Annotated in this window: 54 protein-coding genes (1 of these 54 only partly in view); 39 read left to right on the plus strand and 15 right to left on the minus strand. The window is 70.7% G+C overall.

Translation table 11 applies throughout. The features are described from left to right. The 5 genes from IFR11_RS16275 to IFR11_RS04250 form a co-directional block, all read left to right on the plus strand. On the plus strand, window positions 1-658 hold a 658-nt coding region (locus IFR11_RS16275), incomplete at its 5' end, for an HAD-IC family P-type ATPase (RefSeq protein WP_244630561.1). Window positions 659-933: 275 nt separating this feature from the next. Further along, window positions 934-3,093: a DEAD/DEAH box helicase gene (locus tag IFR11_RS04235; protein ID WP_070408250.1), complete on the plus strand. Its 2,160-nt coding sequence runs from the start codon at window positions 934-936 to the stop codon at window positions 3,091-3,093. Between the two features lie 112 nt (window positions 3,094-3,205). Beyond that, window positions 3,206-4,273: a hypothetical protein gene (locus tag IFR11_RS04240; protein ID WP_191915318.1), complete on the plus strand. Its 1,068-nt coding sequence runs from the start codon at window positions 3,206-3,208 to the stop codon at window positions 4,271-4,273. A gap of 140 nt (window positions 4,274-4,413) precedes the next feature. Next, window positions 4,414-5,442: a 6-phosphofructokinase gene (locus tag IFR11_RS04245; RefSeq protein WP_055834994.1), complete on the plus strand. Its 1,029-nt coding sequence runs from the start codon at window positions 4,414-4,416 to the stop codon at window positions 5,440-5,442. Between the two features lie 226 nt (window positions 5,443-5,668). After that, the gene (locus IFR11_RS04250) at window positions 5,669-6,595 is read left to right on the plus strand and encodes a hypothetical protein (RefSeq protein ID WP_192013737.1); all 927 of its coding nucleotides are present in this window, start codon (window positions 5,669-5,671) and stop codon (window positions 6,593-6,595) included. Between the two features lie 186 nt (window positions 6,596-6,781). On the opposite strand, the gene IFR11_RS04255 is transcribed toward IFR11_RS04250, so the two are convergent. Beyond that, window positions 6,782-8,896: a prolyl oligopeptidase family serine peptidase gene (locus IFR11_RS04255; protein WP_191915320.1), complete on the minus strand. Its 2,115-nt coding sequence runs from the start codon at window positions 8,894-8,896 to the stop codon at window positions 6,782-6,784. Window positions 8,897-9,091: 195 nt separating this feature from the next. Between IFR11_RS04255 and IFR11_RS04260 the strand changes: the two genes are divergently transcribed. The 4 genes from IFR11_RS04260 (at window position 9,092) to IFR11_RS04275 (ending at window position 13,203) form a co-directional block, all read left to right on the plus strand. Further along, a complete protein-coding gene (locus tag IFR11_RS04260) occupies window positions 9,092-10,306 on the plus strand; it encodes an inorganic phosphate transporter (protein WP_055835004.1) in 1,215 nt (404 codons plus the stop codon). Then, complete coding sequence (locus tag IFR11_RS04265) at window positions 10,303-10,632, plus strand: hypothetical protein (protein ID WP_055835008.1); 330 nt, start codon at window positions 10,303-10,305, stop codon at window positions 10,630-10,632. The genes IFR11_RS04260 and IFR11_RS04265 overlap by 4 nt, the downstream gene beginning before the upstream one ends. A 61-nt stretch (window positions 10,633-10,693) precedes the next feature. Beyond that, entirely contained in the window at window positions 10,694-11,593 is a 900-nt protein-coding gene (locus tag IFR11_RS04270) for a phosphodiesterase (protein WP_191915321.1), read from the plus strand. A 146-nt stretch (window positions 11,594-11,739) separates the two neighbouring features. Further along, a complete protein-coding gene (locus IFR11_RS04275; protein WP_055835015.1) occupies window positions 11,740-13,203 on the plus strand; it encodes an aspartate ammonia-lyase in 1,464 nt (487 codons plus the stop codon). Window positions 13,204-13,352: 149 nt separating this feature from the next. Here IFR11_RS04275 and IFR11_RS04280 read toward each other — a convergent pair whose 3' ends face one another. Beyond that, window positions 13,353-14,219, minus strand: coding sequence for a fumarylacetoacetate hydrolase family protein (locus IFR11_RS04280; protein WP_191915322.1), 867 nt, complete (start codon window positions 14,217-14,219; stop codon window positions 13,353-13,355). 83 nt (window positions 14,220-14,302) lie between these two features. On the opposite strand from IFR11_RS04280, the gene IFR11_RS04285 reads away from it, so the two are divergent. From IFR11_RS04285 to IFR11_RS04295, 3 genes are all read left to right on the plus strand, one after another. After that, window positions 14,303-15,463: a PrsW family intramembrane metalloprotease gene (locus IFR11_RS04285; RefSeq protein WP_055835021.1), complete on the plus strand. Its 1,161-nt coding sequence runs from the start codon at window positions 14,303-14,305 to the stop codon at window positions 15,461-15,463. Window positions 15,464-15,608: 145 nt separating this feature from the next. Then, on the plus strand, window positions 15,609-15,974 hold the full coding sequence (locus tag IFR11_RS04290) for an FKBP-type peptidyl-prolyl cis-trans isomerase (RefSeq protein WP_055835024.1): 366 nt from the start codon (window positions 15,609-15,611) through the stop codon (window positions 15,972-15,974). Between the two features lie 150 nt (window positions 15,975-16,124). Further along, on the plus strand, window positions 16,125-16,685 hold the full coding sequence (locus IFR11_RS04295) for a YceI family protein (RefSeq protein WP_191915323.1): 561 nt from the start codon (window positions 16,125-16,127) through the stop codon (window positions 16,683-16,685). Window positions 16,686-16,808: 123 nt separating this feature from the next. Here IFR11_RS04295 and IFR11_RS04300 read toward each other — a convergent pair whose 3' ends face one another. The 3 genes from IFR11_RS04300 to IFR11_RS04310 all read right to left on the minus strand — a co-directional run bounded on the left by IFR11_RS04300 (window position 16,809) and on the right by IFR11_RS04310 (window position 19,471). Next, window positions 16,809-17,729 carry an EamA family transporter gene (locus tag IFR11_RS04300; RefSeq protein ID WP_191915324.1) on the minus strand — a complete coding sequence of 307 codons (921 nt, stop codon included), beginning with the start codon at window positions 17,727-17,729 and terminating at the stop codon, window positions 16,809-16,811. 222 nt (window positions 17,730-17,951) lie between these two features. Continuing rightward, on the minus strand, window positions 17,952-19,253 hold the full coding sequence (locus tag IFR11_RS04305) for an MFS transporter (RefSeq protein ID WP_191915325.1): 1,302 nt from the start codon (window positions 19,251-19,253) through the stop codon (window positions 17,952-17,954). After that, window positions 19,250-19,471 (minus strand): DUF167 family protein, encoded by a 222-nt coding sequence (locus IFR11_RS04310; RefSeq protein WP_191915326.1) that lies wholly within the window; start codon window positions 19,469-19,471, stop codon window positions 19,250-19,252. Before IFR11_RS04310 ends, IFR11_RS04305 begins: the two co-directional genes overlap by 4 nt. A gap of 179 nt (window positions 19,472-19,650) precedes the next feature. Between IFR11_RS04310 and rpsO the strand changes: the two genes are divergently transcribed. Next, window positions 19,651-19,920, plus strand: a complete 270-nt coding sequence (rpsO, locus tag IFR11_RS04315; protein ID WP_055835040.1) for a 30S ribosomal protein S15 — start codon at window positions 19,651-19,653, stop codon at window positions 19,918-19,920. A 534-nt stretch (window positions 19,921-20,454) separates the two neighbouring features. Here rpsO and IFR11_RS04320 read toward each other — a convergent pair. Continuing rightward, complete coding sequence (locus tag IFR11_RS04320; RefSeq protein ID WP_191915327.1) at window positions 20,455-21,531, minus strand: isopenicillin N synthase family dioxygenase; 1,077 nt, start codon at window positions 21,529-21,531, stop codon at window positions 20,455-20,457. Window positions 21,532-21,782: 251 nt separating this feature from the next. Between IFR11_RS04320 and efeU the strand changes: the two genes are divergently transcribed. Genes efeU through efeB form a run of 3 tightly spaced genes read left to right on the plus strand, consistent with a single transcriptional unit; the run spans window position 21,783 to window position 25,320 of the window. After that, on the plus strand, window positions 21,783-22,787 hold the full coding sequence (gene efeU, locus IFR11_RS04325) for an iron uptake transporter permease EfeU (protein WP_191915328.1): 1,005 nt from the start codon (window positions 21,783-21,785) through the stop codon (window positions 22,785-22,787). Continuing rightward, window positions 22,784-24,013 (plus strand): iron uptake system protein EfeO, encoded by a 1,230-nt coding sequence (gene efeO, locus IFR11_RS04330; protein WP_055835050.1) that lies wholly within the window; start codon window positions 22,784-22,786, stop codon window positions 24,011-24,013. The genes efeU and efeO overlap by 4 nt, the downstream gene beginning before the upstream one ends. A gap of 2 nt (window positions 24,014-24,015) precedes the next feature. Continuing rightward, the gene (gene efeB, locus IFR11_RS04335) at window positions 24,016-25,320 is read left to right on the plus strand and encodes an iron uptake transporter deferrochelatase/peroxidase subunit (protein ID WP_342030244.1); all 1,305 of its coding nucleotides are present in this window, start codon (window positions 24,016-24,018) and stop codon (window positions 25,318-25,320) included. Between the two features lie 85 nt (window positions 25,321-25,405). Here efeB and IFR11_RS04340 read toward each other — a convergent pair whose 3' ends face one another. Then, a complete protein-coding gene (locus IFR11_RS04340) occupies window positions 25,406-26,458 on the minus strand; it encodes an acyltransferase family protein (RefSeq protein ID WP_191915329.1) in 1,053 nt (350 codons plus the stop codon). A 180-nt stretch (window positions 26,459-26,638) separates the two neighbouring features. On the opposite strand from IFR11_RS04340, the gene IFR11_RS04345 reads away from it, so the two are divergent. The 3 genes from IFR11_RS04345 to IFR11_RS04355 all read left to right on the plus strand — a co-directional run bounded on the left by IFR11_RS04345 (window position 26,639) and on the right by IFR11_RS04355 (window position 29,337). Next, on the plus strand, window positions 26,639-27,841 hold the full coding sequence (locus tag IFR11_RS04345) for an LLM class flavin-dependent oxidoreductase (RefSeq protein ID WP_156458772.1): 1,203 nt from the start codon (window positions 26,639-26,641) through the stop codon (window positions 27,839-27,841). A gap of 1 nt (window position 27,842) precedes the next feature. Then, window positions 27,843-28,487: an FMN reductase gene (locus tag IFR11_RS04350; protein WP_055835059.1), complete on the plus strand. Its 645-nt coding sequence runs from the start codon at window positions 27,843-27,845 to the stop codon at window positions 28,485-28,487. A 247-nt stretch (window positions 28,488-28,734) separates the two neighbouring features. Next, entirely contained in the window at window positions 28,735-29,337 is a 603-nt protein-coding gene (locus tag IFR11_RS04355; RefSeq protein ID WP_191915330.1) for a class I SAM-dependent methyltransferase, read from the plus strand. A 97-nt stretch (window positions 29,338-29,434) separates the two neighbouring features. Here the strand turns inward: IFR11_RS04355 and IFR11_RS04360 are convergent, their stop codons facing one another. After that, entirely contained in the window at window positions 29,435-30,217 is a 783-nt protein-coding gene (locus IFR11_RS04360; RefSeq protein WP_191915331.1) for a DNA/RNA non-specific endonuclease, read from the minus strand. 113 nt (window positions 30,218-30,330) lie between these two features. Further along, the gene (locus IFR11_RS04365) at window positions 30,331-30,942 is read right to left on the minus strand and encodes a DedA family protein (protein WP_191915332.1); all 612 of its coding nucleotides are present in this window, start codon (window positions 30,940-30,942) and stop codon (window positions 30,331-30,333) included. Window positions 30,943-31,075: 133 nt separating this feature from the next. Here IFR11_RS04365 and IFR11_RS04370 point away from each other — a divergent pair, with 133 nt between their 5' ends. Beyond that, complete coding sequence (locus IFR11_RS04370; RefSeq protein WP_342030240.1) at window positions 31,076-33,040, plus strand: glycosyltransferase; 1,965 nt, start codon at window positions 31,076-31,078, stop codon at window positions 33,038-33,040. A 110-nt stretch (window positions 33,041-33,150) separates the two neighbouring features. Here the strand turns inward: IFR11_RS04370 and IFR11_RS16280 are convergent, their stop codons facing one another. Beyond that, window positions 33,151-34,482: an aggregation-promoting factor C-terminal-like domain-containing protein gene (locus tag IFR11_RS16280; protein ID WP_191915333.1), complete on the minus strand. Its 1,332-nt coding sequence runs from the start codon at window positions 34,480-34,482 to the stop codon at window positions 33,151-33,153. A 301-nt stretch (window positions 34,483-34,783) separates the two neighbouring features. Here IFR11_RS16280 and IFR11_RS04380 point away from each other — a divergent pair, with 301 nt between their 5' ends. The 5 genes from IFR11_RS04380 (at window position 34,784) to IFR11_RS04400 (ending at window position 40,340) form a co-directional block, all read left to right on the plus strand. Continuing rightward, complete coding sequence (locus IFR11_RS04380; RefSeq protein ID WP_055937040.1) at window positions 34,784-37,081, plus strand: polyribonucleotide nucleotidyltransferase; 2,298 nt, start codon at window positions 34,784-34,786, stop codon at window positions 37,079-37,081. A 225-nt stretch (window positions 37,082-37,306) separates the two neighbouring features. After that, entirely contained in the window at window positions 37,307-38,332 is a 1,026-nt protein-coding gene (locus tag IFR11_RS04385) for an aldo/keto reductase (protein ID WP_055835081.1), read from the plus strand. A 78-nt stretch (window positions 38,333-38,410) separates the two neighbouring features. Continuing rightward, the gene (locus IFR11_RS04390) at window positions 38,411-39,013 is read left to right on the plus strand and encodes a histidine phosphatase family protein (RefSeq protein WP_055835084.1); all 603 of its coding nucleotides are present in this window, start codon (window positions 38,411-38,413) and stop codon (window positions 39,011-39,013) included. A 65-nt stretch (window positions 39,014-39,078) separates the two neighbouring features. Next, entirely contained in the window at window positions 39,079-39,891 is an 813-nt protein-coding gene (dapB, locus tag IFR11_RS04395) for a 4-hydroxy-tetrahydrodipicolinate reductase (protein WP_191915334.1), read from the plus strand. Continuing rightward, on the plus strand, window positions 39,888-40,340 hold the full coding sequence (locus IFR11_RS04400) for a hypothetical protein (protein ID WP_191915335.1): 453 nt from the start codon (window positions 39,888-39,890) through the stop codon (window positions 40,338-40,340). Before dapB ends, IFR11_RS04400 begins: the two co-directional genes overlap by 4 nt. 69 nt (window positions 40,341-40,409) lie before the next feature. Here the strand turns inward: IFR11_RS04400 and IFR11_RS04405 are convergent, their stop codons facing one another. From IFR11_RS04405 to IFR11_RS04420, 4 genes are all read right to left on the minus strand, one after another. Then, on the minus strand, window positions 40,410-41,330 hold the full coding sequence (locus IFR11_RS04405) for a TIGR01777 family oxidoreductase (RefSeq protein WP_191915336.1): 921 nt from the start codon (window positions 41,328-41,330) through the stop codon (window positions 40,410-40,412). Further along, window positions 41,323-41,748, minus strand: coding sequence for an OsmC family peroxiredoxin (locus IFR11_RS04410; RefSeq protein ID WP_055835097.1), 426 nt, complete (start codon window positions 41,746-41,748; stop codon window positions 41,323-41,325). The genes IFR11_RS04405 and IFR11_RS04410 overlap by 8 nt, the downstream gene beginning before the upstream one ends. Before the next feature lie 105 nt (window positions 41,749-41,853). After that, window positions 41,854-42,387 (minus strand): DUF4395 domain-containing protein, encoded by a 534-nt coding sequence (locus IFR11_RS04415; protein ID WP_055835101.1) that lies wholly within the window; start codon window positions 42,385-42,387, stop codon window positions 41,854-41,856. Continuing rightward, a complete protein-coding gene (locus IFR11_RS04420) occupies window positions 42,380-42,817 on the minus strand; it encodes a TlpA family protein disulfide reductase (RefSeq protein WP_055835104.1) in 438 nt (145 codons plus the stop codon). Before IFR11_RS04420 ends, IFR11_RS04415 begins: the two co-directional genes overlap by 8 nt. Before the next feature lie 93 nt (window positions 42,818-42,910). Between IFR11_RS04420 and IFR11_RS04425 the strand changes: the two genes are divergently transcribed. From IFR11_RS04425 to IFR11_RS04435, 3 genes are read left to right on the plus strand one after another with little or no spacing between them, the layout of a single operon-like run. Continuing rightward, window positions 42,911-43,771, plus strand: a complete 861-nt coding sequence (locus IFR11_RS04425) for a thymidylate synthase (RefSeq protein ID WP_244630562.1) — start codon at window positions 42,911-42,913, stop codon at window positions 43,769-43,771. After that, entirely contained in the window at window positions 43,768-44,268 is a 501-nt protein-coding gene (locus IFR11_RS04430) for a dihydrofolate reductase (RefSeq protein ID WP_191915337.1), read from the plus strand. Before IFR11_RS04425 ends, IFR11_RS04430 begins: the two co-directional genes overlap by 4 nt. Before the next feature lies 1 nt (window position 44,269). Then, complete coding sequence (locus IFR11_RS04435; RefSeq protein ID WP_191915338.1) at window positions 44,270-45,025, plus strand: SDR family NAD(P)-dependent oxidoreductase; 756 nt, start codon at window positions 44,270-44,272, stop codon at window positions 45,023-45,025. A gap of 51 nt (window positions 45,026-45,076) precedes the next feature. Here IFR11_RS04435 and IFR11_RS04440 read toward each other — a convergent pair whose 3' ends face one another. After that, window positions 45,077-45,613, minus strand: coding sequence for an NUDIX domain-containing protein (locus IFR11_RS04440; protein WP_191915339.1), 537 nt, complete (start codon window positions 45,611-45,613; stop codon window positions 45,077-45,079). An 80-nt stretch (window positions 45,614-45,693) separates the two neighbouring features. Here IFR11_RS04440 and IFR11_RS04445 point away from each other — a divergent pair, with 80 nt between their 5' ends. The 11 genes from IFR11_RS04445 to IFR11_RS16285 all read left to right on the plus strand — a co-directional run. Continuing rightward, window positions 45,694-46,698 carry a DUF559 domain-containing protein gene (locus tag IFR11_RS04445; RefSeq protein ID WP_191915340.1) on the plus strand — a complete coding sequence of 335 codons (1,005 nt, stop codon included), beginning with the start codon at window positions 45,694-45,696 and terminating at the stop codon, window positions 46,696-46,698. A 108-nt stretch (window positions 46,699-46,806) separates the two neighbouring features. Next, on the plus strand, window positions 46,807-47,784 hold the full coding sequence (gene dapA / locus IFR11_RS04450) for a 4-hydroxy-tetrahydrodipicolinate synthase (protein WP_055937074.1): 978 nt from the start codon (window positions 46,807-46,809) through the stop codon (window positions 47,782-47,784). A 76-nt stretch (window positions 47,785-47,860) separates the two neighbouring features. Continuing rightward, window positions 47,861-49,534 (plus strand): ribonuclease J (locus tag IFR11_RS04455; protein WP_206755293.1); only part of this gene is annotated, 1,674 nt, incomplete at its 3' end. Between the two features lie 18 nt (window positions 49,535-49,552). After that, window positions 49,553-50,044, plus strand: a complete 492-nt coding sequence (locus IFR11_RS16215; protein WP_192040406.1) for a GNAT family N-acetyltransferase — start codon at window positions 49,553-49,555, stop codon at window positions 50,042-50,044. Between the two features lie 50 nt (window positions 50,045-50,094). After that, the gene (locus IFR11_RS04460; protein WP_191915342.1) at window positions 50,095-52,830 is read left to right on the plus strand and encodes a DNA translocase FtsK; all 2,736 of its coding nucleotides are present in this window, start codon (window positions 50,095-50,097) and stop codon (window positions 52,828-52,830) included. Then, window positions 52,830-53,417 (plus strand): CDP-diacylglycerol--glycerol-3-phosphate 3-phosphatidyltransferase, encoded by a 588-nt coding sequence (gene pgsA / locus IFR11_RS04465; protein WP_055835138.1) that lies wholly within the window; start codon window positions 52,830-52,832, stop codon window positions 53,415-53,417. Before IFR11_RS04460 ends, pgsA begins: the two co-directional genes overlap by 1 nt. Continuing rightward, window positions 53,414-53,941, plus strand: coding sequence for a CinA family protein (locus IFR11_RS04470; RefSeq protein ID WP_191915343.1), 528 nt, complete (start codon window positions 53,414-53,416; stop codon window positions 53,939-53,941). Before pgsA ends, IFR11_RS04470 begins: the two co-directional genes overlap by 4 nt. 202 nt (window positions 53,942-54,143) lie before the next feature. Continuing rightward, a complete protein-coding gene (locus tag IFR11_RS04475) occupies window positions 54,144-54,452 on the plus strand; it encodes a helix-turn-helix domain-containing protein (RefSeq protein ID WP_055835145.1) in 309 nt (102 codons plus the stop codon). A gap of 21 nt (window positions 54,453-54,473) precedes the next feature. Next, window positions 54,474-54,698 (plus strand): DUF3046 domain-containing protein, encoded by a 225-nt coding sequence (locus tag IFR11_RS04480; protein ID WP_055835152.1) that lies wholly within the window; start codon window positions 54,474-54,476, stop codon window positions 54,696-54,698. Window positions 54,699-54,948: 250 nt separating this feature from the next. After that, window positions 54,949-56,004, plus strand: a complete 1,056-nt coding sequence (gene recA, locus IFR11_RS04485) for a recombinase RecA (RefSeq protein ID WP_191915344.1) — start codon at window positions 54,949-54,951, stop codon at window positions 56,002-56,004. 446 nt (window positions 56,005-56,450) lie between these two features. Next, window positions 56,451-56,673, plus strand: partial view of a regulatory protein RecX gene (locus tag IFR11_RS16285; RefSeq protein WP_342030241.1) — the 5' end (the start) only. 284 nt of this gene lie beyond the right edge of the window; the window shows 223 of its 507 coding nt (coding positions 1-223); the start codon lies at window positions 56,451-56,453; its stop codon lies beyond the right edge, outside the window.

Here is a 56,673-nt window from a genome sequence, read left to right on the forward strand (position 1 = left end):
CGGCGCCGCGCTGCCGCCGGCGCTCGCCGCGGCGGTCGAGGCGGGCGAGCAGCGCGGAACGGTGATCGTGGCCGGATGGCCCGACGATCTGGGCGTCGTGCACGCCCGCGCCGTGATCGAGGTCGCCGACACCGTGCGCCCCGAGAGCGCCGAGGCCGTCGCCGAGTTGCGCCGGATGGGTCTGGAACCGGTGCTGCTCACCGGCGACAACCCGCACATCGCGCGCGCGGTCGCCGCGGAACTCGGCATCGAGCGCGTCCGCGCCGGGGTGCTTCCCGAGGGCAAGGTCGCCGAGATCGCGGCGCTGAAGGCCGAGGGACGCACCGTCGCCATGGTCGGTGACGGGGTCAACGACGCCGCCGCCCTGGCATCCGCCGATCTGGGGATCGCGATGGGCGGGGGAACGGATGCCGCGCTGCACGCCAGCGACGTCGCCCTCATGCGCGACGACCCGCGCGGGATCGTCACCGCCGTCGCGCTCAGCCGTCGCACGATGCGCGTGATCCGCGGCAACCTGTTCTGGGCGTTCGCGTACAACGTCGCCGCTCTGCCGCTCGCCGCACTCGGACTGTTGAACCCCATGCTCGCCGGGGCGGCCATGGCCTTCTCGAGCGTCTTCGTGGTGCTCAACAGCCTGCGTCTGCGCCGCGCGTCCTGACCCGAGGCCGTTCGCGGGAGGTGCCAGTATTCGTCGCTTCAGTGGGCTCGGAAGCGACGAATATCGGCACCTCACGCGAGGAGGGGGTCGGGACCGCTAGAATATCGATGACCTCGTCATCCGCTTTCTCGCGAGCCGTTCCGGCGTAGACGCGATGCGGGTCGCCGACACCGCCTCTTCGGCGGCGGTTCGCGCGACGATTCCCGGGGTCACTGATCCACCGGCATTCGCCGGACGCTCCGGACTGTCATCCGGACGACACGCTCAGGAGGAGCATGCCGACCACGGCAACCGCCGCCCGAGGCTCGAGCCAGCGGCGCAGGAAGACCACGTCATCCCGACGCGACGAAGAAGCCCCCGTCATCCCGATCCTCGCCCGCAAGGTGCGCGAGATCGAGGCCAAGGCCCAGCGCGGAAAGCTGGGGCCGACCAATCGCATCAAGTTCCAGGTCATCGCGTTCCTGGTGCGCGAAGAGCGCGCCCGGGTCAAGGCCGACACCGAGATCACCGACGCCGCGCGCGCCGAGCTGCTCAAGCGGCTCGACGGTGTGGCGACGATCCTCGCCAAGACCGCCGCGCGCGACACCTCGCTGATCCAGTTGCTCGAGGTCGACCAGACCACCTCGCCCGTCGCCCGGCGCATGCGCCGCGACTGGCTGATCGAGTCGGGCGCCGAGCTGCCGCCCGACGAGCTGATCATCACCGACACCGCCCCGCAGGTGACGCCGATGGTCTCGGCGGCTCTCGCCGAGAAGCAGGTCGTGCCGGCATCCATCGAGGCGCGCCAGATGGCGAACCCGTTCCTCGCCCCCGACCTCACCCCCCGCGCGACCGGTGACGCCCCGCGGCGCCGGCTCGACGGCTGGGAGCTCATGGGACCGCTGTACAAGGCGTTCGAGATCGGCGCCGGTGGCTCGGCCGCCAGCATGGAGCTGCCGCCCGTGCCCGAGTTCGACCGGCTCTCGCCGCGCGGACTCGAGGTCATGCCGCACCAGTCGCGCTTCCTCGAAGCCGTGCGCGAGGGGCACCGCTCCTTCCTGCTCGCCGACGAGCCCGGCCTCGGCAAGACGGCCGAGTCGGTGCTCGCGGCCTCGGTCGCCGACGCGTACCCGCTGCTCGTCGTGGTGCCCAACGTCGTCAAGATGAACTGGGCCCGCGAGGTGCAGCGCTGGACTCCGCAGCGTCGGGCCACCGTCATCTCGGGCGGTGGAGCCGACATCGACGCCTTCGCCGACGTCTTCATCGTCAACTACGAGATCCTCGACCGTCACCTGTCGTGGCTGTCGTCGATCGGCCTGAAGGGCATCGTCGTCGACGAGGCGCACTTCATCAAGAACCTCACGTCGCAGCGCTCGCAGAACGTGCTGGCCCTGGCCTCGCGCGTCCGCCAGCAGACGCGGGACCCGCTCATGCTCGCCCTCACGGGTACGCCGCTGATCAACGACGTCGAGGACTTCGACGCGATCTGGCGGTTCCTCGGCTGGACCAACGGCGAGAAGCCCGGTCCCGAGCTCATGGAGAAGCTGGATGCCACGGGCCTGACGCCCGCCGACAAGGCGTTCTACCCCGAAGCGCGTGAGGCCGTCATCTCGATGGGCATCGTGCGGCGCAAGAAGAAAGACGTCGCCGCCGACCTGCCCGACAAGCTCGTGGCCGATCTGCCCGTCGAGCTCGACGACGAATTCGGTCGCTCGATCCGCCAGGCCGAGCGCGAGCTGGGTGCCCGCCTCGCGGCGAAGTACCGCCGCATCATCGAGGCCCGCGGCGATCGCGGACTCGCCGCCGGCGAGATCGACGACGACATCGTGCGCCTCGTCGCCCACGGCGAGCTCGAAGAGGCCAAGGCCGCCGGTTCCGGCAGCGAGAACGTCTTCACGATGGTCCGCCGCATCGGTCAGGCCAAGGCGCACCTCGCGGCCGACTACGCCGTGCAGCTGCAGCGCTCGGTGGGCAAGGTGGTGTTCTTCGCCAAGCACATCGACGTGATGGATGCCGCCGAGGCCCACTTCAAGGCATCCGGGCTCAAAGCCGTGTCGGTGCGCGGAGAGCAGACGTCGACGGCCCGCCAGGCTGCGATCGACGCCTTCAACACCGACCCGAGCGTCGGCATCGCGGTGTGTTCGCTCACCGCCGCCGGCGTCGGGCTGAACATGCAGGCGGCGTCGAACGTCGTGCTCGCGGAGCTGTCGTGGACCGCGGCCGAGCAGACGCAGGCGATCGACCGCGTGCACCGCATCGGTCAGGGCGAGCCCGTGACCGCGTGGCGCATCATCGCCGCGCACACGATCGACACGAAGATCGCGGAGCTCATCGACTCGAAAGAGGGACTCGCCCAGCGCGCCCTGGACGGGCAGTCGGTCGAGGCCGGCTCCAGCGATTCCGTGCAGCTCTCGGCGCTCATGCACCTGCTGCGTCAGGCGCTCGGCGCGGCCTGAGCCGTCGCTTCTCGCACGCCCCGGGGCTTCGGCCTCGGGGCGTTCGTGCGCGTTGCTCGGTTTCCAGGCTCTGTCCGGCGGCGGAGAGGAACAGGGAGGCTAGGGTCGGCACATGACCCTCCATCCCGACGCGTTGCTGGCGGGACCACGAGGGCGCCGCTTGTGTCTCGAGGTTCTGCTGGGCGAGAAGGGCCGGCGCGGCGTTGAGGATGCGGCCGCCGCGGTGTCGTGGGCCGCGCGCCCCCTGGCCGAAAACCCGGGTACGTTCTTGGTCATCGGGTCCGACACGTCCGCGTTCGTCGAGCCCCAGGTGAGCCCCGCCGACGCGGCCGCGGCGCTCAGTCGCCTCCGGGCCACCGCCGTCACCGGTGCCGTGCTCGACACGGCGCTCGCCGTGGCCGTCGATCTGGCCGCCTACTGGCAGCCGCCGTACGGCGAGGACGTCCTGTTGGCGACCGACGAGATGCATCCGGTCCTCGAGCCGGTGGCAGCAGCGATCGCCGCCTCGCCCCTTGCCGAGTGGTGGACGAGTCCGGTGGACCACGCGGCCCAGGCGACGGTGTGCTGGGAGACTCCTCGCCCGCCGGCAGCACACCCGGTCGTGGTCCTGGCCCGTTGGCGCGACGATATCGCAGCGGAAGAACACAGCTTCGCGACGGAATTCGCGGGCCGGGACGTCTCGGGAACCTGGTGGTCGACGCCTCCGACCGGCCTCCCGCGCACGACTCGCGTGCGCGGCACGACGGGTCCCGCCGGACTGACCCTCGTCGAAGACTCCCTCGGATGGGAATCGGCCCGCGTCGAGCCCGTGCGCGCGCCCCATGGGGACGTCATCGAGATCGACGGCCCCGAGACCTGGGCGGCGTTGTGCCGGCGGCATCCGCTCCCCGTCACCGCCTCCCGCCGACACGTGTGGTCCATGACCACCGGACGTGAGGGAGCGTGGGTGCAACCCGATTGGGCGGCGTTCGCGCGTGAGGCCGTCGGCGTGCACCTCAGTGTCGCGGGATACCTCACGACGGCCGGGCGTGCCATCGACGTCGGCGATCTCGGGGCGAGTGTGCTCGCCGGCTGGGGGCCGGACGAGACGTTTTGGTTCGAGGTGGCGCCAACAGTGGGTCCCGCGGAAAGCTGGGTCATCGACCCGCACGGAGACGAGCGCCGATGGCGCCGGTCGTGACGGCTGCGCGGGGTCCCGGGCCCACGGCATCCGGAGGCGGTGCCCCCGCCGTGTGGCACCGCTCCCGTCTGCGGCGATAGGGTCGGAGACGGCAACGGCGCCGACCTCCACCCGAACCACAGCACTTGAGGACTCTGCCCATGAAGATCGGCATCCTGACCAGCGGCGGCGACTGCCCCGGGCTGAACGCGGTCATCCGTGGCGTCGTGCTCAAAGGCACGACCAACTACGACATCGAATTCGTCGGCATCCGTGACGGGTGGCGCGGCGTCGTCGACGGCGACTTCTTCCCCCTGACGCGTCACGAGGTGAAGGGGCTGTCCAAGGTCGGCGGCACCATCCTCGGCACCAGCCGCACCAACCCCTACGAGGGCGCGCGCGGCGGCGCCGAGAACATCTCGAAGACCATGTACGGGCACCGCATCGACGGCATCCTGGCCATCGGCGGCGAGGGCACGCTCGCGGCGGCCGACCGACTGTCGAAGGACGGTATCAACGTGCTCGGCGTCCCCAAGACGATCGACAACGACCTGCGCGCGACCGACTACTCGTTCGGCTTCGACACCGCCGTGAACATCGCGACGGATGCCATGGACCGCCTGCGCACGACCGGCGACTCGCACCAGCGCTGCATGGTGGCCGAGGTCATGGGTCGCCACGTCGGCTGGATCGCGCTGCACGCGGGTATCGCCGCGGGCGCGCACGTCATCTGCATCCCCGAGGTGCCGATGTCGATCGACGAGATCGTCGAGCAGGTCACCCGCGCCCACGACCGCGGCCGCGCGCCGCTGGTCGTCGTGTCGGAGGGCTTCAAGCTCACCGGCATGGACGAAGCGTTCAGCGACAAGGGCCTCGACGCCTTCAACCGTCCCCGCCTCGGCGGGATCGGCGAGCTGCTCGCGCCCGAGATCGAGCGCCTCACCGGCATCGAGACCCGCTCCACGGTGCTCGGCCACATCCAGCGCGGTGGCTCGCCGTCGGGCTTCGACCGCGTTCTCGCGACGCGCCTCGGCCTGCACGCCGCCGACGCGCTGAACGAAGGCGCCTGGGGGCAGATGGTCGCGATGCGCGGCACCGACATCGTGCGCGTGCCGTTCGCCGACGCCCTCGGCGAGCTGAACAGCGTGCCCCTGTACCGCTACGAAGAGGCCGCCGCGCTGTTCGGTTGAGCCGCGCTCGTTCGTCGCCCCGTCCCGCTCGCGCGTGGCGGGGCGTCTGCGTTGGCGCGAGGGATCCGACCATGTCCCGATTCGGTCGAGGTGTGTCCCCGATCCGGTTGGCTGGCGGTATCTCAGGCAGCCGAAAAGGGGACATGGGTGGAGCTCTGGCCGGTGCGCTCGCTCCGACGCCTGTGGATAGCGCCGAAGGAGGGCGGACGAGACGGGATGCTGAGGCATGCCGAGCCCTGCTCCCCTTCCCGCATCGATTCCCCGCTCTTTCTCCGTTGCCGACGCGGCGGAGCTGGGGGTGACGCGTGCTCGATTGCGCGCCGCCGATCTGGAGTCGCCGTTCCACGGCATCCGGTCACGGGATCGCGCGCGCCCGACGACCCTGGTGGAGCAATGCCTCGTCTACGCCCCGCGATTGAGGCCGTGGCAGTTCTTCAGCCACGAAACAGCACTCGCACTCCACGGGGTCAGCACGCCGGAGTGGCCGTACGTGCCGAGGATCCATGTGTCCGCTCATCGCCCCGCGCGAGAGCCTCGAACGTCGGGCGTCGTCGGGCACCGATTGCAGACCCGGGCGCCGGCCGTACGCTCGGCAACGCATGGCTTGCCTGTCGAGGATCCTGTCCGAGCGTGGCGCCAGTGCGGTCGACTATGGCCGCTGGACGACCTGGTGGCCGCCGCGGATTCGCTCGTCGGCGGAAAGGCGCCGACCGCGTCGGTGGAGGACCTCCGTTCTGAGATTCGTGAGATGGGCGATGTCCGAGGTGGCATCCTCCGTGCTGCAGCGGATCTCGCCCATCCGGGCGTTCGTTCGCCGCGGGAGACGCGTCTGCGACTCCTGCTCGCCCGGAATGGTCTTCCCGCGCCCGACGTCAACGCCGACATCTTCGACGAGCGGGGGAACTTCGTCGCCGAGATCGACCTGGCCTACCCGCGATGGAAGGTGGCCGTCGAGTACGACGGAAGAGTCCACGCGGAAGACGAACGGCAGTTCGCTCGCGACGCCGATCGATGGGCCGAGATCCGGGCGGCGGGCTGGGATCACGTGCGCGTCCTGAACCATCATCTCCGCGGCGACGGCGCGCGAGCCGTCTCGCTGGCCCGTGACGCGCTCGTCCGAGCGGGTTGGCGACCGGGGTTGGCGGCTCGCTGAGGGTGATGCGCGTCCCGAAAATGGTCGGCTGGAGGGGCTTTAGGCAACCGAAAGTGGGACACGACGTGCACAAATCGGGACGCGGGTCGCCGCGCGGCGCGACAACGCCGAACGCCCCGCCGCACGAAGCGACGAGGCGTCCAGCGACGAGGCGTCCAGCACCGGGGCATCCAGCGGCGGCTCGGCCTACTCCGCCAGGCCCAGCACGTCGAGCAGCCACGCGATCTCGAAGGCCCGCTCGCGCCAGGCGTTGTAGCGGCCGCTGACGCCGCCGTGGCCGGCGACCATCTCGCACTTCAGCAGCGCGTCGGCGCCCACGTCGCGCAGGCGCGCGACCCACTTGGCGGGCTCGACGTACAGCACGCGGGTGTCGTTGAGCGAGGTGACCGCCAGGATGCGGGGGTACTCGACGCCCTCGCGCACGTTCTCGTACGGCGAGTACGACTTCATGTACGCGTAGACGTCGGCGTCGTGCAGGGGGTCTCCCCACTCGTCCCACTCGATGACGGTGAGGGGGAGCGAGGGGTCGAGGATGGTCGTCAGCGCGTCGACGAAGGGCACATCGGCGAGGATGCCGGCGAACAGCTCGGGCGCGAGGTTGGCGACGGCGCCCATGAGCAGTCCGCCCGCGCTGCCGCCCTCGGCGACGATGCGGTCGGGCGTGGTGTACCCGGCATCGACGAGGTGACGGGCGGCGGCGACGAAGTCGGTGAACGTGGTGCGCTTCGCGCGCATCTTGCCGTCTTCGTACCACTGCCGACCCATCTCGCCGCCGCCGCGCACGTGCGCCACGGCGAAGACGACGCCTCGGTCGAGCAGCGAGAGACGCGGCACCGAGAAGCCGGGCTCGATGGAGTGCTCGTACGATCCGTAGCCGTACAGGTGCACCGGACGCGGAGCCGCACCGGGCTCGCCGAACGAGCGCTTCCACACCAGCGACACGGGCACCTGCGTGCCGTCGTCGGCGGGGGCCCACACCCGTGCCTGGCCGTAGTCGTCGGGGTCGAAGCCGCCGAGCACGGGCTGGCGCTTGCGCAGCAGCAGCTCGCCGGTGGCGACGACGTAGTCGAACACGGTGCCGGGGGTGACGAACGAGCCGTAGCCCAGCCGCAGAACCGGGGGAGCGTACTCGGGGTTCCCGCCGGTGCCGACGCTGTACAGCGGCTCGTCGAAGGCGATCTCGGTCACCGCGCCATCGGCGTACGACAGCATCCCCAGGCGCGCGAGGCCGTCGCGACGGTAGCCGACCACGCCCCAGTCGCGGAACGTGTCGACGCCGAGCAGCCGCTGACCGGTGCGGTGGGGGATCACCGTCTCGCGGGGGCCTTGGGGATCGGATGCCGAGACCCGCACGAGTTCGAAATCGAGGGCGCCGTCGTTGTGGAGCACGTAGAGCACGTCGTCGCCGTCGACGACGGCGTGCGACGAGGAGTACTCGACGCCCTCACGACGCGGCCACACCACGCGGGGCTCGCCACGGAGATCGTCGGCGTCGAGCAGCCACTCCTCGGAGGTGATCGAGGAGCCCATCTCGATCACGAGGAAGCGATCGCTGCGGGTGAAGTCGGCACCGACCCAGTAGCGGTCGTCGGGCTCGTGGAACAGCTTCACGTCGGCATCCACGGGGGTGCCGATCTCGTGCAGCCACACGGTGTCGGGACGCCAGGCGTCGTCGACGGTCGTGTAGACGATGAAGCGCCCGTCGGGCGAGAAGGTCGCCCCCGAGAAGGTGTCGGGGATCTCGTCGGCCAGCGTCTCGCCGGTGGTCAGGTCGCGCACGCGCACGGTGTACCGCTCGTCGCCGGCGACGTCGACGCCGTAGAGCATGCGGGTGCCGTCGTTCGAGATCTCGAAGCTGCCGAGCGAGAAGAAGTCGGTGCCCTCGGCCTCGACGTTGCCGTCGAACAGCACCTGCTCGCCGGCGACGGGGGTGCCGGGCGAGAGAGTGGGCGGGGTCCAGTCGTCGGGGGAGTCCAGGGGTGCCCGGCACTGGATGCCGTACTGCGCGCCCGCGACGGTGCGGCCGTAGTACCACCAGTCGCCGCGGCGCGCGGGGACCGAGAGGTCGGTTTCGAGGGTGCGGCCCTTGATCTCGCCGAAGATCGTGTCGCGCAGGCCCGCGAGGTGCCCGGTACGGGCCGTCGTGTAGGCGTTCTCGGCCTCGAGGTGCCCGACGACCTCGGCGTCGTCTTTCGCGCGCAACCACTCGTACGGGTCGTCGAAGGTGTCGCCGTGGTGCGAGCGCGAGCCGGGCCGGCGGGCGGCGACGGGCGGGGTGGGCTGCGGGTCGAGGTCGGTCACCGTTCCACGGTAGTGCGCTCCTCCGACGCGGGCTCCGGAGAACGCTCAGCGAGCCGCGCGCGTTTGACCCCCGGGGTCCCCGATGACAGGATGTGGACGCGACCCCGGTGAACGGGTGTCGAACTCCAGGTGAACTCTTCGTTCGTCGCGCCGATCCCGTCGGCATCCCTTCTTCCTTCTCACGGAAAGCGAACGGTGGAGAGCGCAGCCCTCATCATCGTGCTGGTCATCGCGCTGGCACTGTTCTTCGATTTCACCAACGGATTCCACGACACCGCCAACGCGATGGCCACCCCCATCGCCACCGGTGCGCTGAAGCCGAAGGTCGCCGTCCTCTTGGCGGCCTCGCTCAACCTGGTGGGCGCGTTCCTGTCGACCGAGGTCGCCAAGACGATCTCGGGCGGCATGATCCGCGAAGACCAGTTGAGTCCCGACATCTTCCCGCCCATCATCTTCGCCGGTCTGATCGGCGCGATCACCTGGAACATGCTGACGTGGCTGCTGGGGCTCCCCTCGAGCTCGTCGCACGCGCTGTTCGGCGGCCTGATCGGCGCGACGCTCGTGGGCGTCGGCGCCTCGGCGATCGACACGGGCGTGGTGCTGAGCAAGGTGATCCTGCCGGCGTTGATCGCCCCTCTGACGGCCGGCATCATCGCCTTCACCGTCACCAAGATCGCCTACGGCATCACGCGCCGGTACGACATGAAGGCCGACGGGCGCGACGGCTTCCGCTGGGGCCAGATCTTCACCTCGTCGCTCGTGGCTCTGGCGCACGGCACCAACGACGCGCAGAAGACGATGGGCGTCATCACCCTCGCCCTCATCACCGTCGGGTGGCAGTCGTCGGCGAACCCCGACCCGCAGCTGTGGGTCGTCTTCGCCTGCGCGATCACGATCGCGCTCGGCACCTACATGGGCGGCTGGCGCATCATCCGCACGCTCGGCAAGGGGCTCACCGACGTCAAGCCCGCGCAGGGCTTCTCGGCCGAGACCTCCACGGCGGCCACGATCCTGGCATCCAGCGCCCTCGGCTTCGCGCTGTCCACGACGCAGGTGGCCTCGGGATCCGTCATCGGTTCGGGCCTCGGCCGCCGCGGCTCGACCGTGCGGTGGAACACCGTGGGCCGCATCATGATCGGCTGGGTGCTCACGCTTCCCGCCGCCGGCGCCGTGGGCGCCGCCGCGGCCCTGATCGTGGTCTGGCTCGGCGGATGGGGCGTGGCGGTGGATGCCGTGATCGCGGTCGTCATCGTTCTCGGTCTGTTCCTGCGCTCCCGGCGCGACTCGGTGACCTCGGCCAACGCGATGAGCGAGGTCGCCGACTCCGGCGCCGCCGTGAAGGTGCCGCGCAAGCCCGAGCCCACGCGCGGCCAGCGCCGCCACGACGACGCGAGGAAGGACCGCGCGTGAGCATCGACTGGGAAGCCTTCCTGCACGTCTTCGTCGCCGCCCTGCTCGGGGCGACGGTGGTCGTGACGTTCTACGCCCTGGGTTTGCGCCTGCTGGTGCGCGGTGGCCGTCCGCCGCTGGTGGCGCCGGCGGAGTTCACCGACGCCATCACCGTGCTCACCGACAAGCAGAAGCGTCGCGCCGAGAGGGCGGTCGACAAGGCCGCCGCGCGCAACCCGCTGAGCGAGGGGCAGAAGCGCCTTTCGCTGGTCGCCGCCTACCTCTGCTTCGCCGTGTGCGCCGCAGTCGTGCTCGGCGCGCTGCTGCTGATCCTGCTCAACCACTGATCCTGCTCGCCCACGGAGGCGCCCGGGGAGCGGTGTCGGAGGCCCCTCGTAGGCTGGGGGCATGGCATCCGTGCAGTTCGGTCAGCATGCGCCCGCCGCGCGCGTGATCCTCCACCTCAGCGACACGCACCTGCTGGGCGGCGACCGGCTGCTCGGCGATCGCTACGACACGGCGCAGCACCTGCGCCGCACGCTCGCGGCCGCCGAGGCGACCGGAGTGCGACCGGATGCCGTGGTCTTCACCGGCGATCTGACCGACCTCGGCGAGCCCGAGGCCTACCGGGCGCTGCGCGCCGTGGTCGAACCGTGGGCGGCGCGTCTGGGGGCGCCGGTCGTCTGGGTGGCCGGCAACCACGATGAACGGCCCGCGCTGCGCGCCGAGCTGCTCGACGGCGAGCCGAGCGAGGAGCCCGTAAACGGGGTGTACGACCTCGGGGGACTCCGGCTCATCGCGCTCGACTCGACCGTGCCGGGGTGGCACCACGGCGACCTCGACGCCGCCCAGCTCTCGTGGTTGCGCGCCGAGTTGGCCGAGCCGGCGCCGCGGGGCACGATCCTGGCGCTGCACCATCCGCCGCTGCCCTCGCACATCCCGTTCTTCGACATCCTCGAGTTGCGCGATCAGCGCGGTCTCGCCGACGCGATCGCGGGCACCGACGTGCGCGCGATCCTCGCGGGCCACCTGCACTATTCGACGTCGGGGACCTTCGCCGGGGTGCCGGTGAGCGTGGCCGCGGCCTCCTGCTACACGATGGACCTCGCCCGCCCCGCCGACGAGGTCAACGGAATGGACGCCGGGCGCGCGTTCCACCTCGTGCACGTGTGGGACGACACGATCACCCACGCGGTGGTCCCGGTCGTCGACGCACAGGCCGCGGGCTTCTTCACGCCCGAGTGGACGGCGCGCATGGCGGCGTTGAGCCCCGAAGAGCGACTCGAGGCGTTCTCGCGCAAGCGGTGACGCCGCCGTGCGACGGCCGCCGCGTTCGGTATACGCGCGGGAGCGTGTCGGTGGGGAGACAGGCCGCGGCGTCGAACGACCGCGACGGGACCGATGGCTAGGCTCGTGGCATCCCTGCTCGCCGTGACAACCCACGAGGACACCACATGGCTTTGGACGCAATGACGCGCACCCGTACCGAGACCGATTCCCTGGGATCCCTCGAGATCCCCTTCGAGGCGTACTGGGGCATCCACACCGCCCGCGCGCTCGAGAACTTCCCCATCGCGAAGCGGCCGATCTCGGTCTACCCCGATCTCGTGCGAGCCCTCGCGATGGTCAAGCAGGCCTCGGCCCGCGCGAACCGCGAGATCGGCGTGCTCGACGCCGCGAAGGCCGACCTCATCGACCGCGCCGCCCAGCGCGTGATCGACGGCGAGTTCCACGACGAGTTCACCGTGGGCGTCATCCAGGGCGGGGCCGGCACCTCGACCAACATGAACGCCAACGAGGTCATCACCAACATCGCCCTCGAGCTCGCCGGCCGCGAGAAGGGCGACTACGGCTTCCTCTCGCCCATCGACGACACCAACCGCAGCCAGTCCACCAACGACGTCTACCCGACGGCCATCAAGATCGGGCTGGCGCTCACCCTGCAGAGCCTGCTCGAAGAGCTCGCGTTGCTGCGTCAGTCTTTCCTGACGAAGTCCGAGGAGTTCCACGACGTCCTCAAGGTCGGCCGCACCCAGCTGCAGGATGCCGTGCCCATGACGCTCGGACAGGAGTTCCACGGGTTCGCCACGACGTTGGGCGAGGACTACAGCCGTCTGACCGAGAACGCCTACCTGCTGTACGAGATCAACATGGGCGCCACGGCCATCGGTACGGGCATCACCGCTCACGCCGGGTACGGGGCCGCTGTTCTGCGGCACCTGCGCCAGATCACCGGGCTCGATCTCGAGACCGCGACCGACCTGGTCGAATCCACGAGCGACACCGGCGCGTTCATGTCGTTCTCGTCGTCGCTCAAGCGCAACGCCGTCAAACTGTCGAAGATCTGCAACGATCTGCGTCTGCTCTCCAGCGGTCCGCAGGCGGGCCTCGGCGAGATCAACCTCCCGGCGCGCCAGGCCGGCTCGAGCATCATGCCCGGCAAGGTCAACCCCGTCATCCCCGAGGTCGTGAACCAGGTCGCGTTCTCGGTCGTGGGGGCCGACATGACGGTGACCATGGCGGTCGAGGGCGGGCAGCTGCAGCTCAACGCCTTCGAGCCCGTCATCGCCCACTCGATCTACCAGTCGATCACGTGGATGCGGCAGGCGATGTGGACCCTGCGGGTCAACTGCGTCGACGGCATCACCGCGAACCGCGAGCGCCTGGGAGCCATGGTCGGCTCGTCGGTCGGCGTCGTGACGGCGCTGACGCCCTTCATCGGCTACGCGGCGTCGGCGGCCCTGGCCAAGACGGCCCTGCTGACGCACCGCAACGTCGCCGACCTGGTCGTCGAGGCCGGGCTGATGACGCGCGACGAGGTCATCAAGCAGCTCTCGCCGGCGCGTCTGTCGGGCCTGCACCCGATCACCGAGGCGATCCCGGTCATCCGAGCCGTCGAGGACGTCGTCGAAGGCTGACACGACGAACGACGGGGCCGGGACCGAGTGGTCGCGGCCCCGTCGTCGCGTCGAGGGTGAGCGCCGAGTCGCCCGCCCGGGGGTCGGGCGTCGGTCACCGGGCAGCCGTCACCGGCGGTCCGGCGGCGCCGTCGCCGCGCGGGCGTGGCTCAGTCGACGATCCGGCAGTGCGTGGTCAGCTCGCCGATGCCGTCGATCCCGACGGTCACCGTCGAGCGGTCGCGCAGGAAGATCTGCGGGTCGCGCGAGTAGCCCGCTCCGCCGGGGCTGCCGGTCGAGATGAGCGTGCCGGGCAGCAGGGTCGCCGACTCCGACAGCTTGTGGATGAGCGTCGCGACCGTGCGCACCATCTGGCCGGTGCTGGCATCCTGCACCGTGTGCCCGTCGACGACGGTCCAGATGTGCAGATCCTGCGGGTCGGGGATCTCGTCGGCGGTCACCACGAACGGGCCCGTCGGGGTGAAGCCGTCGAACGACTTGCACCGCGACCACTGCGCCTCCGAGAACTGGATGTTGCGCGCCGTGATGTCGTTGACGACGGTGTAGCCCCACACGTGGTCGAGGGCGTCGGCCTCGGCGACGTCGCGCCCGGGGCGCCCGATGATCACGCCGAGCTCGGCCTCGTAGTCGACGGCCTCGCTGAGCTGTCGCGGCCACGTCGTCGTCGCACCGTGGGCGGTGAGGGAGTTGGGCCACAGTACGAAGACGGTGGGCCCGGTGTCGGTCTTCAGCCCCAGCTCGCCCGAGTGGGCGGCGTAGTTCAGGCCGACCGCGAGGATCGCCGGGGGAGCGAGCATCGCCGAGGCGAAGGCGACGCCCGAGAGCGGATGCCGCGGTGCACCGGCGGACGCCGCACGCACGCGCTCGAGCAGGGCGTCACCGCCGGCGATGAGCTGTTCGAGCTGGCGGGGGGCACCCTCGAAGAACTCGTCGACGAACGAGAACTCGTCATCGTGGACGCTGACGAGACGGGGGGACTCCGCCCCCTCCGGGGAACGGACGTGGGCGAATCGCATGCCTCCACGCTACCGGGCCGCACCGGCGGGGCGTCGTCGCAAGCCCGGGATGCCGTGTCGCCGGCCGCCCCTAGGCTGTGCGCATGAGCTACCCCTCGCCGTTGGCGCAGCCCGGTTCCGCCGAGCCCGCCCGCATCTCCCCGGCACCGCAGGCAGCCGGCTCGGCTGCGCCTCCGCGCCGGCGCCGCGGGGGCATCGCCCTGTGGGTGGTGGCCGTACTGCTGGTGCCGGTGCTCGCCCTGCTCGTCCGCTACTTCACGGGCGTGTTGGGAACGGCGGCCTCGTTCATCGGGCTCGTGCTGGCGGTGATCCCGTTCGTCATCGTCTGGTTCGCGGTGCGCTACATCGACCGGTGGGAGCCCGAACCGCGCCGCCTGCTCGTGTTCGCCGTGGCCTGGGGCGCGGTGGCGGCCGTCGCCCTCGCGCTGGGGGTGGACCTGGTCCTCACCCTGGCGGTGGGCCGGCTGCCGGCCGAGTTCAGCTCGGTCGTGCAGGCACCGATCGTCGAAGAGCTCGCGAAGGGCCTCGGCGTGCTCCTGATCTTCGTGTTCGCCCGACGGTTCTTCGACGGCCCGGTCGACGGGATCGTCTACGGCGCGCTGATCGGTGCGGGCTTCGCCCTGACCGAGAACGTGCAGTACTTCGCCATCAGCTATCTCGAGGGCGGCCCGGGCCAGGTCGCCACGACCTTCTTCCTGCGCGCGGTGCTGTCGCCGTTCGCGCACGTCATGTTCACCAGCCTCACCGGCTTCGCGTTCGGCCTCGCCGCGCGTCGCGGGCTGCGTGGGGGCGGTGCCCTCGCCTACGGGATCCCCGGAGTGCTCGCCGCGATCGTTCTGCACGGGCTGTGGAACGGCTCGGCCACGTTCGCCAACTTCTTCGAGGTGTACGCCACGCTGCAGGTGCCACTGTTCCTGGCGTTCATCGCCGGCATCCTGGCCCTGCGGCGCGAAGAGACGCGTCTCACCCGCGCACGGCTGGGCGAGTACGCCGTCGCGGGCTGGTTCACGCCGCAAGAGGTCGACATGCTCGCCACCCGCCCCGGGCGCCGTTCGGCCCTCGCGTGGGCGCGCACGTTGCCCGGTGACCGCACGGCGGTGATGAAGGCCTTCATCGCGGATGCCACGGCACTCGCCGCCGCGCGCCAGCGCGCCCTGTCGGGGCGCGATCCGCAGGCTGTCGCCACCGAGCGGTACCTGCTCGAGCGCACCACCGACGCGCGTGCGGCGCTGCTCGCGCCGTGAGGTCTTGACAGCGCGGCGAGGCGGGAGCACCATCGATGTAGGCCAACTCAGCGCCCGGTAGACACGCAGGCATCGCCGCGGCACCGGGCGCTGAGTCTTTGTCCAGGGGCGGTCATCGACCGCCGGGCCGTGCTTGGATGGAGGCATGACTGATCGCACCAAGCCGGAGTTCGACGCTCCCAGCGGCCCCGCCCCCTCCGACCTCGTCATCCGCGACATCGCCGTCGGCGACGGCGCCGAGGCGAAGCCCGGCGACACCGTCACCGTGCACTACGCCGGTGTGGAGTACGAGTCGGGCGAAGAGTTCGACTCCTCGTGGGGCCGGGGCGAGAGCATCCAGTTCCCCCTCCGTGGCCTCATCCAGGGCTGGCAGGACGGCATCCCGGGCATGAAGGTCGGCGGTCGCCGCGAGCTCGTGATCCCGCCGCACCTGGCCTACGGTCCCGCCGGCGGACACTTCCTGGGTGGCAAGACCCTCATCTTCATCATCGACCTGCTCAAGGTCGGCTGACCAGCCGTTCTTCACGGAACGTTCACGAACCCGAGGGGGCTGCGGCTCCCTCGGGTTCGTTATTTTCCTCGATCGTGGAATACATTCGTGTGAATGGGAGTTGGATCCCGGCAGGACGCCGAAGCGGCTCCCCAGACCTCTAGGAGTGACATGACTGACACCACCGCCCTCGACATCCCCGGCTACAAGACCGGCACCTGGGTCCTCGACCCGTCGCACAGCGAGGTCACCTTCTCGGTGCGCCACATGATGATCTCGAAGGTGCGCGGCACGTTCGGTGTGAAGAGCGCCACCATCGTCGCCCCCGAGAACCCGCTCGAGGCCACCGTCGAGGCCTCCGTCGACGTGACCTCCGTCGACACCAAGGACGAGGGCCGCGACCAGCACCTGCGCTCCGCCGAGTTCTTCGACATCGAGACCTACCCGACGATGGACTTCCGCTCCACCGGTGTGCGCGTCGAAAAGGGCGACTTCCTCGTCGACGGTGACCTCACCATCCGCGGCATCACCAGGCCCGCCACCTTCTCACTCGACTTCGGCGGCTTCGGCACCGACCCGTGGGGCAACTACAAGGCCGGCGCGACCGCCAAGACGGTCATCAACCGCGAAGACTTCGACCTCACCTGGAACGCCGCCCTCGAGACCGGCGGCGTGCTGGTCGGCAAGGACGTCACCATCGAGCTCGACCTGCAGCTCGCGCTCCAGGCGTGATCTCCGCGAAGGCCCCGGGTGCTCGGCATCCGGGGCCTTCCGCGTTTCTCGGGCGACCCCGGGTGCTCGGCATCCGGGGTCGTTGTGGTCTCTCCGTCGTGCGCGGAAGCCGCCCGCGGTGCGTCACCCCGCGGTGACGCGACGCCGCAGGCGCAGCCTCTGCTGCACGAGCAGGATGCCGACGAACACCACGGCCGCCCCCACGGGTTCGTTCCACGAGATGCGCTCCCCGAGCACGAGGATGCCGAGAGCCACCCCGACCACGGGGGTGATGTACGTGACGGTCGAGGCCCGGGTGGGCCCCCAGGCGCGCAGGGTGTTCTGGTTCCAGACGTAGGCGATGCCGGTGCCGAGTACCCCCAGGGCGACGATGCTGAGCACCACCGGGGTCGTCAGGTCCATCGGCTCGGCGAGGATCACGGGCGACAGCAGCACCATGAACGCCGCCGCCGGGCCGATGTAACCGAAGGCGAAGGCGATGCCCGACAGTCCGGTGTCGCCGAGGAACCGACGCATGTACGCGAGGCTGAAGCCGTAGCAGGCGGTGGCGCCCAGCAGCGCGATCTGCGCGACCGTGCTGTCGCCCACGTCGGCGACCGCGCCCGGCGCGATGATCACGACGACCCCGGCGATGCCCACGGCGATGCCGAGCAGCTGCCCGGGCTTGAGGCTCTCGACGCGGAACACCGCCCACGCCATGATCGCGGTCATGATCGGCGTGGTCGCGTTGAAGATGCTCGCCAGTCCCGACGAGACGTGCTGCTCGGCCCAGGCGAACAGCAGGAACGGCACGACGCAGAACGTGGCCGCCAGAACGCACAGGTGACCCCACATCCGTCGGCTGCGGGGGAGGCGTTCGCGCCGGATCGCGACGATCGCGGCGAGAGCGAGCGCACCGAACAGCAGCCGCCCGCCGGCGACCTGCGCCGGGGTCATTCCGGTGAGGGCGATCGCGATGAAGAGGAAGCTCGAGCCCCACACGATGCCCGTGAGCACGAACTGCACGGCGATGGAGACGGGGGAGGGAGAGGAACCGGATGCCACGATCCCGACCCTAGGCCCGAGTGCCGACATCGCGCGGGCGAAGCGGATGCGACGGCGGAAATCCGCCGACGGTCGGCAGTGCGCGTGCGGGGCTGTGCTCGCACGGAGCTGCGACACGAGGGGCGTCCCGGGCCCCTTCGCGGAGAAGACCCGGGGACGGGTGCCCTCCGCGGAGCGGGGTGCGCGCGATGCGCTGCAACGCGGCTCTCGTCGCGCTGGGGGTTAGGGCTGCGGGTTCAGCGCGTCGTACGCGCGGAACCGGGGCGTGAAGCGCACCAGCGTGCCGACGAGGCCGAGGATCACGATGCCGCCGAACAGCGGTGGCACCCAGAGGGCCGTGGCCGTCGCGAGGGTGCCCGCGTACAGGGCTCCCACGCGCGGGCCGCCGGCGACCACGACGATGAAGATGCCCTGCAGGCGCCCGCGCATGGCATCCGGGACGGCCGCCTGCATCATGGTCGAGCGATAGATCGCGCTGACGTTGTCGGCGGCTCCCGAGACGGCCAGCACCACGGCGGCGAGGGCGATCAGTGCGACCGCGGCGTGCGTCTCGTCGACGACGTCGGGGCGCAGCCAGCCCAGGGTGGCGGCGAGCAGGACGAGACCGAACAGACCGATCGCGAGGCCGTAGACCTGGATCGCGCGTTCGATGCCGAGCCCCTGTCGACGGACGCGGCCGATCGGCCCCGAGAACAGGCTGGAGAGGAACGCCCCCGCCGCGACCGCCGCGGTCAGCACCCCGGTCGTGATCGCACCGCCGCCCAGCAGCACCGCTCCGATGGCGGGGAAGAGCGCGACCGGCTGGCCGAAGGTCATGGCGATGATGTCGAGCACGTACTGCAGTCGGATGTTGGGCGCGCGTTTCAGGAACCGCGCGCCGTCGCGCAGCGATTCGAGGCCCGGGCGCACCACGACGCCCTCGGGACGGAGCCGGGGGAGGGACCACAGCCCGAGGAACAGCGAGCTCATGAGCAGCACGTCGAGCGAGTAGGTCCACGCGTACCCCGCGACGGCGACGAGCACACCGGCGAGGGCGGGTCCGGCCATCACCATGATGCCGACCGTCACGCCCTGCAGGGCCGCGGCGGCGGGGAGGAGGTCGCGGGGGATGAGGCGTGGGGTGATCGCCGACTTCGTCGCCATGACGATGGAGTTCGCCGCCGAGTTCACGACGCTCAGGACGAACAACCAGCCGACCGTCTCGAGCCCCGACCACGCGAGGGCGGCGAGCAAGCCGGTCGACGCGAAGGTGACGAGGGCGGCGAGCAGGGCGACCGTGCGGCGATCGAACGCGTCGGCGAGCACGCCGCCGTAGAGGCCCGCGATGACCATCGGCACCAGTCCCGCCACGGCGATCATCGACACGGCCAGCGTGCTCTGGGTCAGCTCGAACACGTGCAGCATGACCGCCACGACCGTCAGCTGCCCGCCGAGCCCCGACAGGGTGGAGCCGATCCACAGACGGGCGAAGGCAGGCGACGTGGTGAGGGGCCGCAGGTCGATGAAGGCGCTCTGACGGCTCACTCGTCGACCTCGAAGCGTTTGACGCGCGCGGTGTGGCCGCGTACGACGCGGACGCGGCTCGGGGCGACGTCGAAGTGCGCCGCGAGCACTCGCGCGGCGCCGGCGTTCGCGGCCCCGTCGACCGCGCGTTCGCGGACGTGCACCACCAGGCCGTCGGGCCCGTCTTCGACCAGCGGGCCGCGGCGGGAACCCGGCTGGACGAAGACGGTGAGCTGCACGGATTGAGGGTACGCCAGCCCTCCGACATCGCGTCGCCGCAGGCGCCGAGCATCGGGCGTGTGTGAACGGGTGAGCCGTGCTGTAGACTCATGCGGTTGCCGTTTGATCGGCCGCGGATAAAGAGAGCCCACGTATCAGGCGTCGGGCGCCGCGCAATGAGAGAAAGGGGATCCCATCTATGCCACTCGAGTCTGACGCCAAGAAGGCGATCATCGAACAGTACGCGACGCACCCCGGTGACACCGGATCCCCCGAGGTGCAGGTCGCGATGCTGACGCAGCGCATCAAGGACCTCACCGAGCACCTCAAGGAGCACAAGCACGACCACCACTCGCGTCGTGGTCTGTTCTTGATGGTGGGTCAGCGCCGCCGTCTGCTCGGCTACCTCCAGGACATCGACATCGCGCGTTACCGCTCGCTGATCGAGCGCCTGGGTCTCCGTCGCTAAGCGCGACCCCGCGTATATCGCTTTCTCGAAGGCCGTCCCACGGTGTGGGGCGGCCTTCGCTGTTCCCGGATGCCGGGGGCCCGGCATCCGGGGTCTGGCGCCGATGCCCGCGTCCCGTCCCCATAAACGCCATTCCTGCGCATAAACGCGGTGTCGGAGCGTTTCTGCGCAGGAACGGCGTTTATGCGTGCCGGGAGGGAGCGCGGCGTCGGGCCGGACGAGACCCGATGCATCGTCGGGGCCCGTGGCCGGGGCTGTCCCGGCTCGGCTGACCGATCCGCCCGCCCCGCTCTCTTAAACGCCATTCCTGCGCATAAACGCGGTGTCGGAGCGTTTCTGCGCAGGAACGGCGTTTATGCGTGCCGGGAGGGAGCGCGGCGTCGGGCCGTATGAGACCGGGTACCTCGTCGAGCCCCGTGCCCGGGGCTATCGGGGCCGCGGCCCGCCCGCGCCGCGCACGCCCCGACTCCACCCAGCGCACGAAGAACGCCCGCCGCCGGCCGGACCGACGACGGGCGTTCGAGAGACGCGGACTCAGGATGCCGCGCGCGCGGCCACCAGGTCGGAGTGCCACCGCTCGGCCACGTCGGGGTGCGCGCGCAGACGCGACTTGAGCGCGTTCTCGCCGTAGGTGGCGTGGATGGGGTTGGTGGGGTCGTCTTCGACGCCGTGGGCCTCGGCCGCGAGGTCGGCCGGCAGCTCGATGATCGGCAGGCGCGCGTCGAGGGCCGGGTTGAAGAAGAACGGCACCGAGATGCGCTCGTCGGGGAACCGCGGCGAGGTCACGCGGTGGTTCGTCGCCCGGAGGTAGCCCTGCGTGGCGTACTCGAGGAGCTCTCCGATGTTCACGACGAAAGCGCCCGACACCGGAGGGGCGTCGACCCACTCGCCGTCGCGCTCGACCTGCAGGCCGCCCTTGCCGGGCTCGACCCAGAGCAGCGTCAGGACGCCCGAGTCCTTGTGCGCACCGACACCCTGCTGGGGCGTGGGGTCGTCCTTGCCGGGGTAGCGGACGATCTTGATGAGCGTCTGCGGGTCGCCGAAGTGGCGGTCGAAGTACTGCTCCTCGGCGCCCAGGGCGAGGGCCCACGCGCGCAGGAGCTTGCGGGCGACGCCGGTGAGGTGGTCGTGCCACTCGGTGACGACCTCTTTGAGCTCGGGCTGCGCCGCCGGCCACAGGTTGGGACCGATCAGCCGGTCGTACCCGGGAGCGTCGGGGTCGTCCCCACGCCCACTCGTCGCGTCGCTTGCGCGCCGCGGCGAGCCTCCGGGCGTGTGGGCCCAGATGGCCTCGCGCTCGGGCCCGATGTCGATCTGCTCGCGCCAGTCGACCCGGCCCTGCGTGCGCTCGCCGCCGACGCGCGTGTATCCGCGGAAGTGCGGGCTCGTGACGTTCTCGATCGCGAGCTTGTCGGCCTCGGGCAACGCGAAGAAGCCCTTCGCGGCCGCCAGCAGGCTCGTCTCGAGCGCGGGGCTGACCCCCGTGCCGGTCAGGTAGAAGAACCCGACGTCGTGGGTCGCGGCGCGCAGCTCGTCTCGGAAGCGGGCGGCGGCATCCGGACCCTGGTCGAGGAGCGAGAGGTCGAGCACGGGGAGAGTGAGGTCGGACATGCGACGAGGCTAGGTCGATCCGCGTGGCGCCGCGCGAATGTTGCCGATGGTTACCGACGGAGCCTTCGTGGACGGCGGAACGGAAGGGGCGCGAAGGCGGGTCAATCGCACTCCCGGGGCAAACCCCGCCGATCGGCGGGGTGCGAACCGGCCAGGGAGATGCGTATCGTGTCCTGGTCAGGTGAGGCTGTCCTTACCTTCCCGCAGTGCCGCGGCGCCCCACCCGAAACCCGAGAGTCGGAAACCCGCCCGTGCTTGCCAGCTTCTTCGCCACCTTCCTCATCGGCCTTCGCGAAGGCCTCGAGGCCGCGCTCGTCGTGGGCATCCTCGTGGCCTACCTCACGCGCCTCGGGCGTCGCGACGCCCTCCCGCGGCTCTGGATGGGCGTGGGGCTGGCGATCGCCCTCGCCCTCGTGGTCGGCGCCGTGTTCACCTTCGGCGCGTACATGCTCACGTTCGAAGCGCAGGAGCTGCTCGGTGGCGGGCTTTCGCTGCTCGCGGTGGCGATGGTCACGTGGATGATCTTCTGGATGCAGCGAGCCGGCCGCACGCTCAAGGCCGGTCTCGAGGGGGGCGTCGACAGGGCGCTCCGCGGCGGCGTCTGGGCGATCGTCGCGATCGGCTTCGTCTCGGTGGCGCGCGAGGGGGTCGAGACGACGCTGCTGCTCTGGTCGATGGTGCAGTCCTTCGGTGACACGCCCGCTGCCCTGCTCGGTGCGCTCGTCGGCCTGATCACCGCCGTGCTGCTGGGCTGGCTGATCGCGCGGGGGATGCTGCGTCTGAACCTCGGTCGCTTCTTCACCTGGACCGGGGGCTTCCTCGTCGTGGTCGCCGCCGGAGTGCTCGCCTATGCGCTGCACGACCTGCAGGAGGCCGGTGCCCTTCCCGGCCCCTTCGGCAGCGCCGCCCCCCTCGATCCCGTCACCGGCCTCGTGGCGACGGGCTGGAGCGGGTTCCCCTTCGGCTGGGCGTTCGACGTCTCGGACACCATCGCCCCCGGTGAAGCGCTCGCCGCGCTGCTGCAGGCCACGGTCGGTTTCATGCCCGCCATGACCTGGCTGCAGGTCATCGCCTGGGCCCTGTACATCGCGATCGTCGTGCCGCTGTTCGTGCGCGGAGTGCGCGCGAACCGGCGACCGAAGCCCCGCGCCGCCGACGCGGCCCCGGACGCGAGCGGGAACCCCACCCCACAGACCCTCGACGCCGCTCGCGCACCCGATGCCGCGGCATCCACCCATCCGAATGGAGCATCATGACCTCGACTCGCCTCCTCGCGGCCACGGCCGTCGCCGGCGCGGCCGTCCTCGTCCTCTCGGGCTGCGTCGCCAAGACCGACGCGGCCGCCTCCGGTGCCCTCACGGTCACCTCGACCGGTGACGGGTGCGCCGTGTCGGCGGGATCCGCCCCCAGCGGCACCGTCGCCTTCGACGTCAGCAACAAGGGCGACCAGACGACGGAGTTCTACCTGCTGGCCTCCGACGGCCTGCGCATCGTCGGCGAGGTCGAGAACATCGCCCCCGGCGCCTCGCGCAACCTCACCGTCGTCGCGCAGCCCGGCGACTACTTCACCCTCTGCAAGCCCGGCATGGTGGGCGACGGCGTGGGCCGGGCGAGCTTCTCGGTCACCGGCGACGCCGTGGCCGTGACGGGACCGGATGCCGAGCAGAAGCAGCAGGCCGTCGACCTGTACGCCGCGTTCGTGAAGGACCAGGTGGGTCAGCTGCTCCCCGCGGTGCAGACCTTCGCCGCCGCCTACGAGTCGGGCGACGACGCGGCTGCGCAGACGCAGTTCCCGCGCGTGCGGGCCTACTACGAGCGCATCGAGCCGATCGCCGAGGCCCTGGGCGACCTCGACCCGCGCATCGACTACCGCGAGGTCGACGCCGTGGCGGAGGGACTGGACTGGACCGGCTTCCACCGCATCGAGAAGGACCTGTGGGTTCCCGCGCAGGACGCGCTGAACGCCGACGGCGAGACGCCGGCATGGAAGGACTGGGCGCCGTCCACCCCGGCCGAGCGCGCCACCTACGGCGACAAGCTCATCGCCGACACGCAGGAGCTGTACGACTACGTGCACGGCGACGAGTTCGTGCAGGCGTTGGACGCGCAGGGCGTCGCGGGCATCTCGAACGGGGCGATCGCGCTGCTCGACGAGGTCGCCACGGGCAAGATCAGCGGCGAAGAGGACTGGTGGTCGGGCACCGACCTGTACGACTTCGCCGCCAACGTCGAGGGTTCGAAGATGGCCTTCTCGCTCGTGCGGGACTTCGCCGAATCGAAGGGCGACAAGGGCACGACCCTGGTCACCCGCATCGACACCGGGTACGCCGACCTCGAAGCGGCCCTGGCCGCGCACGGTTCGGCCGACGCGGGCTTCGTCGCCTACTCGCAGCTCACCGACGCCGACAAGCGCCAGTTCACCGATCTCATCAATGCGCTGGCCGAGCCGCTCTCGCAGCTCACGGTGACCGTTCTGGAGTGAGCGTGACCGACGAAGAGCAGACCCCGACCACGGCGTCCGACCCGACCCCGGAGGCCACCGGCCTGTCCCGACGCGGCCTGATGGGGCTCGCGATCGGGGCGGGTGCGGCCGGCCTCGCCGTCGGCGCCGGCGGCGGGTTCGCGGGCGGTGCCGCGTACGGTCAGGATCAGGCGCGGCGGGCGATGGATGCCACGGCCCCGGCCTCCGGCATCCACCAGGTCGGCATCACCACGCCGGTGCAGGACCACCTGCACTTCGCCTCGTACGACATGATGGCCCGCACCACCCGCGACGATCTCGCCGAGCTGCTGTCGGACTGGACGTACGCGGCCACCCGAATGATGCAGGGGCTCGACGTCAGTGCGACGGGGGCGGTCGGCGGGTCGCCGCAGGCGCCGCCCGACGACACGGGCGAGGCGGTGGGGCTGCCCGCGAGCAACCTCACGATCACGTTCGGCTTCGGCCCGACCCTGTTCGACGCGCGCTTCGGCCTCGAGGGGCAGCGTCCGGCGGGGCTCGAGCGGCTGCCGGCGTTCCTCGGCGACGACCTCGATCCGCTGCGGTCCGACGGCGACCTGTGCATCCAGGCCTGCGCCGACGATCCGCAGGTGGCCGTGCACGCGATCCGCAACCTCAGCCGCATCGCCTTCGGGCGGGCGACGATCCGGTGGTCGCAGTTGGGCTTCGGCCGCACGTCCAAGACCACGGCCGCGCAGGCCACCCCGCGGAACCTCTTCGGATTCAAGGACGGCACGGCCAACGTGCTCGCCGACGACACCGCCGCTCTCGACGACAACGTCTGGGTGTCGGCATCCGAGGGCCCGGCGTGGCTGGTCGGCGGGTCGTACCTCGTGGCGCGGCGCATCGCGATGCTCATCGAGACGTGGGACCGCACCCGCCTCGCCGAGCAGGACCGCGTGATCGGCCGCGACAAGGGCCAGGGGGCGCCGCTCTCGGGTGGCGACGAGTTCACGAAGCCCGACTTCCAGGCGACGGATGCCGCGGGGCAACCGCGCATCGACCCGCGCAGCCACGTGCGCCTGGCGCACCCCGACACGAACGGCGGCATTCAGATCCTGCGCCGCGGGTACAACTTCGTCGACGGGACGACCGACCTCGGGCGGCTGAACGCCGGGCTCTTCTTCCTGTCGTTCCAGAAGGCCCCCGACCGTTACGTCACCCTGCAGCGGTCCCTGTCGACCGATGCGATGAACGAGTACGTCCGTCACGTCGGGTCGGGGCTGTGGGTCGTACCGCCGGCGCCGGCCGCGGGGGAGTCGGTGGGGGCGGGGCTGCTCGGCGCGTGAGGGGATCCGGTCTCGCCCGAGGGCTCGGCGCGAGAGGCTGAGCCCGCCGACGACGCCGTGACGCGCGCGGGGCGCTGAGGGACACCTACCTCGACCCGCGACCCGCCCCCAGCTCCCGGTCGCGGAAGAGCCACGGCATCCGGGGTTCCACCAGGGGGCGGGTGAGTCGGCGCACGGGCCGGCTCGACAGGCCGACGGCGATCGCCACGCTCGCGACGGCGATGAGGGGGATCCACAGCGCCGCGGGTTCGAGACCCCGCAGGACGCCCGATTGGCGGAACGGATAGAGCACGAACGTGTGCAGCAGGTAGACGGACATCGTGTACCGGCCGAGGTGCGTCCACGACGTCTCGCGGCGCGGGACGAGCAGCAGGAACGCCGTCATCAGCACGAGCGCGAGGGCGATGATCGCCAGCCGCACCCCGCCCGCCCACCACTGCGGGGCGCCCAGGTCGGCGTACGTGTCGACGAAGAAGAACCACGTGCCCAGGCGCACGTCGCGCCAGACATCGACGAAGGCGAACGCGATCGCCCCGGCTCCGGCCAGGACGAGGACGGCGACGACGCGCAGCCACACCGGTCGGGCGTCGAGCAGCCCCCGGCGCGCGACGACGTCGCGCTCGCGCAGCCACCACCCGAGGGTGAAGAACGGCAGCAGACCGAGGAAGCGCGAGAGCGAGAGGGTCGAGTCGATGCCGGGGAGGTACCCGGCGACGATCGCGATCGCCAACGCCCACAGCACGGGCGCGCGCAGCAGCGCGAGGTAGGGCAGCACGAGTCGGAACAGCGCCAGCGCCAGCAGGAACCACAGCGTCCACGACGGCTGCGCCGGATCGAGGTCGGTCCGGCCGGTCACGAGCAGCTGCGTGATCGTCCAGAGCGTCTCGAAGATCAGGTACGGCGCGATCAGGTCGGTGAACAGTCGCGCCATCCGTCGGCGGGTCGGTTCGGCCGACGACGAGAAGTAGCCCGCCACGAGGGCGAAGAGGGGCATGTGGAACGCGTAGACGAGCAGGTACAGCGCCTCGGCGGCATCCGAATCGTAGGTCAGTCGCTGCACGGCGTGACCGAACACGACGAGCACGATCGCGGCGAAGCGGGCGTTGTCCCAGAAGGGCACACGGGTCGGTGTCGTCATCGCCAGCGACGATATCCGCGCCGGGAGCGGCGGTCCACGGGGGTGGATACCGGATGCCGATGAGGTAACGCGGAATAAAGCTCGGCCTCGAACGTTGGAGCATGTATATTCAGTTGCATACAAATAAGAGGGGCACTGATTCAGATGAGCACGGTGAACGAGACGAACAACTGGCCCGGGATGCAGTTCGGCGTCATGACGGTGAGCGACATCACCCAGGACCCGACCACCGGTAAGACGCCCAGCGAAGCGCAGCGCATCAAGGACACGCTGACCATCGCGAAGCACACCGAAGAGGTCGGCCTCGACGTCTTCGCCCTCGGCGAGCACCACAACCCGCCGTTCTGGTCGTCGTCGCCCACGACGACGCTGGCGTACATCGCCGCGCAGACCGAGCGCCTCATCCTCACGACCTCGACGACACTCATCACCACGAACGACCCGGTGAAGATCGCCGAGGACTTCGCCATGCTGCAGCACGTGTCGGGGGGCCGCGCCGACCTCATGCTCGGCCGGGGCAACACCGGACCCGTGTACCCCTGGTTCGGTAAGGACATCCGCCAGGGTCTGCCCCTGACCATCGAGAACTACGACCTGCTGCACAAGCTGTGGCGCGAGGACGTCGTCGACTGGGAGGGGAAGTTCCGCACCCCGCTGCAGGGCTTCACCTCGACCCCGCGTCCCCTCGACGGCGTGGCGCCGTTCGTCTGGCACGGCTCGATCCGCACTCCGGAGATCGCCGAGCAGGCCGCGTACTACGGCAACGGCTTCTTCGCCAACAACATCTTCTGGCCCAAGGAGCACTACCAGCGCCTCATCACGCTGTACCGCGAGCGCTTCGCCCACTACGGCCACGGCACGCCCCAGCAGGCGATCGTCGGACTCGGCGGACAGGTGTTCATGCGCTCCAACTCGCAGGACGCCGTGCGCGAGTTCCGCCCCTACTTCGACAACGCCCCCGTCTACGGCCACGGCCCGAGCCTCGAGGACTTCAGCGAGATGACCCCGCTGACCGTCGGCTCGCCGCAGCAGATCATCGACCGCTACGCGTCGATGCGCGAGACCTACGGCGACTACCAGCGCCAGCTGTTCCTCATCGACCACGCGGGGCTTCCCACCAAGACCGTGCTCGAGCAGCTCGACATCCTGGGCTCCGAGGTCGTGCCGGTGCTGCGCAAGGAGCTGCAGAAGAACCGCCCCGCCGAGGTGCCCGACGCGCCCACGCACGCCAACATGGTCGAGAAGGCGTATGCCGGTGCCGCTCCGCGCCAGGCCGTTCCCGCCGCGAACCGCGGCGACAACCTCACCGCGGGCAGCCCGTACCAGGATGCCGCGAAGGCCGGCAGCGCCTTCGGTTCCGCCGCGACGCGCGTGGGGGCCTGACGTGGCCGCCCGCCGCATCGCGGTGATCACCGCGGGCCTGTCCACGCCGTCGTCGACGCGCATGCTCGGTGACCGCCTCGCCCACGCGGCTCTGGCCGAGCTGCGCGAGCGCGGCATCGACGCCACCAGTGACGTGTTCGAACTGCGCGACTACGCGCACGACCTCACCGACAACCTGCTCACCGGCTTCGCGCCCCCGGCGCTGGAGCAGATGATCAACACGGTCGTGTCGGCCGACGGCATCATCGCCGTGACGCCGATCTTCTCGACCAGCTACTCGGGCCTGTTCAAGTCGTTCATCGACGTGCTCGACCCGCAGGCGCTGAACGGCACGCCCGTGCTGATCGGCGCGAACGCGGGGACGGCGCGCCACTCGCTCGCGATCGACTACGCCATCCGGCCGCTGTTCACCTACCTGCACGCCAATCCCGTGCCGACCGGAGTGTTCGCGGCATCCAGTGACTGGGGATCGAACGCCGACGAGGTCGCCCCGCTGGGCTCGCGCGTCGACCGCGGAGCCCGGGAGTTCGCCGACGCGATCGCCGCGCGCGAGCCGGTACGCGACGCCGATCCGTTCGACCCGTCGTCGTACCTCGGCGAGGGCCGCTCGTTCGGCCACCTGCTGGGTGGTCTGTCGGGGGAGTGACCCCGTATGACGCCCCGTCGCCCTCGCGGGCGGCGGGGCGTCGTCGTGCGCGGGGTCGCGCACAACCTCGGTCATGCGCACGACCTCAGTCGGGAGGGGCCCGTTCGGGCTGAGGTTGTGCACATCGCTGAGGTTGTGGCGTGGGAGTGGGCGGCCGCGCGCGTTCGAGGACCGGCCGATCGCTGAGCCCGTGCACCCGGCCCGGAGCGGACCCGCCCTAGGGTGGGGGCGAGCAGAAGGAGCCGCGATGGATGCCGCGCAGTGGGACGAGCGATACCGCGCCTCGGCCGGGGGAGTGTGGGCCACCCAGCCGCCCGCCGCCGTGCGCGAGATCGCGGCGACGCTGCCGCCGGGAACCGCCATCGACGTCGCGACCGGCGACGGGCGCACGGCGCTGTGGCTCGCCGGGCGCGGCTGGACCTGCACGGGAGTCGACTTCTCGGGCGCCGGTCTCGCGCTCGCCGCGGCGCGGCCCGGGGGCGACGCGGTCACCTGGACGCGCGCAGACGTGCACGAGTGGGAGCCCGCGACTCCCGTCGACCTCGTGGTGTCGTGCTACCTGCACCTGCCCGACAGCGCCGTCGCCGTCGCACGGATCGCGGAGTGGGTCGCACCCGGGGGTTCGCTCGTCGTGATCGGTCACGATGTCGACAACATCGCCGCCGGTGGTCACGGACCGACCGACCCCGCGATCCTGTACACGCCCGAACTGCTGCGCAGCGCCCTCGACGAGGGGTTCCGCATCGAGCGCTGCGAGCGCATCACGCGCACGAGCGCCGATGCCGAGCTGCGGGGCGGGCACGCTTCCGCCGCGATCGACACCCTTCTGCACGCGGTGCGGGTGGGCTGACGCGGCCCCGACGTCGCGGGGTCGTCGCTCGCGGAGGCGTCGACGGGCGAGCCGCCGTGCTGCGCGGGGGAGCGAGGCGTCGGCGCGAGCGCTCGCCTCACAGCACGATGTCGTCCGTGCTGCGCAGCTCGCGCGCCGCGACCGGGCGCAGCCCCCGCCGCACGAACGTGTCGGCGGCCTGCAGCGGCCCCGCGTCGACCCCCGCTTCGGCCGCGATGTCGGCGATGGGCACCTGGAACGTGCGGAACGCCTCGAGCGGTGCCACCGTCAGAGCCTGCCGCGTGTCGACGAGCGCGCTCTGATCGAGCACGAAGCCCGCCGCCGCCAGGGCGTCGCCGTCGCGCCAGGCGGCGATCTTCCAGAACCGCAGGGGCACGCGGATGCCGCGATACGGCGGGTCGTCGGCGCCCCGCACCGGGGCGGTGAACACCGCGAGACGCCGGTCGGTCGTCTCGGCGTAGGCGAGCACGTGGTCTTCGAGACCCAGCCAGAGCTCTTTCGACTGGTTGAAACCCGCGGCCTGGGGCGCGGCATTCGTGTAGAAGAACGTCGCCTCGGTGGCAGCTCGAGCCTCGGACGCCGAGCCCCAGCCCGGATCGCGCCGCCGCACGAGATGGCCGCGGTCGAGGTCGTTGCGGCTGTAGACCTCGGGTCCCGCCTGCGCGTCGGCGGAGACGCGCGGATCGAGCCGCCACTCGCCCGTGCGCGGCTGCTCGCGCAGCGTCGCCCCGTCGACGACCACGCCGGTGACGGCGGCGAACCGACTCTCCTCGTCGAGAAGCACCGAGAACCGCGGGTAGTCGAGCCGGGTGACCGGCGCGGTGGGGGAGGGGAGGGGCAGGGGGATGCCGAGGAAGTCCGGGTCGTAGCCGTCGCTCATGCCCCCATGCTGCCCGGGGCCTCCGACATCGCGACAGACGCGCGCGGAGAACGTCGTGTGAAGACCCGGCCCGTCCGGCGTCGCGCCCGGGGTCCGGCATCCGCCGCCGACGATCAGCCCCGCGACGCCACCCTGCGCTTCGCGCGACGCGCCAGCACGAGATCGATCCCCACGCCGATCCCCACCGCCACGACGATCGACACGACCACCGCGACGACCGGCCCGCCCGGCACCACCGCGGCCACGATCGCGCCGATCACGGCCTGGTACGCCGCCCAGGCGAGCGCCGCGCCCGCCGCCACCCCGAGGTAGCGCGCCGGAGCCACCCGCGCGGCGCCCGCGGCCAGGTTGACCGCGAGGCGCGCGAACGGTACGAACCGCGCGGTGAACAGCACGACCGCGGCGTTGCGTTCCAGGCGTGCCCGCGCCCAGTCGAGGGCGGCGCGCACGCGGGGGCGGCGCATCCACGCCCAGCGCTCGACGCCGACCGTGCGACCGACCAGGTAGCAGCAGGCGTCGCCGGCGAAGGCCGCGGCTGCGGCGACGAGCACGACCCCGGCGAGCGGCGGCGTGCCGTGCGACACCGCCAGGGCCCCGAAGGCGGTGACGGCCGCCTCGCCCGGGATGACGACGAGGAAGGCGTCGGCGAACACGAGGACCGCCATGCCGAGCAGGGCCCACGGGCTCGCGGCGATCGCCTGCAGCCACGCGTCGACACCGTCCATTCCGTCACTCTCCGCCGCCGATCGAGACGCCCCGCCCACGCGGCGGTGACGCCCAGCGGAGCATCGGGTGAACATCGCGAACCTGGCCCCGATCCGGCCCCCACCGGCCCGCCCGAGGTCCCACCCTGGAGGCGTGAGAGTCGCGCTGCTGGCCGAATCCTTCCTTCCCCACATGAACGGGGTCACCGGTTCCGTTCTGCATGTGCTGCGCCATCTGGCCGAGGCGGGGCACGAGACCCTGGTCATCGCTCCGAAGTCGGGCGATGTCACCGCCGATCTGCACGGCGCGCGCACCGAGCTGCTGCGCTCGGTGCCGCTGCCGTCGTACCCCGAGGTGCGCGTGGTGTTCGCCCGGGCCGCCCGCCTCGGGGCCCTCCTGCGCGACTTCGATCCCGACGTGGTGCACCTGGCATCCCCGTTCGTGCTCGGCTGGCAGGGGCTCGCCGCCGCCGACGCGCTGAGGATCCCCTCGGTCGCGGTCTACCAGACCGACGTCGTCGCCTACTCGCAGAAGTACGGTCTGCCCCACGCCACGGCGCTCGTCGCCGGGCACGTCGCCCGCCTGCACCGCCGCGCCACGCTCACCCTCGCGCCGTCGTCGGCGTCGACGCGCCAGCTCGAGGGTCTGGGGGTCGATCGCATCCGCCGCTGGGGTCGGGGAGTGGATGCCGTCCGCTTCGCGCCCGAGCACCGTGACCACGCGTGGCGGGCCGAGGTGGCCCCGAACGGTGAACGCATCGTGGGGTACGTCGGGCGCCTCGCCCCCGAGAAGCAGGTCGACGACCTGCGCGCGCTCGCCGACGTACCCGGGACGCGCCTGGTGATCGTCGGCGACGGCCCCTCGCGGCCCGCGCTCGAGAGGGCGATTCCGGATGCCGTCTTCACCGGGCACCTGTCGGGTGCGGCGTTGGCGCAGGCCATGGCCGGCTTCGACGTCTTCGTGCACCCGGGTGAGAGCGAGACGTTCGGCCAGACCATCCAGGAGGCCCTCGCCAGCGGTGTTCCCGTGGTGGCGACCGGCGTGGGCGGGCCGCTCGACCTGGTGCGCTCCAGCGTCGACGGCTGGCTGTACCGTCCCGGCGACCTCGACGACCTGCGCGCCCGCGTCGCCGATCTCGTCGGCGACGAGTCGAAGCGCCGCGCGTTCGCCCGCGCCGCGCGCGAGGCGGTGCAGGGGCGCACCTGGCAGGCCCTCACCCGCGACCTGGTCGGGCACTACCAGGATGCCGTCGCCCTCCGCGCCGTCGACGACAGCATGCTGCTGCGCGGGGGAACCCGACCGGCCGCCCTGTCGGCATCCCGCACCCGAGGGCGGTGGACGCGCTTCGTCGCGCTCGGCGACTCGTTGACCGAGGGCCTGTGCGACGCGTCGCGCATGCCGGCGGGGCAGTACCGCGGGTGGGCGGATCGTCTGGCCGAGCTGCTGGCGCACACCAGCGACGCGGGCCCTTTCCGCTACGCCAACCTGGCCGTGCGCAGTCGTCGGGTGCGTCACCTGATCGACGAGCAGGTCCCCGCGGCGCTCGCCCTCGAGCCCGACCTCGTGTCGATCCTCATCGGCGCCAACGACCTCGTGGGACCGGCGCCCGTCATCCCGGCCATCGTCGCCGAGGTCGAGTCCGCCGTGCGCGCGATCCGCCGGACGGGCGCCGACGTGCTCCTGGTGACGACTTTCCTGCCCCGACGCGCGGCGGCCCGCATCTTCGCGCGACGCTTCGCGACGTACAACGTCGAGCTGCGGCGCATCGCGCAGGAGCAGGGTGCGATCCTGCTCGACCTCGAGGCCGTCGCCGACCTCGGCGAGCTGCCGCACTGGGCCGACGATCTGGTGCACCTGCGTTCGGCCGGGCATCGCCTCGTGGCGTATCGCGCGGCCGAGGCCCTGGGGGTGCCCGACGCGTCGGCGCTGCTCGGACTCGACGAGGCGCTGCACGCCGACGATGACGCCCCGCACGGCGCCTGGCTCACGCGCGACGCCCTGCCGTGGGTGTGGCGCCGCGTCCGCGGACGCACCGCGGGCGACGGCATCCGGGCGAAGCACGCGGGCTACGTCGAGCTGCCCACCCGCGGCGATCGCGAGCGCACCCGCACCGTCTGACGAGCGCGCCTGTCGCGGACGTCGTGGTGGCATTGTCGAGAGCACACGCCACGGCCCGTGCGTTCGCGAAGGACGGGTGGTCTCGTGAGCTAGCGGGCGGCGGGGCCGCGTCAGTACCAGCCGGTGCGTTCCGAGTGCGCCCATGCGCCGCAGGGGCTGCCGTAGCGGTCGGCGATGTAGCGCAGGCCCCACGAGATCTGGGTCGCCGCGTTCGAACGCCAGTCGAGACCCGCCGAGGCCATCTTCTCGCCGGGAAGGGCCTGGGGGATGCCGTAGGCACCGCTCCCGGGATTCAGAGCGTCGGCCCGCCAGCCCGACTCGCGGTTCCACAGCGACACGAGGCACGAGAACTGGTCGTCGCCCCAGCCGTAGCCGCTGATCGCTCCGCGCGCGTGGGTGCGCGCCTCGCTCGGGCTCATCACCGGGCCGGCGGGGGCCGTCGTGCCGCCGTCAGAGCCGCCGTCGCCGTTTCCGCCGCTGCCGCCGTCGGAGTTCCCGCCGCCGCCTGAGTTCCCGCCGCCGCTGCCGGAGCCGCCGCCGTTCCCGCCGCCGGGATTCGACCCGCCCCCGGAGCCGCCGCCGTCGCCGGACCCGCCGCCGGGAGTGGACCCGCCGCCCGAGTCGCCGCCGCCGGAGTCCGAGCCGCCGCCGGACCCACCGCCCTCGCCCCCGGAGCCCGGACCGCCGCCGGTCGATCCGCCGGGCCCGGCAGCGTCGCGTTCGGCCTTCTCGCGCTCGCGCGCCGCGCGCTCCTGCTCGGCGGTCGTGCGCCGCAACTCGGCCAGCTGCGCGTACAGGTCGTTCAGCTGAGCCTGGGCGGCGGCGACGGTCGCCGTTTCGGTCGCGGCCTCGGCGGCGGCGGTGGCCGCCGTCGTCTGCGCCTCGGCCGCCAGGCGTGCGGCTTCGGCGCGGGCCTGCTCCGCTTGGGCGCGCAGAGACGTGGCGACGTCGGCCGCGCTGCGGGCCTGGCCGGCCGTGCGCGCCGCCACGGTCGCCATCCGATCCAGGATGCCCAGACGCGACAGCAAGGAGTCGGGATCGGCGCCCGTCAACAGCTGCGCCACGAGGGGGCCGCCCCCGGTGGTGCGGTAGAGGCGTGAGGCGCTGGCGCCCGCCCGGGTGCGGGTGGACGAGAGGTGCGCGTCGGCGGCGGTGCTCTGCGCCGTCAGCGTCTCGGCGCGGGCGGCGGTGGACTCCGCGAGCAGACGGGTGCGCTCGGCGGTCGCCGAGGTGTCGAGCGCGCGACGCGACGCCGACGCGGCGGACTGCTCCGCGGCATCCAGCGCCTGCTTCACCTGGGCGACGGCAGCCTCATCGACGGCGGCGTTCACGGCCCTCGTCGCGGTGGCGGGTGAGGCGGCGGCGGCCGACAGAGGGGCCATCGCCGCGCCGAGGAGCACGCACACGAGGAGCGTGTGACTGCTGCGACGGATGATGCCCATGAGGTCACGCTAAAGCACGAAGCCGTGCGGTGACCACCCCGTTCCGCGCGGCGCTGGTAGGGTGAGGACGATGCCGTCTTGGCATCCGCTCAATTACACATGAGCTCACGGAGCAGGCCGGCAGACGCTGGTCCCCTGTGGTGGACTCCCCGTCGTTTGCCGGGTGGTCGTCTACTGGTGGCCAGTCGCCGGGATTTCCGGGCCGACACGTCGGCGCGCCCTTTCTGCCTGTTCCTGCTCCTTCGCATGCAGCTCGTCGCCCACACGGGGCGGCGAGCCTAAACAAAGAAGGAGGGACCTCTTGGAAGGTCCAGAAATCACCGCCGCTGAAGCCGTTCTCGACAACGGCCGTTTCGGCACCCGCACCATCCGCTTCGAGACCGGACGCCTCGCTCAGCAGGCCCAGGGCGCTGTTGCCGCCTACCTCGACGAAGAGACCATGCTCCTGTCGGCCACCAGCGCCGGCAAGCACCCGCGTGAAGGCTTCGACTTCTTCCCGCTGACCGTCGACGTCGAAGAGCGTTCGTACGCCGCCGGCAAGATCCCCGGCTCGTTCTTCCGCCGCGAGGGTCGCCCCTCGACCGAGGCCATTCTCGTCTGCCGCCTCATCGACCGCCCGCTGCGCCCCTCGTTCGTCGAGGGCCTGCGCAACGAGGTCCAGATCGTCGTCACCGTGCTGTCGATCGCACCCGGCGAGTTCTACGACGCCCTCGCGATCAACGCCGCGTCGCTGTCGACCCAGATCTCGGGTCTGCCCTTCTCGGGTCCCATCGCCGGTGTGCGCCTCGCGCTCATCCCCGGCCACGGTGAGAACGCCGACCAGTGGGTCGCGTTCCCGACCGTCACGCAGCTCGAAGAGGCCGTCTTCGACCTCATCGTCGCGGGCCGCGTGCTCGACGACGGCGACGTCGCCATCATGATGGTGGAGGCCGAGGCCACCGAGGGCAGCTGGAACATGATCAAGGGCGGCGCCACCAAGCCCAACGAGCAGGTCGTGGCCGAAGGCCTCGAAGCGGCCAAGCCGTTCCTGCGCCAGCTGGTCGACGCGCAGAACGAGGTCGCCCGCACGGCGGCCAAGGAGATCCAGTCGTTCCCCGTCTTCCCGGCTTACAGCCAGCAGACGTACGACTTCGTCGCCGGTCGCGCCTACGACCGCCTCGTGCCGGTGTACCAGATCGCCGACAAGCAGGAGCGTCAGAACGCCGACGACGAGATCAAGACCTCGGTCAAGGCCGAGCTCGTCGCCGCCGTCGAGTCGGGTGAGCTGCCCGCCGTCGCGACGCTCGAGTTCAGCGCCGCGTACAAGTCGGTCACCAAGACGATCGTCCGCGGTCGCATCCTCGCCGAGGGCGTTCGCATGGACGGCCGCGGTCTGGCCGACATCCGTCCGCTCGACGCGGAGGTGCAGGTCATCCCGCGCGTTCACGGCTCGGCGATCTTCCAGCGCGGCGAGACCCAGATCCTGGGCGTCACCACGCTGAACATGCTCAAGATGGAGCAGCAGATCGACTCGCTGTCGCCCATCACGAGCAAGCGCTACCTGCACCACTACAACTTCCCGCCGTACTCGACCGGTGAGACCGGTCGCGTGGGCAGCCCCAAGCGTCGCGAGATCGGCCACGGCTTCCTGGCCGAGCGCGCGCTCGTGCCCGTGCTGCCCAGCCGCGAGGAGTTCCCGTACGCGATCCGTCAGGTGTCCGAGGCCCTCGGGTCCAACGGCTCCACCTCGATGGGCTCCGTCTGCGCCTCGACCCTGTCGCTGCTGAACGCGGGTGTGCCGCTGCGCGCTCCCGTCGCCGGTATCGCCATGGGCCTGGTCACCGACCAGGTCGACGGACAGACGCGCTACGCCGCCCTGACCGACATCCTCGGCGCCGAAGACGCCCTCGGCGACATGGACTTCAAGGTCGCGGGTACGTCGGAGTTCATCACGGCGATCCAGCTCGACACCAAGCTCGACGGCATCCCGTCGTCGGTGCTGGCCGCTGCCCTCACCCAGGCGAAGGAGGCTCGTCTGACGATCCTCAACGTCCTGAACTCGGCCATCGACGCCCCCGACGAGATGGCGCCCACCGCGCCCCGCGTCATCAGCGTGCAGATCCCGGTCGACAAGATCGGTGAGCTCATCGGACCCAAGGGCAAGACGATCAACTCCATCCAGGACGAGACCGGCGCCCAGATCTCGATCGAAGACGACGGCACCGTGTACATCGGCGCGACCGACGGCCCCTCGGCCGAGGCTGCCCGTGCGCAGGTGAACGCGATCGCCAACCCGACCAACCCCGAGGTCGGCGAGCAGTTCCTGGGCACGGTCGTCAAGATCGCGACCTTCGGTGCGTTCGTCTCGCTCCTGCCCGGCAAGGACGGACTGCTGCACGTCAGCGAGGTCCGCAAGCTCGCCGGTGGCAAGCGCGTCGAGAACGTCGAAGACGTGCTGTCGGTCGGTCGCAAGATCCTCGTGCGCATCACGAAGATCGACGACCGCGGCAAGCTGTCGCTCGAGCCGGTCGTCGACGAGGCCGCTGACGCGACCGAGCCCGCCGACACGCAGAGCTCGGCCGCCGCGAGCGAGGGCCCCGAGGCTCCCGCCGAAGGCTGATCCTCTCGTCTGATCGGATGCCCGTCCCGCTTCTCGCGGGGCGGGCATCCGTCGTGTGACGGGTGTGACGCATGGGGTGATCGGTGCACAAGCGTTACGCAATGTTTATCGCCGTGGCGGGCGAATCGGCGGCCCACCGCGGGCGAAGCTTTAGCCTCGAAGTACGTCGGGGGGCGTGCAGTTACGGGTTCGCCGTACCGTCGCCCGGCATCGAGGGGATTCACCATGAGCGGCCCGGGCGTCGACGAGACGGCCTCGCCACGCCTGCGTCGTGATCGCGCGTCGCACCCCTCTTCTCCGATCACCCTGCAGGGGCCCGGTCTGGGCTCCCACGTGCGGGTTCCGCTCGGTGAGACCGGCTTCGAGGTCTTCCCGCTCTTCCTCGGTGGGGGGGAGTTCGGCTGGAACGTCGACGCCGGCGCCAGCCACGACATCCTCGACGCCTACGCCGAGCTCGGTGGGAACGCGCTGCACACCGCCGACAGCTACGCGGCCGGCCGCAGCGAGTTCATCATCGGCGAGTGGCTGCGCACCCGGCGCATGCGCGACGAGGCCGTGGTCACCGTGCGCATCGGAGGACACCCCGACAACCCCGGGCTCGACTCCGTCAATCTCGTGCGTGCCGTCGAGGCGTCGCTCACGCGCCTGGGCACCGACCGTATCGACGTGCTGTCGCTCGACGCCGCCCGCGGCGACACGGCCCTGCTCGAAGACACGCTCGCCACCAGCGAGTGGCTCGTCGACTCGGGCAAGGTCCGGGCCATCGGTGCGCACGGGTACACCGCCGCGCAGCTCGTCGAGGCCCGCATCCTGTCGTCGGCGGGCTACCCGCGCATCTCGGTGCTCGACGTTCCCTACAACGTGCTGCGCCGGAACGAGTTCGACGGCGACCTGCGACTGATCGCGTCCGCGCAGGGGATGGCCGTGACGCCGTCGCACGCCCTGGCGCACGGTTTCCTCTCCGGCGAGACCCGCACGCGCGACCAGTCGTCGCAGTCGGTGCGGGGGTTCCAACTGGCCGCCAACTTGAACCGCCGGGGGACTCGTGTGCTGCGCGCCCTCGACACCGTCGGCACCGAGCTCGGCATCCCGGATGCCGCGGTGGCCGTCGCCTGGCTGCTCGCGCAGAAGATCGTCACGGCCCCCATCGTCAACGCCTTCGCGCCTCGTCACGTCGTCGAATGCATGCGCGCCGTGGGCGTGCGCCTCAGCCGGGCCCAGCTGGCGGATATCGCACGCGCCGCCGAGTGACCGGCCCGCGCGCGAGAGCGTGACGTAGGCTGGAACACGGGGCCGGGGGACGGCAGATCGACGACGAGGTGAGCTGACGTGACGCACTACATCTATCTGGTGCGCCACGGCGAGCACCAGGATGCCGAGCACGGGCTCACAGACGGCCCCTTGTCTCCGCGTGGTCAGCGTCAGGCGGCCCTGCTCGCCGACCGGCTGTCGGGGCTTCCGCTCGACGCGGTGTGGCACTCTCCGCTCGAGCGTGCGGCGCAGACGGCGCGAGCCGTCGCCGAGCGTCTGCCGTCGGTGGCTCCGGAGTCGTCGGCCCTGCTGTTCGACTGCGTACCCACGGGGATGACGCCCGAAACGCCCGCGGCCTACGAGTCGTTCTTCGGGTCGGTCTCCGAGGCCGAGATCGAGGCCGGCCGCGCGCAGATGGCCGACGCCACCGCCGAGTTCCTCGCCCGCAAGGCGGGGGAGGTGCACGAGCTCGTCATCACCCACAACTTCGTCATCTCGTGGTTCGTCCGCGAGGTGCTGCAGGCCCCCGACTGGCGCTGGATGACGATCAATCAGGCCTACTGCGGCTTGACCGTCATCGCGCAGAAGAAGGGCCGGCCCTGGACGCTTCTCTCGCACAACGACCTGGCGCACCTGCCGGTCGAGCTGCGCACGGGGCTGATGGACCCGCTCCCGGTCTGACGGACCGCGCGCCGTACATCCGTGGACAGCGCGTCGAACGTGTGCGCGCCGCCTAGGCTGGACGCATGACGACGCGTGTGGCCATCGTGGGCGGTACCGGCAAACTGGGCGGGGTGATCCGCGAGGTCGTCGAGGCCGAGAACGGGTACGAGGTCTCGGTCATCCTGACGTCGAAATCCGACCTCAGCGAACTCGACGGCGCCGACCTGGTCGTCGATGCCTCGACCCCCGCCGTCTCGATCGATGTCGTGCGCGCCGCGATCGAGCGCGGCATCAACGTGCTCGTCGGAACGTCGGGCTGGTCGAACGAGCGCATCGCCCTCGTCCGCTCGCTCGTCGAAGCCAGTGGCACGGGTGCCGTCTTCATCCCCAACTTCTCGCTCGGATCCGTCATCGGCAGCGCCCTGGCGGCCGCGGCCGCCCCGTTCTTCCCGTCGATCGAGATCGTCGAGGCCCACCGCGAGACCAAGATCGACTCGCCGAGTGGGACCGCCGTACGCACCGCCGAGCTCATCGCCGCGGCGCGCGCCGAGGTCGGTCCCGTCGACTCGCCGCACGTCGACCAGCGCGCACGGGGTCAGCGGGTGGCCTCCGTGCCGATCCACTCGCTGCGGCGACCGGGCGTGGTCGCTCGCCAAGAGACCGTGCTGTCGGGGGCCGGTGAGTCACTCACGATCGTGCACGACACGGTGGAGCCCGCCACCGCCTACGCCCCCGGCATCCGCATCGCCCTCGCGGCGGCGCGCGAGGCGCGGGGCGTCATCGTCGGGCTCGACAGCTTCATCGACATCGGCGTGCGCACCCGCCCGATCGAGCCGGGGGCCCCGATCGCCGACGGTGACGTCTCGGGCCAGGTGGCGGGCGCCACCAGCGCATGAAAACGCGCATCGCCGTCGCCGTGATGACGGTGCTGCTTCTGCTGTACGTGGTCCTGGCCGGACAGCGGGCGATCGTGCTGCTCACGAGCGGCGACGGGGTCGGGATCGCGATGGGCGTCGCGCTCCTCGTGCTTCCGCTGCTGGCGCTCTGGGCCATCGGCCGGGAGCTGTGGTTCGGCGTGGGCGCGCAGCGCCTGGGGGAGCGCCTCGATGCCGAGGGCGGGCTGCCCGACGAAGACCTGCCGGTGCGTCCCAGCGGGCGCATCGAGCGCGAAGACGGCGACGCCCTCTTTCCGCAGTACCGCGCCGACGTCGAGGCGCGCCCCGAAGACTGGCGGGCCCGATACCGCCTGGCCCTCGCCTACGACGCGGCGGGTGATCGACGCCGTGCACGCGAATCGGTGCGCACGGCGATCCGTCTCGAGGGCGTGGAGCGCCGCGCGCACTGAGTCGCCGCCGGGGCGCCCCTCCGACGACGACACCGCGCCGGGCGAGAAGCACTGCCCGGCGCGGGCGTCTCAGGCGGCGTGGTGGGCGGGGACGGCCGAGGCGACGGCCTCGTCGACCGTGCGGTGCGTGAAGGTGAAGCCGTCGTTCTCGAGGGCGGTCGGACGCACGTCGGCGTCAGAGGTCAGCAGCGCCTCGGTGGCGTCGGCGCCGAGAGCGAGCTTGACGCCCCAGATCGGGGCGCGCAGGGCGTAGGGCCGGTTCATGCGTCGGGCGAGGGCGAACCCCAGATCGTTGGCGGTCGCCCGCGTGGGACCGGTGAGGTTGACCGGGCCGTCGAGGTCGGAGTCGATGACGTGCCGGATGGCGCGTACCTCGTCTTCGAGCGTGATCCACGGCCACACCTGAGTGCCGCGGCCAATGGGGCCCGAGATGCCGAGCTTGGTGAGCAGCAGCAGGGGCTTGAGCACCCCCTGCTCGTGCACGACGGGAGCCGTGCGCAGGTACGCGACGCGCGCCTTGTCGCCCGCCCCGCGCGCCGCGGCCTCCCATTCGACGCAGATGTCGACGAGCAGACCCCGACCCGAACGGGCCTCCTCGGTCAGTACGACGCCGGGCTGCGAGCCGTAGAACCCGGTGGCACTCGCGTTGATCAGGGCCGGAGCGTCGTCGCCCAATGCGCGTACGGCCGCGGCGAGGGTGCGTGTCGGCGTGACGCGCGACCACAGCAGCTGGCTCTTGTACGACGGCGTCCAGGGGAAGTGCCCGATCGATGCGCCGTTCAGGCACACGACCGCGTCGGCTCCGGCCAGCACGTCGGGATCGAGCGGGGCGGCGTTCTGGAGCCACTGCACCTCGTTTGCGTCGCGCGGCTCGTGTCGGACGAGAGCGGTGACCTCGACGCCGTCGGAGCGCAGCGAATGGGCCAGAGCGGAGCCGATGAGGCCCGACGCGCCGGCGATGACGACGCGTCGGGCCGAAGACTCAGGCAAGCGTGGCCTCGAGGGTGATGTCGATGCCCGCGAGCGCCTGCGACACGGGGCAGTTGGCCTTCGCATCGGCGGCGATCTTCTCGAACGTCGCGGCGTCGAGACCGGGCACGACGGCGTTAACGTTCAGGTGGCTGCCGGTGATGCCGGTGCCGGGCTTGAACGTGATCGACGCGGTGGCGTCGACCGACTCGGGAGGGGTGCCGTTCTCGGCGAGGGCGTTCGACAGCGCCATGCTGAAGCAGGCCGAGTGCGCACCGGCGAGCAGCTCTTCGGGGGTCGTGACCGAGTTCGACCCCTCGCTGCGGGCCTTCCAGTTCACACCGAAGGTGCCGATGCCGGACGAGGTGAACGTCACCTCACCCGAACCTTCGAACAGGCTGCCCTTCCAGGCGGTGGCTGCTTCGCTCGTGACGGCCATGGGGACCTCCATCATCACGCGCGGTCCGGAGCGACCGCGACGCGGCCAGCCTAACGAGGGTCTGCCACACCGCTCGGGTCTTGACAGCCTCCGCGAAGGTGGCTGTCAGGCGGATGCCGTGCCCCGGCGCCCGATGAGGCCGACGCGCTGCAGAACGAGGTAGAGCTGGCATCCGAGGCACAGGCCGAACGCGGCGTTGAGGAAGGCGGCGACGAAGGCCATGGCGGCGGCGATCGGCAGGGCCCAGGGGACCCCGGCGAGGTGCAGGACGAGACCGACCGCGGTGACGAACAGGCCGACGCCCTGGGCGAACCGCGGGGGACGCGGGTCTTCGAACTCGGTCGGCGGCGACAGGCGCGGTCGGACGACCCGGCGGAAGAGCACACCCCAGGGGGCGGTGCGCGGGGAGGCGACCCCCCAGACGAACAGCAGGGCGATGACGAGCAGCAGCAGGAAGCCCGGGTCGACGATCCGCGCGACGACCGAGACCTGCGGCAGCAGCCAGCCGTTGGGGGAGGACGTCTCGTGCGCCGTCGCGACGCCGATCAGGCTGAGCACCGTGGCGATCAGCAACAGGACGGCGGTGATCGACGCGGCGAACCGGGGGCCGCGGACGTCGATGCGGGCGTTCTCAGACATGCGGGGCCTCTTCGTGCAGACGATCGAGTTCGGTTTCGACGACGGCGCGGGTCGGTGCGCCGGCGATACGGGTGCGGATGGTGCCGGTGCGGTCGAGCACGAGGGTCGTAGGGGTCTGGAGCACGCGGAACCGCTGGGCGAGGTCGGGGCGATGGGTGAGATCGACGTCGAGGTGGCGGACACCGGTGCGCTCGTCGGCGACCGCCGACAACAGGCGATGGACGCCCGGGCAGCGCGAGCACAACTCGGTGCTGAACTGCAGAAGGGTCGCGTCCTCGCCCAGGGGGCCCGTGCCGAGCGTGCGCGGGTCGATCGACTCGGCGGAGTCGACGGCGCGGACGCGCCCCTGGCCGCGCCGCAGGAGCAGGCCCACCGCGGCGGTCGCCGCGAGAAGCGCGGCGGCGATCACGAGGGCGAGAGTCAGGTCCACGATCGTCAACGGTAGCCGCCGCCACCGACACCGGGGCGGATGAGTCGTCGCGTGACGGGAGTACCCCTCCTCCCCAGATGGCGGATGTCCGCGATGCCGTACGGGCCGGGTCGTCGCGGGCCCCGCGCGGGTATCGTGAAGCGCGTGACCGCCGACATCCTCACCCCGTACGAAGACCTGCTGCGCGACGTGTTCGAGAACGGCACGCACAAGTCCGATCGCACCGGTACCGGCACCACGAGCGTCTTCGGCCGACAGATCCGGTTCGATCTCGCCGACGGGTTCCCTCTCATCACGACCAAGCGCGTGCACCTGAAGTCGATCGTGTACGAGCTGTTGTGGTTCCTGCGCGGTGAGTCCAACGTCGGCTGGCTGAAAGAGAACGGCGTCTCGATCTGGGACGAATGGGCCGACGCCGACGGCGAGCTCGGACCCGTGTACGGCGTGCAGTGGCGCTCCTGGCCCACGGCCGACGGCGGCACGATCGATCAGATCGCACAGGTCGTCGAGCAGATCCGGCGCGACCCCGACTCCCGTCGTCTGATCGTGTCGGCCTGGAATCCCGCCGACATCCCCGACATGGCTCTCGCGCCGTGCCACGCGCTGTTCCAGTTCTCGGTCGCCGACGGCAAGCTGTCGTGCCAGCTCTATCAGCGCAGCGCCGACATGTTCCTGGGGGTGCCGTTCAACATCGCCTCGTACGCGCTGCTGACCCTGATGGTCGCCCAGCAGACGGGCCTGGAGCCCGGCGAGTTCATCTGGACGGGCGGCGACTGCCACGTCTACGACAACCACCGCGCGCAGGTGCAGGAGCAGCTCACGCGGGAGCCGTACGCCCTGCCCACGCTGCGATTCGCCCGCACGCCCGACTCGATCTTCGACTACCGCTACGACGACGTGATCGTCGAGGGCTACCAGCACCACCCCGCCATCCGGGGAGCCGTCGCGGTATGACCTCGATCGGGCTCGTGTGGGCCGAAGCCCACGGCGGCGTCATCGGCGCCGACGGCGGAATGCCGTGGCACGTCCCCGAAGACCTCGCGCACTTCCGCGAGGTCACCGGGTCGTCCGACGTCATCATGGGTCGGCGTACGTGGGAATCGCTCCCGCCGCGCTTCCGGCCGCTGCCCGGCCGGCGCAACATCGTGGTCACGCGCTCCGACGACTGGTCCGCCGAGGGTGCCGATCGCGCGGGGTCGCTCGACGCAGCACTCGACCGCGCCGAGGGAGAGCGTGCGTGGGTCATCGGGGGCGGGCAGCTCTACGCCGAGGCGATCGGCTATGCCGACCGCATCGAGCTCACCCGTCTCGACGTCGCCGTCGACGGGGACACCCACGCTCCGAGCCTCGACGGATGGTCGCTGGCCGCCGCCACCCCTGTCGAGGGATGGCACGTGTCGCGCAGCGGCATCCGGTACCGCTTCGAGACCTACGAGCGCCGGGGCGCCTGAGATGACGCGCAGCGCTCTCATCACGGGCGCGAGCTCCGGTCTAGGCGCGGAGTTCGCCCGCCAGCTCGCCGCGCGCGGCGCCGACGTCGTGCTCGTGGGCCGCAATCGCGAGGCACTCGAGGCCGTCGCCGCCGACGTGCGGGCCACGCAAGGCGTCGGGGTCGAGGTCGTCGTCGCCGACCTCCTCGACGACGATGCCGTGGCCCTCGTCGAGAGGCGGGTGGCCGCGGGCGTCGACATCCTTGTCAACAATGCCGGTTTCGGACTCGACCTCGCGTTCGACGAGAACGCCGTCGACGACGAGGTGCGTCACCTGCGTCTGCACGTCGAGGTCGCCCTGCGTCTCACGCACGCCGCGCTGCCGGCGATGCTCGCGCGGGGGAGTGGACGCATCGTCAACGTCGCCTCGGTGGCGGGTTTCGTGCCGCGCGGCACCTACGGCGCGGCGAAGGGGTGGCTGATCTCCTTCAGCCGCTGGGCCAACGTCGCCTACCGTAAGCGGGGCGTCAGCGTCACCGCGGTGTGCCCGGGGTTCGTGCACACGAACTTCCACGAGCGTCTGGGCCTGCCTCCCGGCGAAGAGGGGGTGCCGCCGGGAATGTGGTTGACGGCCACAGACGTCGTGCGCGAAGGACTCCGCGATGCCGCGCGCGGACGCGCGGTGTCGGTGCCGTCGCTGCGGTACAAGGCGCTGGTCGCCGCGTCGCGGCTGCTGCCCGACGGGCTGGTCGTGCGCGCCGCCGCTCGAGGGCGCTGAAACGCCCCTCGCCGCGGCCGGCTCGGGTCACCGCGACGGCCGGGTCGCTGCTCAGCGGAAGCGTCCCAGGTGGATGCCGGCGAACGCGAGGGCGGCGATCGTCTCGCCGTCCGAGACGGTGCCGTCGGCCACGAGGGCCAGCAGCTCCGCGAACGGGATCCATCGCACCTGGTCGATCCCCTCCTCGTGCTGGGACGCCGTGGCATCCGTCGTCTCGAGACCCCGCGCGAGGTACACGTGCTCCGGGGCGTCGGCGATGCCGTTGAGGGCGTTCATACGGCCGAGGTAGTGCCACTCGGATGCCGTGACCCCGGTCTCCTCGAGGAGTTCCCGCTTCGCGGCCTCGAGCGGATCCTCGCCGTCGGAGCCGCCCGCGGGCACTTCGAGCGAACGCCCGGTCGTGTAGCGCTCGAGCTCGATGACGCACACGCGCTCGTCGTCGTCGAGGGCGATCACGAACACCGCCGGGTGCTGCACGCGGACGACCCCGTAGATGCCGTCGCCGTGGGGCCCCGTCACCTTGTCTTCGCGCACGTGGATCCAGCGGTTCTCGTAGACGGTGCGCGATGCGCGGGTGGTCCAGGCCATGAGGTCACCCTACGGCGCGGCTCGTGCCGGGGTTCAGATGCAGGAGCGGGCTGGGCGCGACGGCTCCATTCGCCACATCTGTGCGCAGGCGCACCAGCGATCATGCATATCGACCGCGCGCGCCGCAGGCGGGGCAGGCGGGGCAGGCGGGGCATGCGGGGCCGGCGGGCGGGCTGTTATCCACAGCCGCGCCCGGAGGCGCGCGAGCGCGGGTCGCGCTCGGGCACGCTGCACGAGTGCGCACATCCACCGCCATCGAACTCGTGGCGCGAGCCGGGGGCGTGATGCGGCGTGCCGACCTGATCCGCCGCGGTGCCACGCATGCCGACATCCGCCGATTCGTGCGGGGCGAGGTGTTCGAACGCCTGCGCGACGGCGTGCTCGCCCTGCCCGAGACCGATCCGCTCGTCGCGACGGCGGCGATGCACGGCGGATCCGTCGCGTGCGCCTCCGCCCTCCGCCGGTACGGGGTCTGGTTGTGGGAGGACGACGCGCGCGTCCACGTGTGGCTCGGCACCTCGGGTCGCCGCCACGGTCATCCCGGATGCCGGTGCGTCAACCACCACGATGCCGGGACTGCCTCGTTCGGTGTCGTGTCGGTCGTTCAGGCTCTCGTGCAAGTGGCGACCTGCCTCGGAGACGAGGTCTTCTTCGCCGCCTTCGAGTCCGCATGGCGCAAGGGGCTGATCGATCGTGCACAACGGGCCGAGGTGAGGGCGGGACTGCGCGCTGGACGACGATGGCTCGTCGACCTCGCGCGTCCCGATGCCGACAGCGGCCTCGAGTCGATCCTTCGGCTGCGGTTGAGTCGTCTCGGCATCCGCCTGGAGAGTCAGGTACGCATTCCCGGCGTCGGCGTGGTCGATTTCCTGCTCCACGGGCGGATCATCCTGGAGGTCGACGGCCGCGAGAACCATGACGGGGTGTCGCTGCGGCACAAAGATCTGCGTCGGGACGCGATTGCCGCGGCGCAGGGCTTCGAGACCTTGCGCTTCGACTATGCGATGGTGCTGCACGAATGGCATCTGGTGGAGGCGGCGGTCCTGGCGCGCCGCGCACACGCGCGCGGTGGTCGGTATGCATGACCGGCATCATGCAGCGGGGGCACTTCGACGCCCGATGTTCACTGCTGCCCCACCGATCATGCAGATGGACGCCGCGGAGAGCGGGCCGCGAACCGATATCCTGGGTGCATGACGCACTCCGGCAATCCCTTCGGTCAGGTGCTCGTCGCGCTCATCACCCCGATGACCGCCGACGGCGAAGTCGACTGGCCCGCCGTCGAGAAGCACATGGACGACGTCATCACCGCGGGCGCCGATGGCATCGTCGTCACCGGCACCACCGGTGAGACCTCCACCCTGACCGACCCCGAGAAGCTGCGTCTGGTCGAGGTCGGCAAAGACGTCTCGGCGGGCCGCGCCAAGATCCTCACGGGCGGCGGGTCCAACGAGACCGCGCACGCGATCGAGCTCTACAAGGCCAGCGAGAAGGCCGGCGCCGACGGCATCATGATCGTCACGCCGTACTACAACAAGCCCACCCAAGCCGGCATCCTGACGCATTTCCGTCTCGTCGCCGACGCGACCGACCTGCCGGTCATCCTGTACGACATCCCCGGCCGCACCGGTGTGCCCATCAAGTACGAGACGATCCTGCGCCTGGCGAAGCACCCCAACATCCTCGCGATCAAAGACGCCAAGGGCGACTTCAGCGAGGTCAGCCGGGTGCTCAACCAGACCGACCTCATGTACTTCTCGGGCGACGACGCCAACGTGCTGCCGCACCTGTCGATCGGTGCGAGCGGGCTCATCGGCGTGACGGCCAACATCGCCGCCGCGCCTTACCGCACGATCGTGGATGCCGTGAACGCCGGCGATCTCGCCACGGCCACCGCCGCACACCGGGGCCTCGAGCCGCTCGTGCGCGCCGTCATGACGCACGTGCCCGGCACGGTCGCCGCGAAGTACATCCTGCACGGCCTCGGGCGCATCGCCAGCCCGCGCGTGCGCCTGCCCCTGGTCGGCCCCGAAGAGTGGGAGGCCGCGGTGATCGAAGACGAGCTCGCCCTGGTCGCCGACGTCGCGGGTGCCGATTTCTCCAACTTCCGCCCCGACCGCAACGCGGCCGCCGGCGGTGCCCTGCCGAAGGTGCACGGCACCACGAGATAGACATGGGCGTCCGCCGATCCGCGGCCTGGGACGCCACACGAGGGGATGCCACGCGGTGGCATCCGAGGAGGCACTTATGCCCACGACTGTTTACGATCCCCCCGCACTCGCGCCCGGCACGCTGCGCGTGGTCCCGCTCGGCGGTCTCGGCGAGGTCGGACGCAACATGACCGTCTTCGAGTACGAGGGCAAGCTGCTCGTCGTCGACTGCGGCGTGCTGTTCCCCGAGGAGCACCAGCCCGGCGTCGACCTGATCCTGCCTGACTTCGAGCCGATCAGGCACCGTCTCGACGACATCGTCGGCGTCGTTCTGACGCACGGACACGAAGACCACATCGGCGCGGTTCCCTACCTGCTCAAGCTCAAGGGCGACATCCCCCTCATCGGGTCGGGGCTCACGCTGGCGCTGATCGAGGCCAAGCTCAAAGAGCACCGCATCCGCCCCTACACCCTGACGGTGAAAGAGGGGCAGCACGAGAAGGTCGGGCCCTTCGACCTCGAGTTCATCGCGGTGAACCACTCCATCCCCGACGCGCTCGCCGTGGCGATCCGCACGCCCGCCGGCCTCGTGCTCGCCACCGGCGACTTCAAGATGGATCAGCTTCCGCTCGACGGCCGCATCACCGACCTGCGCGCGTTCGCCCGCCTGGGTGAAGAGGGCGTCGACCTGTTCCTCGTCGATTCCACCAACGCCGACGTCCCCGGGTTCACGCCCACCGAGCGGGCCATCGGTCCGGTGCTCGATCAGGTCATCGCGCGCGCTCCGCGCCGCGTGGTCGTCGCCAGCTTCTCGAGCCACGTGCACCGCGTGCAGCAGGTGCTCGACGCCGCGCACGCGAACGGTCGGCGCGTGGCGCTGCTGGGTCGCAGCATGGTGCGCAACATGGGCATCGCCGCCGACCTCGGGTACCTCAACGTCCCCGACGGCGTGCTGATCGACTACAAGAAGGCCCGCGACCTGCCCGACGACAAGATCGTCTACATGTCGACCGGTTCGCAGGGCGAGCCCATGGCCGTGCTCAGCCGCATGGCCAACCTCGACCACGCGATCGAGCCGGGCGAGGGCGACACGATCATCCTGGCCTCCAGCCAGATCCCGGGGAACGAGAACGCGATCTACCGCGTGATCGACGGGCTGACCAAGCTCGGCGCGACCGTCGTGCACAAGGGCAACGCCAAGGTGCACGTGTCGGGTCACGCCGCCGCGGGCGAGCTGCTGTACTGCTACAACATCCTCAAGCCCAAGAACGTCCTGCCCGTGCACGGCGAGTACCGCCACCTCATGGCCAACGCGAAGCTCGCGCGCGAGACCGGGATCCCCGAAGAGAACACGATCCTCGGCGAGAACGGCACGGTCGTCGACCTGCGCGACGGTGTCGCCCGCGTGGTCGGTCAGATCGACATCGGCTTCGTCTACGTCGACGGCTCGTCAGTGGGCGAGATCACGGATGCCGACCTCAAGGACCGTCGCATCCTGGGCGAGGAGGGCTTCATCTCGGTGATCGTCGTCGTCGACTCGGCGACCGGCAAGATCATCTCGGGTCCCGAGATCCACGCCCGTGGTTTCGCCGAAGACGACAAGGTCTTCGACAGCGTCAAGCCCAAGATCGCCGCAGCCCTGGCCGAAGCCGCCAAGTCGGGCGTCCGCGACAACCACGCGTTGCAGCAGGTCGTGCGCCGCACGATCGGTCGCTGGGTCAACCAGTCGCTGCGCCGTCGGCCGATGATCGTGCCGATGGTCATCGGGGCCNGCCGCTATCATTCGGGCATGCCCGGTCTCCCGATCCGCGCGGCCGTCGCCTCCGACGGCGCCTTCCTCGCCGACATGACGGTCGAGGCCGCCCTGTGGCGCGCGGGAGCGGCACGTGCTCGTCACGAGATCGTGAGCAGCCCCGAGTACCGCCGGTACATCGCGGGATGGATGCGTCCCGGAGACGCCGGCTTCATCGCCGAGTCGCCCGGGGGAGAAGCCGTCGGCGCGGCCTGGTACCGGATGCTGCCGCGCGACGAACCCGGATTCGGGTGGGTGGGCACCGGGGTACCCGAGCTGATCATCGGCGTCCGGCCCGTCTGGCGTGCCCACGGCGTCGGGCGCGCGCTCCTGCAGCGCCTCGTCGATCATGCCCGTGCGCAGGGCTACGCCCGGATCAGCCTCAGCGTCGAGCGCGGGAACTACGCCGTCAGCCTGTATCGATCCGAGGGCTTCGCGGTCACGCGCCCCGGGATCGGACGCGACGTGATGGTGAAGCGCCTGGGCTGAACCCCGCGTCGGTGCGGGCGAATGTCGGGGGTCCCGCCTACCGTGGAGGCATGGCTCGCAGTTCGTCCCCCACCGGCGGTCGCGCCCCCGCGAAGGGGTCTCCGCGATCGAAAGCCTCGGCCCCGGCGCCGAAGCGCTACGTCGACGAGCCCGAGAAGCCCTCGGCCGCCGTCCGCGCCTGGATGGCGCTCGCCCACGGGGTCGGCGGGATGTTCCGCACCTTCGGCCCCGAGAACCTCGAGCGGGATCAGCGTCGAGACGGCTTCCCGTTCTTCCTCGTCGTGCTCGCCGTCGTCGGTGCCGTCGTGGAATGGTTCTTCATCGGAACCGAGGCGGCGGCGCTGATCAGCGCATACAGCTTCGGGCTCCTCTTCGGGCGGGTCGCCTTCGTGCTCCCCGTGCTGTTGCTGCTTCTGGCGGGATGGCTCTTCCGGCATCCCTCCTCCGTCCACGACAACGGCCGGGTCGGCATCGGCTTCGGCCTGTTCGTCGTCACCGTGTCGGGCTTCTGTCACGTCGCGGGCGGCCGACCAGCCCCCAACGAGGGCGGACCGCCGGTCCTCAGCCGCGCCGGGGGGATCGCCGGCTGGATCGTCGGAGAACCGCTCACCCTGCTGACCGAGGTGGGCGCGTACATCGCCCTGTCCCTGCTGACCGTGCTCAGCGTCCTCATCCTCACCAAGACGCCGCCCAACCGCATCGGCCGTCGCCTCGGCGACCTCTACGCCTGGATGTTCGGCGCCGAGCGCGTCGAGCGCGACGCGACCACCAAGGTCCTCCCCGTCGACGATCATGACGACGAGCCGGCCGAGAAGTCGCTGCCCTGGTGGCGGCGCAACAAGTCCGGTCGCGAAGAAGACACCGACGGCGCCCTGGGGTCGGACGACCTTACGACCCTGCTCAGCCCCGGCACCACGCAGGGCGGCTTCGAATCCGCGGTCGTGGCACCTGAGCCCGTCACCGCCCCCCTTCGTCCGCCGGTGCCGTCGACCCCCGCGCCCGATGCCCTCACCGAGGTGTTCGACGCGCGCGCCCTCGCCGGAGCCGCCGCCGGTCGGGGGCTGCACGACGACTCGCCCGTCGACGACGCACCCGACCACGAACTGCCCGGCATCTCGGGCCTCGGCGGCGACAATGCGGGGGCCCCGCCCGCGGCGAACTACCGTCTGCCGGCGGTCACGGCGTTGGCCGCCGGAACCCCGCCGAAGGCGCGTTCGGCCGCCAACGACGCGGTGGTCAAGGCCATCGAGAGCGTCCTCGAGCAGTTCAAGGTCGACGCCCGGGTGACGGGCTTCTCGCGCGGCCCCACGGTCACGCAGTACGAGATCGAGGTCGGACACGGCGTGAAGGTGGAGCGCATCACCGCGCTCACCAACAACATCGCCTACGCCGTCGCCTCGAACGAAGTGCGAATCCTCGCGCCCATCCCCGGCAAGAGCGCGATCGGTGTCGAGATCCCCAACGCCGACCGCGAGATCGTCACCCTCGGCGACATCCTGCGCTCCGATGCGGCCACGTCGTCCACGCACCCGATGACGATCGGCGTCGGCAAGGACGTCGGCGGGGGATTCGTCGTGGCGAATCTCGCGAAGATGCCCCACCTCCTGGTGGCCGGCTCCACCGGATCCGGAAAGTCGAGCTTCGTCAACTCGATGATCACGAGCCTGCTGATGCGGGCCAAGCCCTCCGACGTGCGCATGGTGCTCATCGACCCCAAGCGCGTCGAGCTGACGTCGTACGCCGGCGTTCCGCACCTCATCACGCCCATTATCACGAACCCCAAGAAGGCCGCCGAAGCGCTGCAGTGGGTCGTGAAAGAGATGGACATGCGTTACGACGACCTCGCGTCGTTCGGCTTCCGTCACATCGACGACTTCAACAAGGCCGTCGTCAACAACGAGATCACGCTGCCCGCGGGCAGCGAGCGGGTGCTCAAGCCGTACCCGTACCTGCTGGTGGTCGTCGACGAGCTCGCCGATCTCATGATGGTGGCGCCCCGTGACGTCGAGGACTCCATCGTGCGCATCACGCAGCTCGCCCGCGCGAGCGGCATCCACCTCGTGCTCGCCACGCAGCGTCCGTCGGTCGACGTGGTCACCGGTCTCATCAAGGCCAACGTGCCTTCGCGTCTCGCGTTCGCCGTGACGAGCGTCACCGACTCTCGCGTCATCCTCGACCAGCCGGGCGCCGACCGTCTCATCGGTCAGGGCGACGGGCTCTTCCTGCCGATGGGGGCCTCGAAGGCCGTCCGCGTGCAGGGGGCGTGGGTCAGCGAGCAAGAGATCGAGAAGGTCGTCGCGCACGTCACCCAGCAGGCGCGGCCCGAGTACCGGTCCGACGTGCAGGTGGCCGCCGAGAAGAAAGAGATCGACGCCGACATCGGCGACGACCTCGAGCTGCTGCTCGCTGCGGCGGAGCTCGTGGTCTCGACGCAGTTCGGGTCGACCTCGATGTTGCAGCGCAAGCTCCGCGTCGGCTTCGCGAAGGCCGGCCGCCTGATGGACCTGCTCGAATCCCGAGAGATCGTGGGACCGTCCGAGGGATCGAAGGCCCGCGATGTGCTCGTCACCAACGAGCAGCTTCCCGCGGTGATCGCTCGTCTGCGCGGCGACGACGCCCCGTCGGCACCCGCGCCGGCAGCGGCTCCGTCGGCGGCATCGGCCCTCGCCGATGATGACCGCTACGGTACCGATGCCATCGCGTCTCAGTACGATGGCCTCCCGGTCGTCGAGAGCGACGACGACGAAGGCTCGGAAGACGCCTGGCGGCTGACAGGACGCGACTGATGGCAGTGCACCCCCAACTCCCCAACGCGATCACCATCGCGCGCATCCTGTGCGCGCCGGTGTTCCTGTGGTTGCTGCTGGCCGATGACGGACGGGGCGGAGGACTCCGGTGGGCGGCCGCGGTCGTCTTCATCGTCGCGATCGCGACCGACGGCATCGACGGGTACATCGCCCGTCGGTACGACATCGTCAGCGATCTCGGCAAACTCCTCGATCCGATCGCCGACAAGGCTCTGACGGGCGTGGCGTTCGTCGGTCTGTCTCTGCTCGGCGAACTGCCCTGGTGGGTGACGATCATCGTGCTGATCCGAGAGATCGGCATCACGATCTACCGCTTCATCGTCGTCAGCGACCACGTGCTGGCGGCCGCTTGGATGGGCAAGCTGAAGACCGTGGCCCAGGCCGTGGCGCTCTCGATCGCGTTGGTTCCGTTCGCCGGTCTGTCCGACGCGAGCGCGTGGCAGAACACCGTCTGGTGGGTGAGCGTGATCACCATGACGATCGCGGTCGTGCTGACCATCGCCTCGGGCCTCGATTACGTCGTCACCGAGATCAGAGCGGCGCGCAAGGGCCGAGTCGCCCGATGATCGACGGCGTTCCCGAGGACTTCGACGAGACCTTCGTCCGGGACCCTCGTGAGAGTGCGGCGTCGTTGATCGAGCGGCTGGTGGAGCTGGGGTGGACCGTCGCGGTCGCCGAGTCGCTCACGGGTGGGCTCGTGGTGTCGTCGCTGGTCGATGTGCCGAGGGCGTCACGCGTCGTGCGGGGCGGAGTCGTCGCGTACGCGACCGATCTGAAGCACAGCGTGCTGGGCGTCGATGCGGCTCTGCTCGAGGCGCACGGGGCCGTGCATCCCCGCGTGGCGCGCCAGATGGCTCGCGGTGTCCGTGACGTGCTCGGCATCGATGGCGCGGCGGCTCAGGTGGGGATCGCGACCACCGGCGTCGCCGGTCCCGACGAGCAAGACGGACAACCGGTGGGTACCGTGCACATCGCCGTCTCCACGCCCCTGGGAACGCGAGTCGACTCGCTCGTGATCGCGGGAGATCGTGATCGCATCCGTCACGAGACGGCCCACCAGGCGATCCGACGGGCTCTGGCGGCGCTGTGACGGCGACTCGCGACCGGACGCCGAGACCGTCCGCAAGCCGTCGCGAGAACCCGCCCGAATTCGCGGGAACAAATGGTCGCACATCCCGGTTTCGTCTAGCGATTCCCATCCGGTGCACAGCGCGCGGCATTAGGGTGACACAGACGGTGTTTACAGTTGTCCACCCGGACAGCGACGGAATCAGCAGTGAGGAGGGCCCGAAATGATCCTGGTTCGTCAAGAGATCGGCGAAGTCCTGCGTGACCTCCGCCAGCAGAAGGGTCGCACCCTCCGCCAGGTCGCGAGCCGCGCGAGCGTGGCCCTCGGGTACCTCAGCGAAGTCGAGCGTGGCCAGAAAGAGGCGTCGAGCGAGATCCTCGCCTCGGTGGCCGAGGCCCTCGACGTTCCCATCTCCACCATCATGCGCGAAGTCGGAGACCGACTTTCCGTCCTCGAGGGGCTCCAGACGTTCCCCGACGTCGTTCCCGACGAGCTCGTCGCATCGGTCGAACCCGAGCTCTCGCTGCGCTGAGCAGCCGACTCGTCGTCTTCCATGCGTCGTAGCGAGTTCGATCGCGCCGTGGCAGATGAATTCGGCGCACGCGGCGGCTCTCTGCTGACCGACCTCGTCCTGTCCGCGGTCGGCGGCCGCACGAGCGTCGACGCATTGGCGGCGGGAGTGGACCCGCGCGACGTCTGGCTGGCGTTGTGTGCCGAGACCGACGTGCCCGCCGACCGTCGGTACGGCGTCGGACGCCTCGAGCCGCGACGACACTGAGGTTTCGGGAGTCGGACACGCCGGGCGCGGCGGTCATCGAATCTTCGTTCGATTGTCGGTAGGCTTCTTCACAAGAGCGATTGCGACGCGTTCATCCCCATCGGGGAGGTTCTCCTCCGCCAGTGTCGGAGGCCCTCCCTAACGTGGACAACGTCGAACGACACTCTGAACGCCTTGTCGGGCAGCCCCATCGTCGATGGGGAGCGCGACAGCCTATAGGCGACCGGAACGCGAGCAGAAAGAAGACGTCATGCCCTCACCCGCAGAGCGCGAAAAGGCCCTTGAGTCAGCCCTTGCCCAGATCGACCGGCAGTTCGGAAAAGGCTCGGTCATGCGCCTGGGCAGCGACGACCGTGCGCCCATCGCGACCATCTCCACCGGTTCCGTCGCCCTCGACGTCGCTCTGGGGATCGGCGGACTGCCCCGCGGCCGCATCATCGAGATCTACGGCCCGGAGTCCTCGGGTAAGACCACGCTGACCCTGCACGCGATCGCCAACGCGCAGCGCGCCGGCGGCATCGCCGCGTTCATCGACGCCGAGCACGCGCTCGACCCCGAGTACGCCAAGAAGCTCGGCGTCGACATCGACGCGCTGTTGGTCTCGCAGCCCGACACCGGTGAGCAGGCGCTCGAGATCGCCGACATGCTGATCCGTTCCGGAGCCATCGACCTCGTCGTCATCGACTCGGTCGCCGCTCTCGTGCCCGAGGCCGAGATCAAGGGCGAGATGGGCGACTCGCACGTCGGTCTGCAGGCTCGTCTGATGTCGCAGGCGCTGCGCAAGCTCACGGGTGGGCTCAACACCACCAACACGACGATGATCTTCATCAACCAGCTGCGCGAGAAGATCGGCGTGTTCTTCGGTTCGCCCGAGACGACCGCCGGGGGTAAGGCGCTGAAGTTCTATGCGTCGGTTCGCCTCGACATCCGTCGTATCGAGACGCTCAAGGACGGCACCGAGGCGGTCGGAAACCGCACGCGCGTCAAGGTCGTGAAGAACAAGATGGCTCCGCCGTTCAAGCAGGCCGAGTTCGACATCCTGTACGGCGTGGGCATCTCGCGAGAGGGCAGCTTGATCGACTTCGGTGTCGAGCACGGCATCGTCAAGAAGTCCGGAGCCTGGTACACCTACGACGGCGAACAGCTGGGTCAGGGTAAAGAGAACGCCCGAAACTTCCTGATCAAGAACCCCGACATCGCCGGAGACATCGAGACGAAGATCAAGAACAAGACGGGCATCGGCGCACCTTCCGTTGTCGCCGAAGCTCCCGCTGACGATGAGCTGGCTGCCCGCCGCCCGGCCTGATGACGGAACGCGAATCGGGTTCTGGTCTTCGTCCGTTCACACGGGCGGGCGGCGACCAAAACCCCGACGATATCGACGACCGGGACCTGGGCGCCGTCGATTCGGGCTCCGTCGGTGAGGTCGCGTCGAGCGACGAGGCCGCGCTCGGCGTCGACGACGCACGGGGTGCGCGGCCCGCGCTGCGCGCCCTGGACGACGACACCCTCGCTCCCGTCATCCCGCTTTTCGGGAACGGCGAAGGGGCGCACCCCTCGCGAGGCGGATCGGGCGACGCTCCCGCCGGATCGTCGTCCTGGCGCGACCGGAACGAGCACCCGGCGCAACGCGGCTCACGAGGATCGAGACGAGGGTTCTCACGAGTCGACGGCGCCGGCGACGCCGACGAAGGTCTTGTCCCCGAAGAGGCTGCGCCGAGCCCCGAAGAGATTCGCGAGCGTGCCGAATCCGTGTTGCTGCGCAAGCTGAACTCCCGCTCGCTGTCGTTATCTGAGGCGCGAACGGTTCTGCGCGGTGTCGACGGCGTCGACGACGCGATCACGGCCGAGATCATCGATCATTTCCTCGACCTCCGCTATCTCGACGACGCATCGTTCGCCGAGCAGCTGGCCATGTCGGCGACCGAGCGCCGCGGGCAGGGTCGTCGTGCGGTGGCCGAGACTCTGCGCAAGC

Origin of the sequence: Microbacterium sp. CFBP 8801 (genome assembly GCF_014839455.1) — a bacterium.
Taxonomy (GTDB): Bacteria; Actinomycetota; Actinomycetes; order Actinomycetales; family Microbacteriaceae; genus Microbacterium.

What these genes read in the sequence shown, in the direction of transcription:
- IFR11_RS04235 (WP_070408250.1), top strand. Translation starts at nt 934, where the DNA reads ATGCCGACCACGGCAACCGCCGCCCGAGGCTCGAGCCAGCGGCGCAGG.
- IFR11_RS04240 (WP_191915318.1), top strand. Translation starts at nt 3,206, where the DNA reads ATGACCCTCCATCCCGACGCGTTGCTGGCGGGACCACGAGGGCGCCGC.
- IFR11_RS04245 (WP_055834994.1), top strand. Translation starts at nt 4,414, where the DNA reads ATGAAGATCGGCATCCTGACCAGCGGCGGCGACTGCCCCGGGCTGAAC.
- IFR11_RS04250 (WP_192013737.1), top strand. Translation starts at nt 5,669, where the DNA reads ATGCCGAGCCCTGCTCCCCTTCCCGCATCGATTCCCCGCTCTTTCTCC.
- IFR11_RS04270 (WP_191915321.1), top strand. Translation starts at nt 10,694, where the DNA reads ATGGCATCCGTGCAGTTCGGTCAGCATGCGCCCGCCGCGCGCGTGATC.
- IFR11_RS04275 (WP_055835015.1), top strand. Translation starts at nt 11,740, where the DNA reads ATGGCTTTGGACGCAATGACGCGCACCCGTACCGAGACCGATTCCCTG.
- IFR11_RS04280 (WP_191915322.1), bottom strand. Translation starts at nt 14,219, where the DNA reads ATGCGATTCGCCCACGTCCGTTCCCCGGAGGGGGCGGAGTCCCCCCGT.
- IFR11_RS04285 (WP_055835021.1), top strand. Translation starts at nt 14,303, where the DNA reads ATGAGCTACCCCTCGCCGTTGGCGCAGCCCGGTTCCGCCGAGCCCGCC.
- IFR11_RS04290 (WP_055835024.1), top strand. Translation starts at nt 15,609, where the DNA reads ATGACTGATCGCACCAAGCCGGAGTTCGACGCTCCCAGCGGCCCCGCC.
- IFR11_RS04295 (WP_191915323.1), top strand. Translation starts at nt 16,125, where the DNA reads ATGACTGACACCACCGCCCTCGACATCCCCGGCTACAAGACCGGCACC.
- rpsO (WP_055835040.1), top strand. Translation starts at nt 19,651, where the DNA reads ATGCCACTCGAGTCTGACGCCAAGAAGGCGATCATCGAACAGTACGCG.
- IFR11_RS04320 (WP_191915327.1), bottom strand. Translation starts at nt 21,531, where the DNA reads ATGTCCGACCTCACTCTCCCCGTGCTCGACCTCTCGCTCCTCGACCAG.
- efeO (WP_055835050.1), top strand. Translation starts at nt 22,784, where the DNA reads ATGACCTCGACTCGCCTCCTCGCGGCCACGGCCGTCGCCGGCGCGGCC.
- IFR11_RS04340 (WP_191915329.1), bottom strand. Translation starts at nt 26,458, where the DNA reads ATGACGACACCGACCCGTGTGCCCTTCTGGGACAACGCCCGCTTCGCC.
- IFR11_RS04345 (WP_156458772.1), top strand. Translation starts at nt 26,639, where the DNA reads ATGCAGTTCGGCGTCATGACGGTGAGCGACATCACCCAGGACCCGACC.
- IFR11_RS04355 (WP_191915330.1), top strand. Translation starts at nt 28,735, where the DNA reads ATGGATGCCGCGCAGTGGGACGAGCGATACCGCGCCTCGGCCGGGGGA.
- IFR11_RS04360 (WP_191915331.1), bottom strand. Translation starts at nt 30,217, where the DNA reads ATGAGCGACGGCTACGACCCGGACTTCCTCGGCATCCCCCTGCCCCTC.
- IFR11_RS04365 (WP_191915332.1), bottom strand. Translation starts at nt 30,942, where the DNA reads ATGGACGGTGTCGACGCGTGGCTGCAGGCGATCGCCGCGAGCCCGTGG.
- IFR11_RS16280 (WP_191915333.1), bottom strand. Translation starts at nt 34,482, where the DNA reads ATGGGCATCATCCGTCGCAGCAGTCACACGCTCCTCGTGTGCGTGCTC.
- IFR11_RS04385 (WP_055835081.1), top strand. Translation starts at nt 37,307, where the DNA reads ATGAGCGGCCCGGGCGTCGACGAGACGGCCTCGCCACGCCTGCGTCGT.
- dapB (WP_191915334.1), top strand. Translation starts at nt 39,079, where the DNA reads ATGACGACGCGTGTGGCCATCGTGGGCGGTACCGGCAAACTGGGCGGG.
- IFR11_RS04400 (WP_191915335.1), top strand. Translation starts at nt 39,888, where the DNA reads ATGAAAACGCGCATCGCCGTCGCCGTGATGACGGTGCTGCTTCTGCTG.
- IFR11_RS04410 (WP_055835097.1), bottom strand. Translation starts at nt 41,748, where the DNA reads ATGGCCGTCACGAGCGAAGCAGCCACCGCCTGGAAGGGCAGCCTGTTC.
- IFR11_RS04415 (WP_055835101.1), bottom strand. Translation starts at nt 42,387, where the DNA reads ATGTCTGAGAACGCCCGCATCGACGTCCGCGGCCCCCGGTTCGCCGCG.
- IFR11_RS04425 (WP_244630562.1), top strand. Translation starts at nt 42,911, where the DNA reads ATGCCGTACGGGCCGGGTCGTCGCGGGCCCCGCGCGGGTATCGTGAAG.
- IFR11_RS04430 (WP_191915337.1), top strand. Translation starts at nt 43,768, where the DNA reads ATGACCTCGATCGGGCTCGTGTGGGCCGAAGCCCACGGCGGCGTCATC.
- IFR11_RS04435 (WP_191915338.1), top strand. Translation starts at nt 44,270, where the DNA reads ATGACGCGCAGCGCTCTCATCACGGGCGCGAGCTCCGGTCTAGGCGCG.
- IFR11_RS04440 (WP_191915339.1), bottom strand. Translation starts at nt 45,613, where the DNA reads ATGGCCTGGACCACCCGCGCATCGCGCACCGTCTACGAGAACCGCTGG.
- dapA (WP_055937074.1), top strand. Translation starts at nt 46,807, where the DNA reads ATGACGCACTCCGGCAATCCCTTCGGTCAGGTGCTCGTCGCGCTCATC.
- IFR11_RS16215 (WP_192040406.1), top strand. Translation starts at nt 49,553, where the DNA reads ATGCCCGGTCTCCCGATCCGCGCGGCCGTCGCCTCCGACGGCGCCTTC.
- IFR11_RS04460 (WP_191915342.1), top strand. Translation starts at nt 50,095, where the DNA reads ATGGCTCGCAGTTCGTCCCCCACCGGCGGTCGCGCCCCCGCGAAGGGG.
- pgsA (WP_055835138.1), top strand. Translation starts at nt 52,830, where the DNA reads ATGGCAGTGCACCCCCAACTCCCCAACGCGATCACCATCGCGCGCATC.
- IFR11_RS04470 (WP_191915343.1), top strand. Translation starts at nt 53,414, where the DNA reads ATGATCGACGGCGTTCCCGAGGACTTCGACGAGACCTTCGTCCGGGAC.
- IFR11_RS04475 (WP_055835145.1), top strand. Translation starts at nt 54,144, where the DNA reads ATGATCCTGGTTCGTCAAGAGATCGGCGAAGTCCTGCGTGACCTCCGC.
- IFR11_RS04480 (WP_055835152.1), top strand. Translation starts at nt 54,474, where the DNA reads ATGCGTCGTAGCGAGTTCGATCGCGCCGTGGCAGATGAATTCGGCGCA.
- recA (WP_191915344.1), top strand. Translation starts at nt 54,949, where the DNA reads ATGCCCTCACCCGCAGAGCGCGAAAAGGCCCTTGAGTCAGCCCTTGCC.